Origin of the sequence: Stutzerimonas tarimensis (assembly GCF_042648805.1) — a bacterium.
Taxonomy (GTDB): domain Bacteria; phylum Pseudomonadota; class Gammaproteobacteria; order Pseudomonadales; family Pseudomonadaceae; genus Azomonas; species Azomonas tarimensis.
Window position 1 is genome coordinate 56329 of sequence record NZ_JBHRXZ010000005.1, and the last position, 40527, is coordinate 96855.

The window sequence follows — 40527 nt, forward strand, 5'->3', positions numbered from 1 at the left end:
ACGCGGGTCAGGCGAAGCCTGATGGTGTCCGCATGGTGACGAACTCTTCGGCGGCGGTCGGGTGGATACCGATGGTGTCGTCGAAGATCTGCTTGGTGGCTCCGGCCTTGAGTGCCACGGCGATGCCCTGCATCATCTCTCCGGCATCAGGCCCTGCAATATGGCAGCCCAGCACCTTGTCAGTGTCGGCATCCACGACCAGCTTCATCAGGCTTCGCTCGAGGCTGTCAGTCATGGTCAGCTTCATTGGACGGAAGCGACTTTCGAACAGCTTCAGGCGGTGCCCCTTCTCCTTGGCCTCCTCCTCGGTCATTCCCACTGTCGCCATGTTCGGCAAGCTGAATACCGCGGTGGGAATCAGGTCGTAATCGACCGGGCGATAGTCATCAGGCTTGAACAGCCGCCGCGCCACGGCGGTGCCTTCGGCCAGCGCGACCGGGGTCAGCTGCACCCGCCCGATGACATCACCAATGGCCAGGATGGAAGGCACCGAGGTCTGGTACTGATCGTCTACCTCGATGAAACCGCGCGCGTCGAGCTTGACGTCGACCGAGTCCAGGCCAAGGTTGTCGAGCATCGGCCGACGACCCGTCGCGTAGAGAATGCAGTCTGCTTCCATCTCGCGGCCGTCTTCCAGCGTGGCTTTGAGGCTGCTATCGGCCTGCTTGTCGATCCGGGCGATATCCGCATTGAACTGCAGGTCGATGTCCTTCTTGATCAGCTCATCCTTGAGGTGCTCGCGCAGAGACCCATCGAAGCCGCGCAAGAAGAGCTCGCCACGGTAGATCAGTCGCGTCTGCGCACCGCAGCCGTTGAGGATCGAGGCGAACTCCACGGCAATATAACCACCGCCCACCACCAAGGCTCTTTTCGGGAGCTCTGGCAGGTAGAACACCTCGTTGGAAGTCGTGATGTGCTCCTTGCCGGGGATATCGGGCACGAAGGGCCAGCCCCCTGTGGCCACCAGAATATGCTCGGCACTGTAGGTCTTGCCGGCGACTTCAACGGTATGCGGGTCAACGACTCTGGCGTGGGCTTCAATCAGCGTGACGCCGCTGTCTTCGAGCAGCTTCTTGTAGATGCCATTGAGGCGAAGGATTTCGTGATCCTTGTTGGCGATCAGTTGCGACCAGTCGAAACGGGCGCCTTCCAGGCTCCATCCGTAACCTGATGCCTGGGCCAAGTCCTCGGCGTAGTGCGCGCCATACACCAGCAGCTTCTTTGGGACGCAGCCGACGTTCACGCAGGTCCCGCCCAGATAACGGCTTTCAGCCACCGCCACGCGGGCACCGAAGCCGGCGGCGAAGCGCGCCGCCCGGACGCCACCGGATCCAGCTCCGATGACGAACAGATCGAAGTCAAAAGGCATTGATCGTAGTCTCCTTTCTTGAGCCGTCAGGATAACCCACGCGGCACTGAAATCATGAACGGAGTGACGCATGCGCCCTACCCTGACCCACGTCGCGCTTCATGTTCCGGATCTCGATACCTGCGTCCGGTTCTATCAACGCTTCTGCCGCATGCAGGTATTCCACGAGCGTGAAGGCAAGGGACAGCGAATCGTCTGGATGGCTGAGCCTGGACGCGAGCGCGAATTCATTTTCGTGATCATGCCCGGGGGGACCGACCGGTCTCTGGCGGCTACCGATTACAGTCATTTCGGCTTTGCGCTGGAGAGCCGTGAGGCGGTCGATGCCATTGCCGACCGTGCGCGGGAGACAGGCTGCCTGGTCTGGGAGCCCCGGGACGAGCCCTACCCTGTCGGCTATTATTGCGGGCTTCGTGACCCGGCCGGTAACTATGTCGAGTTCAGCTACGGCCAGCCGCTAGGCCCAGGCGCCGAGGATCTACCCCTGCCCTGACAGTCCACAAAGCCAAAAAGCCACCTGCAAAGGTGGCTTTCAGACTGCTTCCAGTCGGCTTAGAACGCTTTGCCGGTCAGGTAGAAGTTCTCGTAGCAGTAGTTGGTCGCCTCGATGTAGCCCTCGGCGCTGCCGCAGTCGAAGCGACGGCCCTTGAACTTGTAGGCCAGCACACAGCCCTGCTGGGCCTGCTGCATCAGCGCGTCAGTGATCTGGATCTCACCACTCTTGCCGGGGGAGGTCTGCTCGATGATCTCGAAGATATCGGGAGTCAGGATATAGCGGCCGATGACAGCCATGTTGGTCGGCGCATCTTCAGGCTTCGGCTTCTCGACCATGTGGCTGACCCGCCAGATGTCGTCGCGAATCGGCTCGCCGGCGACCACGCCGTACTTGCTGATCTCGTCGCTGGGCACTTCCATGGTGGCGACGATCGAGCAACGGAACTGGTTGTACAGTTTGACCATCTGCGCCAGGACCGAATCGCCCTCGGGGTTCAGGCAGAGGTCATCGGCCAGCACGACGGCGAAGGGCTCGTCACCGATCAGCGGACGCGCACTGAGGATGGCGTGACCCAGGCCTTTCATCTCGACCTGACGGGTGTAGGAAAAGGAGCACTCGTCGATCAGGCGGCGAATGCCGACCAGATAGCGTTCCTTGTCCGTATTGCGAATCTGATGTTCCAGCTCATAGCTGATATCGAAGTGGTCTTCCAGAGCGCGCTTGCCGCGCCCGGTGACGATGGCGATCTGATTCAGGCCCGCGTCCAAAGCTTCCTCCACGCCATACTGGATCAGCGGCTTGTTGACCACCGGGAGCATTTCCTTGGGCATGGCCTTGGTCGCCGGCAGAAAGCGCGTGCCGTAACCGGCCGCAGGGAAGAGGCATTTCTTGATCATATGAGTCCTTGGATGTGAGTTCCAGTTGGGTCCACTGCTCCTGCTTCAGACAGCAGCTACCTTGCCAGTCTGTTGAGGCGGTTCAACGACCTGCTGCACGACCGGGCACCATGTCCCGCCAGCAGAGGCAAACGCCTGAGGCTACGACAAGCGATTGCCGTCAGGGTTCGCAGAGCAGGATAAAAGCAGCGTTAATTCGCCTCGCTTCATCTTGCCCCGTCATTAGGTTGCAGGGCTCAAGACAAAATGTCCAATTGCCGCCATGTACGAGTGGAATTCCACTGCCGTGCAGATATTGGTCGAATAATTTGTGCGAGCGGACCGTATGGCCAGCTTTCTTGACCTGGAGCAGCCATCAGGCCGCCCCGCTGGCGATAATCGCAGTTCGAACGGGCTGCCCCATGGCGGCCTCGCATGACTTCGGGATTGATCGCATGGCTGTATCATTCAATCGCGCCCTGGTGGAGAAATACGACCGCCCGGGACCTCGCTACACCTCCTACCCTACCGCACCGCAGTTCCATGCGGCCTTTGCCATCGAGGACTATCGGGCAGCGGCGCAACGCAGCAACCGTGGTGAAGCGCCCACGCCGCTTTCGCTCTACATACATGTGCCGTTCTGTCGCAGCCTCTGCTACTACTGCGCCTGCAACAAGATCGTGACGCAGAAAACCGAGCGCGCCGCGGAATATCTCACCTATCTCAAGCGCGAGATCGAGCTCCAGGCCGCGCTGTTCGACCCCCATCGCAGACTCACCCAGCTCCACCTGGGCGGTGGCACCCCTACGTATTTCAGCGGCGCCCAGCTTGCCGAACTGATGGATACCCTGCATCAACACTTCAACCTCGACGACAGCGACAGCCATGAGTTTTCCCTGGAGGTCGATCCCAGGACCGTCGACCCGGCACAGATCCATGCCTTGAGCGCGCTGGGGTTCAACCGCTTGAGCTTCGGCATCCAGGATTTCGATCCTGCCGTCCAGGCGGCAGTCAACCGCGTGCAGAGCGAAGAGCAGATCGCTAGCCTAATGGCCGCTGCCCGTAGCGCCGGGTTCAAGTCGATCAGCGTCGACCTGATCTACGGCCTGCCCCTGCAGACCGTCGACAGCTTCACGACCACTTTGGAGAAGATCACTGCCCTCCGCCCGGATCGCATCGCAGCCTACAGTTACGCCCATCTGCCGGACCTGGTGAAGGCCCAGCGCCTGATCCGTCCCGAGGACATGCCACCGCCCGAGCGCAAGCTCGAACTGCTCGAGCTCACCATCGACCGCCTCACGGCAGCGGGTTACGTCTATATAGGTATGGATCACTTTGCCCTGCCGGATGACGAACTCGTTCGGGCCCGGGACAACGGCACCCTTCAGCGCAACTTCCAGGGCTACTCCACCCATGCCGATTGCGACCTGATCGGTCTGGGCGTTTCCTCGATCGGCAAGGTCGGCGACACCTACAGCCAGAACGTCAAGGAGCTCTCCGAGTACTACGCCCGCCTGGACGCCGGTGAACTTCCCTTACAGCGCGGCTATCGCCTGACCCAGGACGATGCGCTGCGTCGCGATGTCATCGTTTCCCTGATGTGCCACGGCCAGCTCGATTTCTCTGAGATCGAAGCCCGCCACCATATCCGGTTCAGGTCCTATTTCGCCGATGCGCTGGAAAGCCTAGGCGAAGCTGTAGAAGACGGCCTGGTGGCACTGCACGCTGACCGCCTGAGCCTCCTGCCCCAGGGCCATCTGATGATGCGCAACATCGCCATGGCCTTCGATGCCTACCTTGGCGATGGGCAACGCGGCCGTTTCTCCCGGACAGTCTGACCGCCAGTGCCTGCAGCGGGACACCGGCGAGGTTGCACCGCCAGGAGCGGCTCGCTATAGTCCCGCCGCCGCGACAGCGCCCGACCGCTGTCCACTGCCCGGATGGCGAAACTGGTAGACGCAAGGGACTTAAAATCCCTCATCCGAAAGGGTATGCGGGTTCGATTCCCGCTCCGGGCACCACTAACCTCCGCTTGCTCGCCGTTTTTCGCCTTGCCTGACCTTCGCTCGGCTGACTTTCGTAAGGCCCTGGCCTTGATGTCCGTACGGGTGAAAAAGCCCGGTTCGGCAAAAGCAAAGTAACTAGAACCCATAGAGCCTGGCGGGGTTGTCGGTCAGCACCTTCCCTCTCAGCGCCGCGTCAGGCATCAGGCGCAGAAACTCATCCACCAAGTCGCCATCGTTGGGCATCGGTCCCGGCAGTTGGACGTGCGGCCAGTCAGTCCCGAACACGCAGCGATCTTCCCGCGCGGCCAGCAGTGCACTGAACAGCGGATCCACGTCGAGGAACGGCGCTCGCGGGAGCGAGGAGATCCGGTTCGGCCCGGTCAGCTTCACCCAGGTCCGGCCGCCCTGCAGCAGCTGCAGCAAGATCTGGAAACCCGCGTCCTCGACTCCCTTGCCGGTCGGCATATGGCCCATATGGTCGATGACGCTGTCGGTCGGCAGCCTGTCGAGACGCTCCGCGAGCCGCTCGAACATCGAGACGTCTACAAGGAACTGGACGTGCCAGCCCAGGCCGGCAACGCGCCGTGCCAGGGTCTCGATCTCGGCGAAGGTCACCCCGCCGGCGAACAGCAGATTCATGCGGATGCCCCGCACACCTGCGGCATGCATGCGCTCCAGTTGCGCATCGGTGACGCTGCTGTCGACAACCGCGACGCCGCGCCACTGTAGCTCATCGCTACCTGAGGCGGTGAGGGTTTCCAGCATCCGGCTGTTATCCGTGCCGTACACGCTGGGCTGTACCAGGACCGCCCGCTGAAAGCCCAGGGTGCGCAGCAGGTGCCGGTAGGCTTGCTCGCTCGCATCGTGAGGGGTGTAGCTCCGGTTCGCCTGATACGGGTAACGGCTCTGCGGCCCGAAGAGGTGAGCGTGGCTGTCACACGCGCCGGCGGGTAGCGGATCACAGGGCTTGCGTGGATGCGGATTTGGCCCGGGAATCGTGGGCTTGCTGATCCGCGGGGTCGAGGGATCGATTGTCATGCCGTTCACCGCTTAGCCAAGAAGGCCGGGAAGCCAAAGGGTTACCGCCGGGACATAGGCGACGAGTGCGACCACACCGATGAGGATCAATAGAAAAGGCCACAGATGCCTGGCGACCTGCTCGATGCTCAAGCCGCTGATGGTGGAGGCGACGAACAGGGAGTAGCCAAGCGGGGGCGTCACCATCCCCACCGCGAAGTTGATCACCACCATGGCGCCTAGCTGGATGGGGTCTAGCCCCACCTGAGCCCCGACGGCAGTCAGCACCCCGCTCAGGATCACCATGGCCGACACCGTATCCATGACTGCGCCCAGCACCAGCAGCATGAGGTTCAGCAGCAGCAGGATCAGGAAGGGATTGGAGGTGACGCCCAACAACACTTCACTGATCTGGGAAGGAATCTGCTCGCTGGCGATGATCCAGGCGAAGCCATAGGCCACGACGATGATGAACATGATCACTGTTGTGGTGCGCATGGACTTTATGAACAGCGGGACCAGCGCCCGCCACTGCAGGTCCCGGTACACGAACAGACCGATGATCAGGCTGTACAGCGCACCGACCATCGCCGCCTCGGTCGGCGTGAACACGCCGCCGTAAATCCCGCCCAGGATCACCACCGGCGCCAGCAGCGCCCAGATGCCTTCTCGGATCGCACGCAGCACTTGGCCGAAGCTGGGACGGCTCTCCTTCGGAATCCTCAGGCGCCAGGCATAGACGTAGCTGACGACGCAAAAACCCGTGGCGGCCAGCAGGCCGGGGATGACGCCCGCCAGAAAGAGCTTGGAGATCGACTCCTCCGCCAGCACGCCCCAGATGATCATCGGAATGGAGGGCGGAATCATCTGCCCCAACGGGCCGATGGAGGTCGCCAGCGCCGCCCCGTATCCCCGCGAATAGCCGTGCTTTTCCAGCTCGCCGATCATCACCGAGCCGACCGCCGCGGTCGTCGCCGGTGCGGAGCCCGAGATGGCGCCGAAAAAGGTCCCGGCCGCGACGGTCGCCATCGACAGCCCGCCGGTCAGGTGCCCGAAGCAGGTCGAGGCGATCTTCACCAAACGCTTGGAAAGCCCGCCGGCACTCATCAGGTCGCCCGCCAGGATGAAGCCAGGAATGGCCAGCAGGCTGGTGATCGTACTGCCTGCGACCAGGCGCTGCGCCAGGATGATCGGATTGAAATCGGCCATCCAGATCCCGACCGCGGTCAGCAGGCCCAGGGTAAAGGCGATGGGTACCCCCATCAGCAACAGCACGAACAGCCCTGCGATGAGGACAATACCGATCTCGCTCATTGCGCAGACTCCTTCGTCTCGCCGCGTGCCCTAGGGCTGAACAGCAGGACAATCGAATGAAACACGATCAATGCGCCACTGACCGGGATGGCCGAACCTTGCAGCCACAACGGATAGCGCAAGGCAGGGGAAACCTGGTGCATGGTAAAGGCGGTGAATTTCCAGCCGGCCCAGAGCATGAGGGCGCCGAACAAGAGCACCAGCAACAAATTGAACCGTTCGAGCAGAAACTTCAGAGGCGCGGGCAAGGCATCGATCAGCACCGTGACCCGGACGTGCCCCAGGTCGCGGATCAGCACGCTCGCGAACAGAAAAGTTGTCCAGCTGAAGGCCAGCAGCGCGACCTCATCGGTCCAGGCCAGCGACGAGTTCAAAACGTAGCGATAGAAGACGCCCGTCAGCAGCGAAAGCGTCATGACCAGCGCGCACAGCGCGCCGAGAGCAGCTGTCACGGCGGCAAGTCGCCTGCTGCCCGTTTCGAGGAATCTGTGCATGTACCGTCACCTGAAATAAGGGTCCGCGGTGCGGACCCATGCCACCCTACTCGGCGGCCAGCTTCATGGCTCGATCGACTAGGTCCGCGCCGATTCGCGGGCGGTACTCCTCGTAGACGGGTCGGACCGCTTCACGGAAGGCCTGGGTATTGGCGACCTCGTTAACCGCCATGCCCTCGGCCTTGATCTTCTCGATCAGTTGCTGCTCGTTCTTGGCGACCTCGGCGCGCTGGCGCTCGATGGCCTTCTCGGCCGCGGTGCGCACGGCGGCCTGCTGTTCCTCGGAGAGGCGCGAGAAAACTTGCTTGGAAATTAGCAGCGGCAGCGCGTTGTAGGTGTGATTGGTTAAGGACAGGTACTTGACCGCGCCCGCGTACTTGTTGGCGTAGATTACCGCCAGCGGGATCTCGAGGCCGTCGACCGTACCCTGCTGAACTGCGGTGAACGCATCGCTCCAGGCCATTGGTACCGGATTGGCGCCAAGGGCACGAAAGCTCGCGATGAACAGGTCGCTCGGCTGCACCCGCAGCTTGATGCCGTTCAGGTCGCCGGGCGCCTTGATTTCACGGGTGTTGTTGATGGTGTGCCGAAAGCCTGCCTCGCCAAAGCCGAGCCCGACGATTCCCTGCTTGTCCAGCCGGGAGAACAGCTCCTTGCCTAGCTCGCCATTTAGCGCCTGGTGGGCCTGCTCGCGGTCCTTGAACAGGAAAGGCAGGTCGAGCAGCTGGAAGCTCCGGTCCAGCGTGCCCAACTGCGTGCCAGTGATGACGCCCGCGTCGAGCGTGCCGAACTGCATGCCCTGCAGCATGTCCGTGTCGTTTCCCAACTGGTTGCTCGGGAAGAACTTCACGTCGAACTGCCCGGGCGCCGCCGTCTCCAGCTCCTCCTTGAAGTAACGCGCGGCGATCGCATAGGGGTCGACCTCGCTGTCGGCGGTCGTCCAGCCCAGCCGGAGGGTAGTCGCCGCGTGGGCCAAGCTTGCCGTGGCCAGCGTCGCGGCCATAAGCGTGGAGGTGATCAGCGTCTTGGCGAACCTGAATGGGAGTGTCATCGCGGCCTTCCTTTTTCTTGTGATTGAGGGCGTAGGGATGGCGAAAGCAGAGGGCCACCCTGCTGAATTTGTCCTACAACTAGTTGAGCACAGGATCTGCGAGGCTGTAAAGCCGCCACGACAAAGTTGTCCCACAAGTTATCACACTCAGTAATACCTATTATTTTCAGGCACTTATGGATATTCGACAGGGTATTTCATGGAGCGTGGCCGGTGCCGCCGCCCTGTTTGCGTGACCTGGGACCGAGGCCGGCAATGGGCAATCGTGGAGCCCGGGGCGCCCTTGGGCGTACTATCGCGCTGGCGGGAGCAGGCGCTTTCCTCGCCTCGCCGCCCTGCCGCCTTGTACAGATCCAGGACCAGTCCAATGAATCAAACGGCTTCTGCGGGACGCAGCCAGCTATCGGTGAAAATTTCGCGCCACCTGGAAACGGAAATCAGCGAGGGGCGGCTCAAGCCTGGCGATCGCATACCGACCGAGGCGCAACTGACGAACCAGTTCGGCGTCAGCCGGAACGTGGTCAGGGAGGCGGTTGCCCGGCTGAAGTCCGAAGGCCTGGTCGAAAGCCACCAGGGCCGGGGCGCTTTCGTTTCCGACAAGGCGCACCGCAACAGCTTTCGTATTAATCACGACGATTTGAGCAGCCTGTCCAAGCTTCGGCAGCTGTACGAGTTGCGACTCGACCTGGAGGTCTCCGCGGCGGGCATGGCCGCCCGGCGCCGCACGCGGAGCCAACTCGAAACGATCCAAGCCGCCCTGGCGGCGCTGCACAGCTCGCTCTCGTCTGGCCAGAGCGTCATCGAAAACAGCCTGGCCTTCAAACGCGCCATAGCCGACGCCACCGGCAACGAGTACTTCAAGAACTTCGTCCTGTTCCTGACCGCGCATATCTTCGAGGCGGCCTCCTTCGAGCGGCGTATCGAAAACTCTGCCGCGCTGCGCGACACCGTGCTTGCCGAACACGCCTCGATTCTCGAAGCCATCGAACTGGGCGACCCGGACCTCGCCCGCCGCGCCGCATGGGTGCAGATCATCAACTCTGCCGAGCGAAACGGACTGCGCGGGTTGCAGGGCTGGGAGGTCACCCGGATGAGCTCGCTGGGGGAAACCTATGCGCCGCCCTGCGCCCCCCCGATAGCGAACATGGCCTCGCCTTCGTTGACGCTACCCGAGAACGCCTGCGACTGCCACTTCCACATCTTCGGGGACCCGGCCGTCTACCCCTTCACCCCGCACCGCTCCTACACTCCCCCGCCCGCCTCGCTGGACGCCTACCAAAGCATGCAGCGCACGCTGGGCCTCACCCGGGGCGTGATCGTCCAGCCCAGCGTGTACGGCTACGACAACCGGGCAATCCTCCAAGCCCTGCGCCAGGGCGGCGGGAACTACCGCGGCGTGGTGGTCATCAGCCCGGAGGCCAGTGAGGCAGAACTGAGGGAAATGGATGCGCTGGGCGTGCGTGGCGTGCGGATCAACCTGATCTACAAGAGCGGTGTCGAGGTGTCCGACGTGACCCACCTGGCGCGCAAGATCGCACCGCTGGGGTGGCATGTGCAGCTGCTGATCGACGTCTCCGAGTTTGCCGACCTATACGACACCCTGGCCAACCTGCCGGTCAACGTCGTCATCGATCACATGGGGCACATGCCGGCGAGTGTAGGCACCGAGCATCCGGGCATCCAGGACCTGCTGCGACTGACCCAGGAAGGCAAGGTGTGGGTCAAGCTGTCCGGCGCGTACCGGTTCACTAACCAGCGCAGCACGCCCTATTCCGACATCACCCCGTATGCCAAGGCGCTGATCGAGTCCAACCCCGACCAGATCCTCTGGGCGAGCGACTGGCCACACGTGTGCATCTCGGTACCCATGCCGGACGACAGGACCCTGATCGAGGAGTTCTTCGAGTGGGCGGGGCGCGACGAGGCGACCATCCGGAAAATCCTCGTCGACAATCCTGCGCGCCTATACGGTTTCTAAGGTCGAGTTTCTTGAAGGTGCTGCGCCGTGCAGCAACCCTCACGCTGGTCACTGTCACGCTCTGACTGCCACGCCCAACATGCAGCGTTTCGGCTGGCTGTCGACTGAGTCGGCTGCCGGGCGGAGCGGCGAGGCTGTTCGATTTCGTCCACTCCCGTATTTGACGGATTTCCTCAGGGCTCCTCTCTCTTGGAAAGAGGCGTGTCCGGGAAATCCGGGGCTTAAGCCTTGGCGAAGCGGGTGCCGATCAGACTGAAAGGCAAATTTCTGTACGCCTGGGCAAATATCCGCATTGCCAGGCAAGGCATGACGTTCGCGTTTTTCGCAGACTTGGTTGCAAGCACATCGCGCCACAACAACAACGAGACGCGAACATGAATATGCACCAAAGCCCAAGCAAGGCTGATCAGCGTCATATCGGACATCGCCAGGTACGGGTCGAAGACGCGGCCTTGCTCCGCGGCCTGGGTCGATACGCCGACGATGTCGCAACGCCCCCCGGCACCCTGCATGCCGCCATCGTGCGCTCGCCCCACGCGCATGCCCGCATCAGATCGCTGGACGCTTCTGCAGCACTGGGCATGAAAGGCGTACACGGGGTATTGACCGGCGAGGACGTCAAGCGCTGGGCCAATCCCTTCCCGGTCGGCGTCAGGGCGCCGATGGAACACTGGTGCCTGGCGCTGGACAAGGTTCGCTATGTCGGCGAGCCGGTCTGCGTGGTGATCGCAGAGGACCGTTACCTCGCCGAGGACGCACTGGATACCGTGCAGGTCGAGTACGAACCCCTGCCACCGATCATCGACCCGGAGGCGGCCGCCCAAGACGACGCTCCCGTGCTGCATGAGGCCGTGGGCAGCAACGTGGTCAACGAGCGGCATTTCCGCTATGGCGATCCCGAGCGTGCCTTCGCGGAGGCCGAGCGCAGAGTCTCGATCAAGGTCCACTATCCGCGCAACTCCTGTACCCCGATCGAGTGCTATGTGGTGCTCGGGCAGTACCAGCCCGCCAATGGCGTCTACGACATCCTTTCCAACTTCCAGGGCCCTTATGCCCTGCATTCGGTAATGGCGCGGGCACTGAACGTGCCGGGCAACCGGCTGCGGCTGCGCACTCCGCCGGATTCGGGTGGCAGCTTCGGCATCAAGCAGGGCGTCTTCCCCTACGTGGTGCTGATGGCCCTGGCCGCACGCAAGGTGGGCGCGCCGGTGAAGTGGGTCGAGGATCGCCTGGAGCACTTGCAGGCCTCGTCCAGCGCCACCAATCGCGTGTGCGAGATCGAGGCGGCCGTCGAGGCCGACGGCCGGGTCGTCGCCCTGCGCTACGATCAGATCGACGATTGCGGCGGCTACCTGCGCGCACCGGAGCCGGCCACGTTCTACCGCATGCACGGCAACCTGTCCGGCGCCTATGCCATACGCAACATTGCGGTGCGCAACCGCGTGGTCCTGACCAACAAGGTCCCCAGCGGACTCAACCGCGGCTTCGGCGGCGGCCAGGTGTACTTCGCCCTTGAGCGTCTGATGCATCAGGTGGCCATCGAGCTGGGGCTGGATCCGCTGCAGGTGATTCGGCGCAACCTGGTGCCGGCGGGCGTGTTTCCTTACCGCGCCGCGGCCGGCGCTCTGCTCGACTCCGGCAACTATCCTGCCACCTTGGAGCTGGCGGTCCGTGAGGGCGGGCTGGACGAACTGCTGCGCCGACGTGACCAGGCCCGGGCCGAAGGGCGGCTCTATGGTATCGGCTATACAGCAGTGGTCGAGCCGTCGATCTCCAATATGGGCTACATCACCACGGCGATGACCCCCGAGGAGCGGCGCAAGAGCGGTCCGAAGAACGGCGCGGTCAGTACCGCCACGGTCAGCGTCGACCCGCTCGGCGGCGTCAGTGTCCACGTCGCCTCGACTCCACAGGGCCAGGGCCACCAGACGGTGGCCGCCCAGGTGGTGGCCGAGGTGCTGGGGGTGGCGCTGGACAGCATCAATGTCAATGTCGAACTGGACACCGGCAAGGACGCCTGGTCGATCGCCTCGGGCAACTACTCCAGCCGGTTCGCGGGCGCCGTCGCCGGCTCGGTGTACAACGCGGCGCTGAAGATTCGCGAGCGCATGGCCGGCATCGCCGCCTCCATGTGGGACGTGCCTGCCGATCAGGTACGCTTTGCCGGCGGCAAGGTCTTCGTCGAGAGCGGCCCCAGCCAGCCGTTCCATCGCATTGCCGGCTCCACCCATTGGTCGCCGGGCCTGCTCCCCGAAAACGAGGGTGGCGGCCTGCGCGAAACCGCGTTCTGGACGCCGCCGCAGCTCACTGCGCCGGACGACAACGACTGCATCAACAGCTCGCTGTGCTACGGCTTCATCTTCGATTTCTGCGGCCTGGAGATCGACCGCGTCACCGGAGAGGTGCATATCGACCGCTATGTGACCTGTCACGACGCCGGACGCATCCTCAATCCCATGCTGGTCGACGGGCAGATTCGCGGCGGTTTCACCCAGGCACTGGGTGTGGCACTGATGGAAGAATTCGTCTACGGCGACGACGGCAGCTTCCTCTCCGGCACTTTCGCCGACTATCTGGTACCGACCGCACCGGAGGCCGTGGAGCCGCTGATCCTGCACACCGAAACCCCCTCGCCGTTCACTCCGCTCGGGGCCAAGGGCGTTGGCGAAGGCAACAACATGAGCACCCCGGTGTGTATCGCCAATGCCATGGCCGACGCTCTGGGCCGGAGCGATATCCGGTTGCCGCTGACGCCGTCCCGGGTGCGCTCGATGATAGGCATCGACGAGCCGCCACCGCCGGAGGGTCTCGAGCTGGAGGCGCCACGTGTCGCTGGCGGCTCGGCGCTGCAGGCGCAGGACGTGGTGGAGATTCCGGCGCCACCCCAGCAGGTGTTCGATGCCCTGCTCGACCCGGAGACGCTCAAGGCCATCATCCCGGGCTGCCATGCGCTGGAGCTGGAGAGCGAAAACCACTACCGCGCCGATGTGACCGTGGGTGTCGGCATGATCCGCGCGCGCTTCGCCGCCCGGGTCGGCCTGAGCGACCTCGACCCGCCCCATTCACTGCGCCTGTCCGGCTCGGGCAACAGCCCGATGGGGTCAGCCACCGGCAGCGCCAAGGTGAGGTTCATCGAGCTGGACAACGGGCATACCCGACTCGAATACGTCTATGACGCGGCGGTGAGCGGCAAGGTCGCGGCGGTGGGCGGCCGCATGCTGCAGAGCGCCTCGAAGGTCATCATCGGCCAGATCTTCACCCGACTGGCCCAGCGCCTGACCGGCAAGCCGGTGCAGACCGGCCTCTGGCAGCGGCTGCGCGCCCTGCTGGGCAAGGGAGGTGCGCAATGAAACCCGCTGCATTCGATTACGTCCGCGCCGGCAGCAAGCGCGAAGTCTTGCAACTGCTCGCCGAACACGGCGAGCAGGCCCGCATCATCGCCGGCGGCCAGTCGCTGATGGCGGTGCTGAACATGCGCCTGGCACAGCCGAAACTGCTGATCGACATCAACCATGCCGCCGATCTGCAACACCTCGGCATCCAGGGCGGGCGACTGGTAGTGGGGGCGGCGGTGCGCCAGGTGGAGCTGATGGACCGCACCAGCCTGACCGACGAGGTTCCTCTGCTGGCGCAGGCGCTGCCCTGGATCGGGCATTTCCAGACGCGCAATCGCGGCACGGTCTGCGGCTCGGTGGCTCACGCCGATCCCAGTGCCGAAATTCCGCTGTGCCTGGTCACGCTGGGCGGGACCGTGGTGCTGGAGTCGCTCAAGAGCAAGCGCCGTGAGGTCGCGGCGGCCGAGTTCTTCCAGGGGGTGCTCACCACCGAGAAGCGCGCGGACGAGATGGTCAGCGAGGTGCACTTCCCGCTCCGTGAGGCCGGAGCGGCCTATCGCTTCCGTGAAATCGCCATGCGTCACGGCGACTTCGCGCTGGTGGCGCTTGCCGCCTGCATCCGTGAGCGCGAGGTGAGCCTGGGCATCGGTGGCGTCGCCGACCGGCCGGTACAGCGTCGCCTGCCTCTCGGTGCGGATCTCGCGCCGGCACTCAACGCCTTCGCCTGGTCCCTGGGTGCACAGGGCGACGTGCACGCGTCGGCGGCATATCGGCGTCAGCTGATCCGGGAACTGGGCCAACAACTGATCGAGGGACACACCCATGCACGCACCCGCTGACCTGCGTTTTCCCATCCGCCTGGAGCTCAATGGCCGCCTGCGCGAGGGCCATGCCGAACCGCGCATGCAGCTGTGCGACTTCCTGCGCCACGAGCTCGGCGCGACCGGCGTGCACGTCGGCTGCGAGCACGGGGTGTGCGGCGCCTGCACGGTGCTGGTCGACGGCGTCGCCTCGCGCTCCTGCCTGATGCTCGCGGTGCAGGCCCACGAGCGACGCATCGATACCGTCGAGTCGCTGGCCCGCGACGATGTGATGAACGACCTGCAGCAGGCCTTCAGCCGCCACCACGCGCTGCAGTGCGGCTTCTGCACCAGCGGCATCCTGATGTCCTGCGTGGAATTCCTCGAACGCGTACCCGCGCCGGACGAGGTCCAGGTGCGGGACATGCTGTCCGGCCACCTGTGCCGCTGCACCGGATACACCGGAATGGTGCAGGCGGTGCTCGAGGTAGCGCAGCAGCGCCGGGCACCCTGACCACAAGCCCTACAACAACAAGAACCATGGAGTGCACTCATGTTTGATCTGGGACGCAGCTTTCTTGCCGCGGTGGAGCGCCGCCCCGGCGCGGTGGCGATCAGTGACGGCGAACTGAAAAAGACCTACGAGACCTGGTTCGCCGACATCCAGCGCGCCGCGTACGGGCTCGAGCGACTCGGGCTCAGCAAGGGCGACCACCTGGTGACAGTGATGCAGAACCGCTGGCAGTTGGCGACGTTGCATTGGGCCTGCCAGTTCAGCGGTATCGTCATGACCCCGCTTAACTGGCGCTGCACTGCCGATGATTTGGGCTGGTGCCTGGTCGATGCCGACGCTCGCGCGCTGATCCATGACGACTCGGCTGCTGAAGCGGTGCTGGCCTGCGGCGAGCTGCGGATCCCCTGCGTCAACGTCGGTGGCACTGCCGCAGACGGTGTCATGAGCTTCGAGCAGCTGTGCGCCGACACGCCGGCGCAGACCATCCTGCGTGCAGGCGCCGAAGACTGGTCGCTGATGCTCTACACCTCTGGCACCACCAGCCGGCCGAAAGGCGTGCCGCGTCGACACCGCGCCGAGCGCGCCGCAGCAGTCGCACACGTCGCGCAGAACCTCTACGGCCAGGACGAGTGCACCCTCGGCGTGATGCCGCTGTACCACACCATGGGCGTGCGCTCGCTACTGTCTATGGCGCTGCTCGACGGCCACTTCGTCTGCGTACCGAAGTTCGACGTCGAGGCCACGCTGGACGCTATCGAGCGCGAGAGGATCAGCAACCTCTATCTGGTCCCGACGCTCTACCACATGCTCATCGAGCACCCGGCGTTCAGTCCCGAGCGGGTCGCCAGCGTGCGCAAGATCGGTTTCGCGGGCGCGCCGATGAGCGATGGCCTTATGCGCCGGGTCGAAGCGGCGTTTCAACCCGAACTGTTCGTCAACCATTACGGCAGCTCGGAAATCTACACCTTCACCATCGACCAGAGCGCCAGCCGCAAGCCCGGCTCGTCCGGACGCTGCGCACTGAACCAGCGGATCCGCGTGGTCGCCCTCGATGCGCAATCACCGACACAGGCAGTCAAGCCCAACGAGGAAGGCCAGATCATTGCTGACCTGGCCAGCGATGAGGCGTTCGAAGGCTATTGGAAGCGCCCCGACGCGGACGCCAAGTCGCTGCGCGACGGCTGGTATTTCACCAATGACACCGGCTTCTTCGATGAAGACGGAGACCTCTTCGTCACCGGCCGGGTCGATGACCTGATCATCACCGGCGGCGAGAACGTCAGCCCGGCGGAGATCGAGAACGCCCTCTCGTTGCATCCTGCCGTCGAGGAAGTGGCGGTAGTCGGCCTGCCTGACGAACAGTGGGGCAAGCTGGTCGCCGCCTTCATCAAGCTGCGCCATCCGATAACGCCAGAAGAGCTCGACGCTTATTGCGTGTCCTCTGGCCTGGCCCGCTTCAAGCGGCCTCGGCGTTACGAATTCATCGAGCAGATCCCCAAGTCTCCGGTCGGCAAGGTGCTGCGCCGCGTACTGGTCGCCCAGTACGGCGAGCTCAAGGCCGCCAGCTAGTCATCACCTTTCAAGCAAGAGGAACAAGCGCATGGATACCACCAGCATCGAGCAATTTCTGCAGACCCCCTTCGACGGGTTCAGCGTCGAGCTGAACACCGAGCGCGAGCGAGCTGACCTCATCCTCGGCCGCCCGCCTTTCAATGTCATCGCCATGAGCCAGCGCGAGGTGATGCGCCAGGTGTTCGAGGCGCTCGACGCGCATCCTGGCGTGCGGGTGATCGTGCTGCGCGCCCAAGGCGAGCATTTCTCCAGCGGCGGGGACATCAAGGGCTTTCTCGAGGCCTCGCCCGAACATGTGTCCAAGCTGGCCTGGAACGTGGCCGCACCGGAGCGCTGCACCAAGCCGGTGATCGCCGCCAACCGCGGCTACACCTTCGGTGTGGGCTTCGAGCTGTCCCTGGCCTGCGATTTCCGCATCGCCTCGGACACTACCCGTTACGCCTTGCCGGAGCAGAACCTCGGTCAGATTCCAGGCTCGGGAGGATCCGCGCGCCTGCAGAAGATGATCGGTATCGCCCGCACCAAGCACATGGTCATGCGCGCCAAGCGGGTCAGCGGGCAGCAGGCCTACGAATGGGGCTTCATCACCGAGTGCGTACCCGATGCGGAGCTGGAAAGCACCGTCGATGCCCTGGTCGACGAACTGCGCCGCTTCTCGCCGCTGGCCCAGCGTACGGCGAAAAAGCTGATCAATGACAACGAGGACGCGCCGCTGAAGGTCGCCATCGAGATGGAAGGCCACTGTTACAGCCGCCTTCGCAGCTCGGCGGACTTCAAGGAAGGCGTCGAGGCGTTCCACGGCAAGCGGCCGGCCGTTTTCCGTGGTGAGTGAGTCAAGCGGCGAATAACCGTCGCCTGCACGCGTGCCGCCCCGCAGTGGGCGGCACTCGGCGAACGACCGAACGCATTAGAACAACAAGCGGAGGCGTTGCCATGTCCCAGAATCTTTCACAACCAGCGGTCGACGTGTCCGCTGTTACCGGCGAGCCGACGCTGCGCCGAGCGTTCAACTCCAAATCCATCAGCGCCGGCGTGGTCGCCGCCCTGTTCGGCTGCACCGGCCCTGCGCTGGTGGTTATCAATGCCGCCGAAGCCGGACGCCTGAGCAATGCCCAGACGGTCTCCTGGTTATTCGCGATCTACGTGCTCGGCGGGCTGATCAGCCTGTTCCTGGCGCTGCGCTACCGACAGCCGATCTGCGGCGCCTACACCATCCCCGGCGCCGCGATCCTGGCCGCCTCGCTCACCGTCATTCCGTTCAGCGATGCGGTGGGCGCTTTCATCATGAGCGGCCTGCTGGTCTTCGTCCTCGGCGTCACCGGTTTGATCGGCCGCTTGATGCGCTGGCTGCCGATGCCGATCGTCATGGCGATGATTGCCGGGGCGCTGATCCGCTTCGCCACCGGCGCCATCGACGCCATTGTCAGCGCGCCGCTGATCGCCGGCGTCGCCGCACTGAGCTTCTTTCTGGTCACCCGCTTCACCCGTGCGGTACCGCCGGTGCTGGTCGCCGGGGTGGTCGGGCTGATACTGGCCTTCGCCTTTGGCCAGCTGCAACCGGCCGACGTGAACATCGCTTGGGTGATGCCGGCGTTCACCGTGCCGAGCTTCTCGCTCGATGCCTTCCTGGCCATCACCATCCCGCTCACCGCGCTGGTGATCGGCGCCGAGAACGCCCAGGCGACCGGTGTGCTAATGGCCGAAGGGTATCGCCCGCCAGTCAACGCGATGACCATGATCAGCGGCATTGGTGGCGTGCTGGCTGGCCTGCTCGGAGGACACAACGCCAATATCGCTGGACCGATGACCGCGATCTGTTCGTCCGAGCAGGCCGGCGACGATCCGCGGCTTCGCTACGGAGCGGCGCTGGTCAATGGCATGCTGTTCGCCCTGTTCGGGCTGTTCGCCGGGCTCGCGGTGCCGTTCATCCTCGCCTTCCCCAAAGCATTGATCGTAGTGGTGGCCGGGCTGGCGATGATCGGCGTGCTGCTCGGCGCATTGCAGCAGGCCTTCCAAAAAGGTGGCGCCTGCCAGATCGGCGCCTTCGTCGCGCTGGCGGTAGCGATGAGTCAATTCTCGCTGCTGGGAATCAGCTCGCCGTTCTGGGCGCTGCTGTTTGGCGTCGCAGTATCCGCGCTGCTCGGCGAAATCCGCACCGCGTCCGCTAGCGAGGGCGTGAAAGCAAGCTAGAGCGGTGCCTGATGGCCTGTATCAAAATTCGTTAATGGCCAGACCACCCGACAGGCGCCAAGATGAATCTGTCGCCGACGCCCGCGTCGGCCGACTAACCAATAAAAACAACAACGGTGAACCGCCATGATCTTCAGCCAGACCTACGGGTCGCCGACCCGTCTCGCCACCCTGATCGCCACCGGACCCATCGCCTGCTCCCTACGTTCCAGCAGCCAGCACACTCTCGATACCAATCCCCCGGCACACCAATGTCTGACGGCCACCGCGCCCGGCGTTCGCCAGCCGCGCAGCACCGTCGTGCGCCGGCTTCGAGCCGCCATCCAGCAGGGCTGAGCTCATGAAAAAATTCATCAATCCGGCCTCCATAGTCGCGCTCTGCTGGTCGGCCTTTCAGATCTACATGGTCTACGGCACGCCGCTGGACCTGATCGTCGCGGTGCCGATCCACATCATGTTCGGCCTCGTGCTGACCTTCGTCATCCATCCTCTGCGCAAGCAGGATCTCGGCCACTTCAGCGTGGTGCGCGCCTCGGATTACCTGCTCGCCGCGATGGCGGCAGGCATTGCCCTGTTCTACCTGATGAACGCCGAAGCATTGACGATGCGCATCGCGATGGTCGACCCGCTGCGATCAATCGACCTGGTGGTGGGCATCGTCACCATTGCCCTGGTAATCGAGGCCGTTCGCCGCGCCCTCGGCATGGGCCTGACGGTAGTCATCCTGGTGTTTCTGGTCTATCAGTTCATCGGCCCGCAGCTGCGGGGCGTTCCGATGCTCAGCATCATCGGTCACGACGGTGAGCCTAGCCGGCTGTTTCTCGAAACCTTCCTAGACGTGCAAGTGCTGCAGAACGAAGGCGTGTTCGGCATTCCCAGCATCGTGTCCTACGGCCAGGTGTTCTACTTCCTGCTGTTCGGCGCATTCCTGCAGCTATTCGGTGGCGGCCAGTTGTTCATGGATCTATCCGTGCTGCTGGTCGGGCGCTTTCGCGGCGGCATGGCGAAGGTCTCGATCGTTTCGTCGACGCTGTTCGGTTCGGTCAGCGGCAGCGCGACGGCCAATGCCGCAGTGATGGGCATGTTCACCATCCCGGCGATGAAGAAGTCGGGCATGAGCGCCGAAGAGTCGGCGGCGGTCGAAGCGGCCTCCTCCACCGGTGGCCAGCTGATGCCACCGGTGATGGGCGCGGCGGCCTTCCTAATCGCTCAGTTCATGGGCATCCCCTACGCGGAAGTCGCGATCGCCGCGTTGATCCCCGCGCTGTTGTTCTACGTCGCGCTGTATTTCGTCGTCGACCTGCTGGCACGGCGCAAGGGCCTGGCCGGCCTCAAGCGAGACGAACTGGGCACCAACTGGAACAGCGTGCTCAAGCGGCTGTACCTGCTGATCCCGGTGTTCGTGCTGGTCTATCAGATCATGGCCGGGCGCGCGCTCAGCTCGTCCACCCTGCAGGCGATCTGGATCACCCTGGTGTTCGGCCTTTGCACCCGCGTCTGGGAAGGCTTTCGCGCTGAGGGCGGCAACGGCGTGTTGAAGGCTGCAGGATCGGTCGTGAGCGATTCGATACAGGCGCTCGATTCCGGCGCGCGCGGCGCCATCGCCGTGGCCATTCCCTGCGCCGGTGCCGGCATCGTGGTCGGCATCGCGTCGATGACCAACCTTGGCCTGACCTTCGGCAGCTTCGTCACCGCCCTGTCCGGTGGCATGCTGATCCCGGCGCTGCTGCTGGTGATGTTCATGGTGATTGTGATGGGCATGGGCATGCCGACCACCGCGGCCTACATCATGGGGGCGATCCTTGCCATTCCGGCGCTCGACAAGCTCGGAATTCCGGCACTGTCGTCGCACTTCTTCGTGCTGTATTTCGCTGCGCTGTCGATGGTCACGCCACCGGTGGCCCTGGCTGCTTTCGTGGCCGGCGGCATCGCCAAGGCGGATGTCTGGAAGACCGGCTGGGTAGCGTTCCGCTACAGCCTGGCCGGATTCCTGGTCGCCTTCGCCTTTGTCTTCAGCCCGGCGCTGCTGCTGCAGGGCGCATGGCAGACCATCGTCCCGGCGGTCGCCACCGCGGTGATCGGCTGCTATGCGCTGGCCGGTTGCGTGGCGGGGTACCTGCGGGCGCGCAACTCCTTGCTCGAATCGGGGTTGCTGTTAGTTGCCGCCGCCCTGCTGATCGCGCCGGTGTTCAAGGCCTCACTGGGTGGGCTGTTCCTACTCTGCGCAGTCTGGGCCTGGCAGAGTCGCAAAGCCAGGGCCACGCGGGCCGATTGCACACTGCGACAGTCCGGGGCCTAGCGCCGCGGATCCTCCAAGCACAACCTAAGGAAAACAACAAGATGATCAAATCACTCAAGAAGCACGCTGCCATCGCCCTGCTGAGCACCGTCGGGCTGTGGGGCAGCGCACTGGCTGCCAACCCCGTGAACGTCAAGTTCGCCGCCGGCCCGACCGGCACCACCTGGTACGCTTATGCTGGCGCGCTGCGCGGCGAAATGCTCGAACGCCTGCCTGATGGCTCTACGGTGGATATCCAGGGCACTCCCATGGCGATCGCTAACACCAAACTGCTGGCCGCCAAGCGCGCGGACATCGGAATGATCTTTCCTCCGGTGGCCGCCTGGGCCCAGCAGCCGTTCGGCCCGTTCGAACGCAAGATCGAGAACATCCGCGGCTTGGTCGGCGGGCTCGACCAGTACTACCAGCGTATTACCGTGCAAACGGACAGCGCCATCCAGTCGATCGCCGACATCAAGGAAAAGAAACTGCCGGTACGCATCGGCACCGGCCCTCAGGGCAGCCTCAACGAGTATATCGCCAAGCTGATTCTAGAAGCCAATGGCCTGACCTATGAGGATATCGAATCCTACGGTGGCAGCATCGGCAGATCGAGCCTGAGCATTCTCCAGGACCAGTTCGGCGACAAGAAACTCGACATGATCATCGGCATCACTACCGCAGGTCACCCGAACACGGCACAGCTATCGATCACCCCTGGCCAGCGCTTCCTCAGCCTCAACGAAGAGGCTATCGCCCACCTGGAAAACTTCGGCTTCGCTCGCGCGACGATGCCGGCCGGCATGTTCGAGAAGCAGGACAAGGCCGTCGAGGGGGTGGGCTTCAGCACTTCACTGTACGCCACCGAGGCTATGTCTGACGCCGAAGCCTATGTCATCACCAAGGCCGTGATGGAAGGCCGAGAGGCGCTCCAGCGCTCGTTCGGCTCGATGAAGGGCTGGACTGCCGAAGGTTCGGTCGAGCCGGCCAACCTGGGCGCCCCGCTGCATCCGGGTGCGCAGAAGTACTACCGCGAAGCCGGGCTACTCCAGTAACCCAGCCCTACCGCGCGGCGACTAGCAGTGCGGTTATTCTTTTTCCGTTATCAGCGAGAAACAGATGACAGCCGATACCCAGCCCTACGGCGGCCAGGCCATCGTCGAATTGCTCAGGCGCAACGGCGTGGACCGGGTGTTCACAGTTCCCGGCGAAAGCTTTCTGCCGGTGCTCGACGCCTTGCACGATGCCCCCGATATAGCCCTGGTGGTGTGTCGCCAAGAAGGCGGCGCCTCAATGATGGCCGAAGCCTATGCCAAGACTACCGGGCGCCCGGGCGTCTGCTTCGTCACCCGCGGGCCGGGTAGCGCGAACGCACTGGCCGGGCTGCATGTCGCGGCGCAAGACTCGACCCCGCTGCTAGTGTTCATCGGCCAAGTCCCGCGCGGCTTCCAGCAGCGCGAGGCCTGGCAGGAGGTCGATGTCAGCGCGCTGTTCGGGTCGGTTGCCAAGTGGGCAACCGACATCCAGGACGCCGCACGCCTGCCCGAGTATCTGTCGCGCGCGTTCAGCACCGCCCGATCCGGCCGTCAAGGCCCGGTAGTGCTGGGCCTGCCCGAAGACCTGCTGTTCGAGCACGTCGAGCCGATCGCACTCGGCCCGGCGACGATCAATCAGGGCTATCCGGCGCCGCGGGCAATGGCGCAGCTGAGCAAGATGCTGAACGAGGCACAACGCCCGCTGGCGATCTTTGGCGGCTCCGGCTGGACCGCCGACTGCCGCGCGCAGCTGCAAGCTTTCGCCGAAGCCCATGAGTTGCCGGTGGCCACGGCCTTTCGCCGGCAGGATCGTTTCGACAACCGCCACCCCAATTACGCCGGCGACGCGGGTCTCGGCATGAATCAGGAACTGGCCAAACTGCTCGGCGAGGCCGACCTGCTGATCGCGGTCGGCACTCGCCTGGGCGACATCACCACCCGGCATTATGAACTGGTGAACGTGCCGAAGGCGCGCCAGCGGCTGATCCACATCCATCCCGACCCGCAGGAGCCCGGCCGCGTTCGCGTACCGGATCTGGCCATTTGCGCCGGGGTGGAACACTTCGCCGAGGCCGCCGCCGGGCTGCAGGCCGGTCCGCTTCCGCCCGAGCGTGCTAGCTGGCTGACACGGGCGCGCGCCATACGCGAGGCATGGCAACGACCGACCCAATCGCCTGGCCCACTGCAGCTCGGCGAGATTGTCGCCTGGCTCGGCCAGCGCCTGCCGCCCGAGGCAGTGATCAGCAATGGCGCCGGCAACTACACGCTCTGGGTGCACCGCTTCTACCCCTTTCGTGCGCTGGGCAGCCAGCTGGCACCGACCTCCGGCTCGATGGGCTACGGCCTGCCTGCAGCCATTGCCGCCAAACTCGCCGAGCCTTCTCGGCCGGCCGTGTGCTTCGCTGGCGACGGCTGTTTCCAGATGACCTGCCAGGAATTGGCGACGGCGATGCAGTACGGCGCAAAGGTGATCTTCATCGTGGTCAACAATGGCTCCTACGGCTCGATCCGCATGCACCAGGACAAGCACTACCCCGGCCGCCGCTATGGCACCGACCTGGTCAATCCGGATATGGTCGCCCTCGCCCAGGCTTACGGTGCCGGTGCTGCGCGGGTGGAACGCACCGAGCAATTTGCAGATATCTTCGAGCAGGCTATGACGGCTGATCGGCCCTTTCTCATCGAACTGGTGATGGACCCGTCGATCCTGCGGCCCTGACACCCGGACCCGCAGGGCTGAGACTGAGACACACAAAAGGCCGCGTTAGACGCAGCCTTTTCTCGTGGATCGTCGGTGCTCAGTGCATCACGGAACCGCCGTCGACCACCACCGTTTCCCCGGTCATGAACGCGCTGTCATCCGAGGCGAGAAACAGCAGCGGGCCGATCAGATCGCCAGGCATCTGGTCGCGCTTGATCGCCCGGCTGGCGATCACCGGCGCGGTCAGCCGCTCGCGCATCTCGGCATTGGCAACGACGCCCTCACTCAGCACCAGGCCGGGCGCCAACGTGTTAACTGATAACCCGAAGTCGCCCAGTTCGCGGGCCAGCGCGCGCGTTAGCGCGAGAATGGCGCCTTTGGATGTTACGTAGTGCAGGAGCCCCGGGGTGCCCTTGAATGGCGTACCGGACGAAATATTGATGATCCGTCCCTGGCCTCGCGCCTTCATGTGGGGCGCCACGGCACGGGCGCAGATGAACGGGCCGCGCACGTTCACGGCCATTACCTTGTCCCACTCCGAGAGGTCGATGTCCTCGAAGCCCTTCATTTTCAGCGAAGCGTAGATCGCGGCGTTGTTGACCAATACGTCGATCTGCCCGAAGCGCTCCATCGCCGCGGCCGCCATGGTCGACGCCGACGCCTCGTCGGAAACGTCGGTCTTCAAGGCAATGGCTTCGGCACCCATGCCCTCCAGCTCCTCGACCAGCGGGGCACCGTCCAGCACATCGGCGATGACGATGTGCGCACCCTCGGCCGCCAACGCGCGAGCATAGGTAGCACCGATGCCCTGGGCCGCGCCGGTGATGATCACGACCTTGTTCTTCATACGATCCATAGTTGTCTCCTGTCAAACCCGACCATGCAGGCCGGGGTGCGCTTTACGACCTGCAGCAGGCCTCATGAGATGAACGCGGTCACCAGGCCCGGCTGCCAGGAAATCAGCACCATCACCAACAAGGTGACCAGCAGGAACGGCAGCAGCGGCCGCATGATCTCGCCCGGACGGCAACCGGTGACGCGAGAGGCGACGTAGAGGGCGGCGCCGACCGGAGGGGTGAGCAGGCCGAGGGTCAGGTTGATGCACATGACGACGCCCAGGTGATAGGCGTTGATGCCGTAGACCGACTCGGCCACCGGCAGCACGATCGGTACCAGCAGGATCAGCGCGGCGATGCCGTCGATCACCATGCCGACGACCAGCAGTAGCGCGATCAGCAGCAACATGTAAACGAATGGGTTACTGGTCATGCTCTGCATGATGGTGCCCAGTTGCTGCGGAATCTGCTCGTAGACGATCACCCAGCCGAACACCGCTGCCGCAGCCACCAACGCCAGTACCACGCCACTGTTGATGCCCACCCGCAGCAGCATGTCGCCCATCCGTTCGAACTTCATCTCGCCATGGGCGAAACGGCCGACCAGCACTGCCATGGCTGCACCCACCGCTGCGGCCTCCGTCGGGGTGGCGATGCCGCCAATGATGCTGCCGATCATTACCACCGGCACGCTCAGCGATGGCAGGCTTCCGACCACATTGCGCAGCTTCTGCGCATGGCTCAGGCGCTCGCTCGGCGGGTACTGATAGAAAAAGCCAAGCAGTGCGATGACCAGTATGAAGCCTGCAGCCATCAGCAGCCCAGGGATGACGCCGGCGATGAACAGGTCGCCGATAGAGATCTGCGCCAGTACGCCGAAGATCACGAACAGCATGGACGGTGGGATCACCGGTGCCAGCAATGCCCCGGCTGCCGTGGTCGCGGTGGCGAAGTTGCGGTCGTACCCCTTCTGGTGCATCTCCGGCACCATCACCTGTGCCATCACCGCGACCTGCGCGTTGGCCGAGCCAACGATCGAGGCCAGCATCATGTTGGCGAGGATGTTGATGTAGGCGAGCCCGCCCTTAACCGAACCGAGAAACACCGAGGCGAAGGCGACCAACCGCTTGGTAATGCCGCCCTCGTTCATCAACTCCCCGACCAGCATGAACAAAGGGATTGCGAGCAATCCGTAATTGTCCAGCCCGCCAAAAAACTGCTGCGGATAGGACAGAAACAGCACGCTGTTGCCGCTGGACTGGATGTAGACCATTGCGCTTACAGCCAGTACCAGCGCGATCGGCACACCAATGAACAGCAGCACCACGAAAAGTCCGATGACCATCGCTTATTCCCCCGAGGCAACGGCTGCTGCTGTGCTGGTACCCGGCGCCGAGTGCGGCGTGCGCAGGCTGTCGATCAGGTTGGCCAGGGCGTGGATGCTACTGGTGAAGGCCACGACTGGCAGGATCAGCCAGAACCAGAACTTGGGCAGACCCAGTGTCGCGGTCGGCTCCTGATAGATGAAGTTGAAGGACTCGGCAGCAAAGGCTTCGAAATCGAAGCCGCTGCGCCAGAGCAGCAAGGGGTCGAACCACAGATAGCAGAGCACCAGCAGCGCCACGGCAAAGCCAAGCACCACGAGATCGGCGGCGCAGCGCAGCAGCTTGCTTAAGCGCTCGGGGACCGCATCGGTCAGCAGCGTCACGGCCACCGCTTCGCGCATCTGTAGGGTCACCGACAGCCCCAGCATCGCCAGCCAAACCATCGTCAGGACCGCCAATTCATCGAGCCAGAAGATCGGCGCCTTGAGTGCGCGGCCGGCGACGTTGACCAGAATCATTAGCGGCAGGACCACCACCAGCAGGCGTAGCGCGGCCCGTTCGGCGCGTCCGATCGTGTTGCTCAGGGCGCGGATCATAGGCATCTCTCCAGAGGACACTCAGCTGAAAGCCCCGCCGGTCGCGGGGCCCAGCTCCGGGTTACAGGCCGCCCGCTTCCCGGCGCAGGTCGTCGAGCACCGGGGCCTTTTTCCGCCAGAGGGATTCCCACTGCTGCAGCGTGTCGCCGAAGAACTCAGGGCCCACCGGGGTCACTTTCACTCCAGCCTGCTCGATGCTGGCCTGTGTTTCAGCCTCGGCTTGCTGGTAATGCGGGGTAAGGCTGTCGAGGTGTTTGCGGGTCAGCTCGCGGACCAGGCCTCGGTCTTCTTCACTCATCTGCGACCAGATTCGTCCGGACATCAGGCCGATGACGGGGAACATCATGTGGTTGCTCTGCAGGACGGTGTTGGCACGCTCATAGAGGCGCAGCTTCCAGATCAGCTCAAGATCGGCATCCACGCCGTCGACCTGCCCGTTGGCCAGCGCGTCGTACACGTCGGTGACCGGCATCGGCGTCGAGGCGGCGCCGAGCAGGCGGTAGATGTCCTGTACCGGCGGGAACGGCGTAATGCGAATCTTGCGACCGCTGATCGCACCGACGTCGTCGGTAGGGAAGGCATTGAGCATCAGCCGCATGCCGGCAACCCCGTAACCGAGCCCGACCACACCGGCCTTGGCGGGCAACTGGTTGAGCATCCCCTGGGCAGTAGGGCCGTTGAGCAGCTGGCCGGCCTGCCCCACGTCACGTACCAGATAGGGTGCGAACAGCGCGCCAAAATCCGGCACCCGGTTAGCCACTTCGGCGGTGGTCATGAACGCCATGTCGAGCGCGCCGGTCTGCAGTTGCTGCAGCATGCGCGCCTCGCTGCCCAGCTGGCCGGCGGGAAACACGACAACGTTGTACTGGCCGCCCGAGCGCTCCTTGAGCTCTTCGCCCATGGCTTGCGCGGCCTGCGTCCAGGCGTGGCTGCCCGGGACGATCAGCCCCAGTCGCAAATCCTTGGCCATCGCGCCGACGCTGAGCATCAAGCCGGCAAAGGACGCTAACGCGCACAGCAGTCTGGTTGTTTTTCTCATGGCTCACCTTTCTTGTTTTAGGAATCGACTTATCAACCACGCCTGCTACGTCGCAAACCTGTCCATGTACAGCGCCGACGGACGATCAGAGCAGACATAGCGATTGGTCGCTCATGGACATGCACGGCAAAGAACGGGCTGATCGTTCAGCAGGGACGAATCGATGTAGACGGAGAACAGCCGGCCGCGCGGTCGTGTTGGCCTGGCGCAGACCGCAAACCTGCAGCCCGTGCGTGAGCGTGACAGGGCGAGTGGTCCAAGCGTCCGATAGCGACGCTCATATATGCGGCCCTCTTATTGTTCTTTTTGCCGGCTCTGCGACGTGCCGCTTCGAGTCCGGCCTACTTGTAGCCAAGAACCTAGCGCAAGGCCGCTCGTTGCGGCCATTAGGGAATAATGATGTTGAGGATCAGGGATCGTTATGGGGCGCGCTGAAGTTGCCGTACCGCTGTCGAACATAGTCCGCCCCGACCTAGGCTCTGTACGAAAAGTGCCTGCGCTCGGTCATGCTGCGTTGTAAAGCGGCTCGGAATGCTCATTTACGACTAGTAAACTCCGCTTCCTCGCCGCTTTTCGCCTTGCTTGACCTTCGCTCGGCTGACTTTTCGTACAGGCCCTAGCGACGAAGGACCGGGCATCGCCATTGCTGATGGAGCACATCAGAAAACGTTAATAGGCAGACTTTCCCGACGCTCCTAGCATGACTAAAACAATAACCATCAGAGATTTCGCCATGCCGTCAATGCCCTTCTCTTCGGCCGAGTCAACTGCAGCGGCACTGCCGGTCGGCGTCAGTTTGCGCGGCTGGCTGGATCATCTGCAGCAAACCCAGCGGCTGAGCGTCATCCGCCCGGGCACCCACCTGCGCTTCGGTGTCGCGGCCATCGCTAACCGGCTCGACGGCAACAGTGCGTCGCTGTTCCTGCAACCCGGCGGGCATGAGATCCCGGTGATCTCGGGATTGCTTTCCGACCGTCAATGGATGGCCGAAGCAATGGGCGTCGAGCCCAGCCAGGTGCTCGCCCGCTTCGAGCAGGCCAGCCTTCAGCCACTGGCCTGGCAGGAAGCCGATGATGCCCCTTGTCAGCAGGTGGTCCATCACGAAGTCGACCTGCTCAGCCAACTGCCGATTCCGACGCATAACGAGCACGACAGCGGCGCTTATATCACCGCTGGACTGCTGATCACCCGCAACCCGCGTACCGGTGTGCAGAACGTGTCCATTCACCGTCTGCAGGTCAGCGGACCGAATCGTCTCGGCGCGTTGTTACTGCCGCGTCACGCCCTGGCGTACTTTCAGGAGACCGAACGCGATAACGAGGATCTGGAAGTCGCCGTCGTAGTCGGTTGCGATCCGCTGACACTGATGGCGTCGCAGGCCATAGTGCCCATCGACCACGACGAGCTGGAAATCGCCAGCGCGCTGCATGGCCGCCCGCTGCCGGTGGTCAAGTGCGTGACCAACCGCATCCGTGTGCCGGCCGAGGCCGAGATCGTCATCGAGGGTCGCCTGCTGGCCAACGCACGTGAGGAAGAAGGCCCGTTTGGCGAGTTCCCGCAGTACTACGGCGAGCGCGCCGAGCGCCATGTGATCGAGGTGGATGCCATCACCCATCGCCAGGCGCCGATGTTCCACACCATCGTCGGCGGCGGCCTGGAGCATCTGCTGCTCGGCGGCATCCCGCGAGAGGCGACGATGCTCGCGCATCTGCGCCGCAGCTTTCCCTCGGTGCGCGACGTGCACCTGGCGCGTGGCGGCGTGTGCCGTTACCACCTCTATGTGCAGATCGACAAGCGCTCGGAGGGCGAGGCGAAGAATGTGATTCTCGGCGCCCTTGGCGGCCACTACGACATCAAGCACGTGGTGGTGGTCGATACCGATGTCGATATCCACAACCCCACCGAGGTGGAGTGGGCCGTGGCGACCCGCTTCCAGGCTGATCGAGACCTGGTACTTATTCACGAATCCCAGGGCTCCAAGCTCGATCCCTCGACCCGAGACGGCGTCGGCTCGAAGATGGGTTTCGATGCCACCGTGCCGATGGCGGCGCCACCGATGCGTTTCAAGCGCATTCGCGTACCAGGCGAGGCCGAGGTAGACCTCGCGGCGGTCAGCCAGTTGGCCGATGACGACTGGCAGCAGCTGTTCGGTCAGCCGCGCAACGGCTGACCAGCGGGGGCGCGCAGCGACCGCCTGGCCGCTCATGGCAGGCCATGGACGCCGCGCCTTTTCCAGCGACTTAAAACAAACACAAGTCAGAATCGCCGGAAAGGAGATATAGATGCAGCAGGCACGACATTTCATCGACGGTCAGTGGTGCGACAACGGCCAATGGGCTGAAAGCCTCGATCCCGCTAATGGTGAGCTCATTGGACGCTTTGCCAATGGCGGCGAGGAGCAGGCGCGGGCCGCGGTCGACGCCGCCGCCCGGGCATTCGAGAATCCGCAATGGTCGCAAAACCCGCGCCTGCGTCAGCAGGTCATGCTGGATTGGGCCGCCGCGCTGAAGGCTCGCCAGAACGAACTGGCTGCCCTGCTGACCCGCGAGAACGGCAAGGCACGGGCGCAATCGCTTGGCGAAGTTGGAGGTGCCATCTCGGAAATTCTCTACTACGCAGGCCTAGCGCGGCATAACCCCGGCCATGTGCTGGAAGTCGCCCCCGGTGAGTTCTCGACGATGCTGCGCGAGCCAGCCGGCGTGGCCGGACTGATCATCCCCTGGAACGCTCCGGCGGTGTTGCTGGTACGCGCGCTGGCTCCGGCGCTGGCAGCAGGTTGCACCTGTGTAGTCAAACCGGCGCCACAGACCGCGCTGTTCAACGCCGCTTTCCTCGCGCCGCTGCTGGAGTTGTCGAATCTTGCGGCCGGCGTAGTGAATCTGTTCGCCGAGACCGGCCACGCCGGCGCGGCCTATCTGGTCGCCACACCGAAAGTCGACGTGCTCAGCTTTACAGGCTCCACGGCCACCGGTATTCAAATCATGCGGGATGCCGCGCCAACCATGAAAAAGCTGTCCCTGGAACTCGGCGGCAAGTCCTGCTGCCTGGTGCTGGATGACGCCGACGTGGCGGCAGTGGCGCCAAATCTGGCCGCTGCCGCCACCATTATCTCCGGTCAACAATGCACTGCCGCCCGGCGCGTGCTGGTGCATGCCAGTCGCGCAGCCGAAATGAAGCAGGCGCTGACTGCGGCGCTCGCCGAAGTACGCTTGGGTCATGGGTTGGAGGCCGCAACCCAAATGGGGCCGCTGATCGACCACTGCTCTCGTGACCGGGTCGAGCAGCGCATCCGCGAGTCGATGGACAGCTGCGACGAGGTACTGCTGGCTGGCAGTCGTCCTGGCGATGCACTGGGCAGCGGCGCCTTCCTCTCGCCAACGCTGATCGCCCATCAGGACAGCGGCGCGTTCTTCTGCCAGGAAGAAATTTTCGGCCCACTGCTGGTGCTGGAAACTTTCGAGGACGAAGCAGAGGCCGTTGGCCGCGCCAATCACACCGAGTTTGGCCTGTCGGCCAGCGTCTGGACCCGCGATGGCGCCCGAGCGATGCGTCTGGTCCGCGCGCTGCGCAACGGCACGGTGTGGATCAATGACCACAACAAGCTGTTCGCCGAAGCGGAAACAGGCGGCTACCGCAAGAGCGGGCTGGGCCGCCTGCACGGCTACGACGCGCTATTGGATTTTACAGAGCTCAAGCACGTCTACCAGAATGTCGGGACCCTGTAGGCCGGTATCGACGAGGTTGAAATGGAATTGCGCCAGCTGAAGTACTTCACCTGTCTGTACGAGGAAGGGTCAGTGACCAAGGCGGCGCAGCGGCTGAACATCGTTCAGCCTGCCCTGTCGATGCAGATCTCCAAGCTGGAAGAGGAGCTCGGCCAGCCGCTTTTCGAGCGCACGCCCAAGGGCATGACGCCAACCGAAGCCGGCGTGCAGGCCTACCGCCTGTTCATGCCGATCCTCGGTGAACTGCTGGAAGCCCGCCAGACCTTGATCGACCGCAGCGGCGAGATTGGCGGGCGGATCAACGCCGGACTGATCGCCTCGGCTGCCAATCAGGCACTGGCCAGCACCCTGGCCTACTTCGTCGAGCATCACCCGGACGTCGATCTGCAGGTCAGCTACGGCTACAGCCAGGATCTGATCGACCGGGTGTTGTCCGGGGCACTGGACTTTGCGGTGATCAACCAGAGCTTCCAGCAGGAGCACCTGCATCGCATCGAGATTCTCAACGAGGAGTTGCTGGTAGCCACTGGCGCCACCACTCGGCTACGCCTGCCGATGCCGATCCCGCTCACTGCGCTGGGCGAGCTCAAGCTGGTGCTGCCCTCGCGCCGCCACGGCCTGCGCATCGTCATCGACCAGGCGCTCGCCGCCCAGGGTCTGGAGCTGGCGCCGCATCTGGAGCTCGACGACCTCACGGTGATCGAAAGCTTCCTGCGCCGCAGCGACTGGATCAGCGTGCTGCCCGCCACCGTGCTGCAACGCGGACTCGAGGAAGGCGCATTACGCGCCTATCCGCTGGCGGCGCCCGGGGTCACCCGGCGCATGGTCTGCGTGCACGACAGCCGCCGCCCGCTGACCCCTGCCTCGACGCTGTTCATCGACATCATCAGCAAGACGCTGGGCACCGCCCTCAACGCCATCCATTTCTACAAGGAAGGCGCTATTCAGGAAACCGACCATGATCTCAACTAGCCCTCGCCCGCAGCGGCTCATCATCGGCATCTCCGGCGCGTCCGGCGCGATCTACGGGGTGCGCCTGCTCGAGCTGCTGCGCGACACGCCAATCGAGACGCATCTGGTGGTGTCGAAATCGGCGCTGATCACGCTGTCCCACGAAACCGGGTTGTCCTGGTCCCAGCTCAAGCCGATGGCGACCGTGTGCTATTCCAACCAGGATATAGGCGCGGCCATTGCCAGCGGCTCGTTCAAGACCATGGGCATGGTCGTCGCGCCCTGTTCGGTGCGCTCCATGTCCGAGATCGCCAGCGGCGTGACCTCGACGCTGCTGACCCGGGCGGCCGATGTGGTGCTCAAGGAGCGTCGGCGACTGGTGCTGATGGTACGAGAGACTCCGCTGCATCGAAACCACCTGCGCACTATGACCGAACTGGCCGAGCTGGGAGCGATCATCGCGCCGCCGGTACCGGCGTTCTACAGTAAGCCGGCGTCGCTTGCAGAGATGGTCGATCACACCTTGGGGCGGGTCCTCGATATGTTCGATATCGAGTTTGGCATCGTCCGCCGATGGCGCGACGACCCCGAGACGGTACCGACTCTCGATGAGATCGATTCGTCGTTGGCCACCGAGCGGGGCTGAAGTGAGGCGTTCGAATGAACAGGCACGGCGCGCCGTGGCCGGCGGCCAGTCCGCGACCTGATGCGCTCGGGCTCGAGAAACGCCCGGCCCTGCATTTAACTGGCATCCTGCTCACCCCAAGGTGAAGGGAAGCAATTATCGCGGCGCGCCTGCAAGTTGTGCGGGAGCAGAGGAAAGAGTATGCAACAGCTTGATCTCCAGGTAGTGGAAACCGCCTTGCACTGGGCCCGGGACAGGCATGATCTGTGGCTGTGTACGGTGCTGTCGACCTACGGTTCGGCTCCGCGCTCACCCGGTGCGATGCTGGTCGCGAGGGCTGATGGTTCTCATGTCGGTTCTCTCTCCGGTGGTTGTGTTGAAGAGGAGTTCCTGGCCAGTTTGGCGCAGGGCGAACTGCGCGAGCCGGCGCAGGTTATTCGCTACGGCGAAAGTGATGATGATCGCCGCAGGCTCCGGCTGCCTTGCGGTGGCATCTTGCAGGTACTGGTGGAGCATCGTGTGGCCAGCGACGAGTGGCGGGCCCATCTTGAGGGGCTCCAAGCCGCTTTGCACGGCCAGCATCGGTTGCTGCGGCGGGTCGACCTGACCTGCGGCACCGCTGAGCTACTACCCGACCGTGGAGGCGAACGAACCAGTGTGCTAGGCGAGTGCGTCGAGATCCGGGTCGGCCCGGCGCTGCGGCTGATTCTCGCCGGCGTATCGCCGGTGGCACAGGCCTGCGCCGGGTTCGCCAAGGCAATTGGTTGCGAGGTGATCGCCTGTGATCCGCGGGAAGACATGCAAGGAGTGCTTGTCGAGGGGCTTGAGATCCAGCCGATCCTACCTTCCATGTTCATCGCCGCAGGCGGCTGCCATGACGCGACCGCAGTGGTGGCGCTGACCCATGATCCGCGCATCGACGATCTAGCCCTGATGGAGGCCGTGCGTACCTCGGCCTTCTATATCGGCGCCATGGGCTCGAAGCAGACGTCAGCCAAGCGCGCCGAGCGGCTGAGCCGGGTCGGCGGTCTGAGTACGGCGGAGATCGAACGCATCCACATGCCCATCGGACTGGATCTGGGCAGCAAGACGCCCGCCGAGATCGCGCTGTCGGTCATGGCGGATGTGCTGCGTGTCTATCGGGGCAAATCTCGCAATGCGCTATGAAACCACCGAGGCGACAGGACCGGTACGGGGGCGAGATGATCCCCGGCATTCCCCGCGATGATGTCGAGGGGCCCGTGGCCACGGTTACTGGCTCGACCTGTGTCAGCGCAGTCTCGTGATTTTCGGAGGTAATGATGTCCACTGCACAACGCGTCTTCCATGGCAAGTTCGGCCGTATTGCACTATTGCACATGAATCGCCCGTTGGTGATGCACACGCACCGCGAGTGTCATGTGCTGCTCAAGGCGGCGGGAGCCGATACGTTCTTCAACGTCAATGGGCGGCAGGTGCCGCTGACCGACCGCAGTGCCGTACTGGTCAATGCCTGGCAACCGCATTACTACGATTACCAGCCCGGCGCCGAGCATACCCAGATTCTGGCGCTTTATGTCGAACCGACCTGGCTTGCCGATGCTCAGCAGTCACTGGCGCTGAGTGGCCACCCGGCATTCTTTTCCCAGCCGTACATCGAGTTGAACAGCAAGCATCGGATGCTCGCCGACCACCTCATCGCCGATGCCTACAGCTTTGGCCAGTTGCCAAAGGAGCGCATCGAGTTCCTGCTGTTTGATCTTCTGATCGAGCTGATCGAGGACCACTCCCAATGGCGGCAACTGAGACGTCTTGGCGCTCATCCTGCGCCGGTATTCCGCGATGCGCGAATCCGGCGCGCCTGTGATTACCTGCAGAGCCATCTGGACGACCCTGACTGTATCGCCAACGCCAATCGAGCAAGCGGACTCTCGAAAGCGCACTTCTTTACTCTATTCAAGCAGGATACGGGCATGACGCCGACCCTGTTGCTGAACGATTCACGCATGCGTCGGGCCTTCGCTTGGCTCGAGCGGGAGCGTGCAGGCACGCTCGGCCAATTGGCTGAAAGCCTGGGATTCTCTGAGCAGGGACATTTCACCCGTTTCTTTCGCCAGCACATCGGCGCCTCTCCCAGTCAATACCGGCGGGTCGTGGACAGCTACTCAACGGCATGAGGCCCTCATCCCGTCCGGTTACTCGGTTCTTTTTCGCCGCTATAACAAAGTGTAGGGAGTAATAAGACCAGCAAGCTCGTCAATGGCGCTTAGTGTTCGCGTCGAAAGCGCTTCGCCTTGAAATCAATAATAAAAGGAAATAACAAAATGAAAAGATCCAATAACGCCTTGTCTGCTGCACTGTTTTTGACGGGGGGCGGCCTGCTTGCTTCAGACCTTGCTCATGCCGAATTCTTCGCGGATGGCAAGGCTTCCTTGCATCTACGTAACTACTATTTCAATGGGGATAATAGACAGGAGGGGGCTGCGCAGTCCAAGGCGGAAGAGTGGGCTCAAGGTTTTAGGCTCAATTACGAGTCAGGTTTCACTGAGGGGCCAGTCGGGTTCGGTATCGACGCCTTGGGCATGTTAGGTATCAAGCTGGACTCCAGTCCCGACCGAGTTGGCAGCGGTCTTCTGCCGGGCTCATTTTCCGAGGACGATACCGCACCTGACGATTACGGGCAGTTGGGCTTGACGTTCAAGGCTCGCGTCTCCGAGAGCACCTTGCGCGTTGGCACACTAAGACCCAGTTTACCCACCATATTGTCAACTGACAGGCGCCTGTTGCCACAAACCTTCCGGGGCACCCACCTGCAGGTGGCTGAGTTTGAGGGCCTGACGATCGACGCCGGGCGGCTGACCCGTAACAGCCTGCTCAGCGAAAGCGGCTTCGAAAAAATCACCATGACCGGGCCTGGCGTCGCTGGAGGGCAGGAAACGGATAAATTCGATTTCGCCGGGGTCAGCTACGATTGGAACTCGGGGCTGAAAACCAGCTATAGCTATGGTCATTTAGACAATAATTATAAACAGCATCTTGTTAACTTGGTAAACGTCCTGCCACTGAGCCGTGAACGTTCGTTTAAAAGCGATATTCGCTATGCACGCTCGAACAATGCTGGAAGCAGCAACGTGGATAACAACGCCTTCGGTGCCATGTTTACCTACAGCCTGAGCGGCCACTCGCTCGGTTTAGCCTATCAGAAGATGAGTGGAGAAACCGGTTTTCCTCACGTCGGAGGTACCGATGCATTCTTGGTTAACTATGTAATGCTAGCGCCGACCTTTGCTAATCCCAACGAAAAATCCTGGCAGATGCGCTACGACTATAACTTTGCCAATATGGGGATTCCGGGGCTTACTTTCATGACTCGCTATGTTCGAGGGAGCGACTTCGGTCCTGACCGTGACGGGAAGGAGTGGGAGCGCGACACCGATATTGCATATGTCTTTCAGGATGGAGTACTTAAGAATCTTGGCGTCAAATGGCTTAATGGCACGTACCGTAGCGCTGGTGCCAGAAAGATCGATCAGAATCGTCTGATCATCAACTACACCCTACCCTTATTCTAGGGGGAAATAGACTGTCAGGTCAGGTCTCGCCCGCCCGCAAAGGCGCGCGGGACTTGTTGCACCCGAACAGAGGGGCGATAGACCATTCCAAAAAAGAGCGCAGCCATGCTCATCATCGAAGTTGCCTCCCGTGCTGAGGGGCCGCTGTTAGGCCTTGGTAAAACGTCTTCTCAAGCAGTAACGATTCCATGCTGATCGCACCTGCCAACGACGCCAAGCAGGCGGAAAGCAGCGACGGCCTACCGACCCCGAGACGTTACTGGGCGGTCAGCGCGATTGTGCTCGCCGTCATCATGGCGATGCTCGACAGCACGATCCTCAATGTGGCCTTGCCAGCCATCGCCCAGACGTTGGAGATCAGACCCACCGCGGCCGTCTGGGTGATCAATACGTACCTACTCACAGTGACCGTATTGCTGCTGCCACTTGCTTCATTGAGCGAGATAGTCGGATACCGGCGGGTTTACCTCTGGGGGGTTTTGTTGTTTGTGGTCGCTTCCGTTGCCTGCGCTAACGCCGACTCACTGGAAGCCCTGCTGGCTTCACGCATTCTGCAGGGCATCGGTGCTGCTGGGATCATGTGCGTTAACCTAGCGCTTATCCGTTTCATCTATCCACGTAATGCGTTAGGGAAGGGTATAGGCCTTCTGGCCGTTGTGGTCGCAGCCTCGACGGCCTTGGGACCGACGGCCGCAGGTGTAATCCTGGCGTTCTGGAGTTGGCCATGGCTTTTCATCGTCAACGTTCCCATAGGGTGCGTGGCTCTCCTGATCGCGATCCGAGCGCTGCCGCATATCCCTCGCCAGTCGCACCGCTTTGACGTGGTCAGCGCCATGCTGAATGTACTGACCTTTGGCTTCCTAATCATCGCTGTCAGCAGCATAGGCCACAGCGGGCGTACCGACGTCTCGCTGCTCGCAATGCTTATGGCTGTGCTGTTTGGCTACGTGCTGGTACGTCGGCAACTGCCGCGGGCGGCGCCTCTGTTTCCGGTGGACTTGCTGGGCATTCCGGTCTTCGCCTCCTCGATCGCCACCTCGATATGCGCTTTCATCGCCCAGATGCTGGCATTCGTGTTCCTGCCGTTTTATCTGCACGAGCTTGGCAAGGGTCAACTGGAAACCGGGCTCATCATGACGCCTTGGCCTCTGACGGTGCTGGTGACGGCACCTCTTGCCGGTCGTCTCGCCGATCGATACCCCGTCGGCCTGCTAGTGACGTTCGGTCTGCTTGTGTTGTCCGCCGGGCTAGCCGGGCTGGCACTCTTGCCAGACGCTCCTGACAACTTGGATATCGGCTGGCGAATGGCGGCCTGCGGTCTGGGCTTCGGCCTGTTCCAAGCGCCTAACAATCGCGCCATTATGGACGTGACACCCAGGAGTCGTAGCGGGAGTGCGAGTGGCGCGATTTCGACTGCACGCCTGCTGGGACAGGCGCTAGGGACGGCACTGGTGGTCGTTTCCTTTGGCCAGAACGCACAGCTGGGCGGGCTCTCCATCCTTTTCCTGGCCGCAGGATTCTCCATGCTCGGTCTTCTGATTTCCTATTTGCGCTGAGTCGCGTCTTTTTATGTTGGCAATCCCAAGCGACGCCCTCTTCCTGGCGGGCCGGATGGTCAGCGGCGGTTGGTTCGCGGGGAAAGCGCGCCATTTCTCTGGCCGTCTCGCCCTGGCTTGCTGTCCGCGACACCGGAATCCTCGCCGAACGCGACAAGCTCAGCGATCAATGCCCTGATGACCTTCGGCAGCGCATCAAGGTCGCGCACGAGAATACTGCGCTCACGCGTGACCCACTCCTCGTCCAGTGCAATCACCGCGAGATTCATCGTTCGTTTATGACGGCGAGCGGAGGATTCCGGCAGCACCGCGACCCCCACACCCGCCTCGACCATCCGGCACATCGGTTCGAAGCCGTACACCTGGATGCGCATAGACAGACTATGCCCCAACAATTCGACCTGCTCCTTGAGGAAACTCAGCAGGGTCGACCCTTCCTGCAGGGCGATGTGCGGATAAGCCAGGATTTCGGAGAGTTTCACGCTGCGTCGAAGCGCCAAAGGGTGGTTCAGCGGAGTCGCCAGCACCAGATGATCGGTGCTGAAGCGAATCGCCTGCAACCCTTCAGCCTTCACGGGCCCGGCGATAATGCCAAGGTCCGTGGTGCCATCGCGCACCCCTCTGACGATGTCCCGCGTCAAGCGTTCCTGCAGATCGACCGTAACCCCAGGCCGTTCCGCCAGGAAAATCGCCAGGAGTTCCGGCATGAACTCGGTGACGGCGGTGGTGTTGGCAAAAATGCGAATGTGACCTGCCGCTTCGGCGCCGTGCTCGGTGAACTCACTTTTCAGGTAGTCCACCTGACGCATGATCACCCGGGCATGCTGAAGAAACAGCTGGCCGGCAGGCGTCAATTCCACGCCCCGGCTATCACGATAAAGCAAGCGACTGCCGAGACTCTCCTCCAGTCCCTTGATCCGGGCGCTGGCCGCAGCGGGCGAGATGGAGGCCTTGCGCGCGCCTTGGGTGAGGCTGGGCGACTCGGCGATATGGATGAATAGACGCAGATCGGCCAGATCGAAATGCATGCTGGGCTTCTTGATGTCTGGGCGTTAGGCAAACCCGAACGCCTCCTTCGTAAACTGCAGATTCCCAGATCACTGCGGCTTTCGCAATGATGCGCGAAACAACAGTCGCGGAGCGCGCGCCAATGGACGAAACAGAACTGTCTGCGTGGGTCGGCCGAACCGAAACGGTTCACGACCAACTTAGCCTCAATCTGCTGGAGCGCATCGCCGCGACCCTCGGCGAGCCCGCGCCGAAGCATGGTGAGCCGCTGCCGCCGTTGTGGCAGTGGTGTTTCTTTCAACCTGCCATCGCCGAGAGCGGACTGGGCGGAGATGGCCATCCGGCCCGCGGCGGGTTCCTGCCGCCGGCCAACGACCGCAACCGCATGTGGGCCGGCGGCCGCCTCGAGTTCTTTGCCGCGCTCAAGGCCGGCGGCGACGCCACGAGAATTTCGACCATCATCCACATCGAAGAAAAGGTCGGGAAGACCGGAACTCTGCTGTTCGTCACCATTCGACACGATTATCAGCAAGATGGCCAGCTGGCGATCCGTGAAGAACAAGACATCGTCTATCGCGAACCTAGCCCGCCCAAGCCCGGCAGCGGCGAGGCGCTTCCAACAGGCGCCTGGCAGGAGCACGTCACGCCAAGCCCGACCCTGCTGTTCCGCTATTCGGCTGTGACCTTCAATGGCCACCGCATCCATTACGACTGGCCCTACGTCACGGGTACCGAAGGCTACCCTGGCCTGGTGGTGCATGGCCCGTTGATAGCCACCCTCAGTTTGCGCGCCTTCTGTCGCGCCAACCCGGAAGCCCGCCTGCAGCGTTTCGCCTATCGCGGAGTGCGCCCGCTGATCGCACCAGAGCCTTTCGAGGTAGCTGGACGAGTGCTGGAAACCGGACGTGCGGAACTCTGGGCCGGCAACGCTGCCGGCATCGCCCAGAAAGCCGAAGTTGTTTTCGATTGATTGACCGTCGCTGCCCGTCGCCCGGCAGAGGAGAACTGTGATGCTGCTCGATCCCTACAATGAAGAACTGAACTCCATCCGCGAAGGTGTTCGCGCTCTGTGCGCCAACTTCGATGCGGAATACTGGCGCAGGATCGACGAGGAGAAGGGTTTTCCCGCAGCCTTCGTCACCGCACTGACCCAAGCCGGCTGGCTGTCGGCGATGATCCCGGAAGAGTACGGCGGCTCGGGCCTGGGACTGACCGAGGCCTCGGTGATCCTCGAGGAGGTCAACCGCTGCGGGGGCAACTCCGGCACCGTCCACGGGCAGATGTACAACA

Annotated in this window: 34 protein-coding genes and 1 tRNA gene; 24 read left to right on the forward strand and 11 right to left on the reverse strand. The window is 63.1% G+C overall.

The window, feature by feature from the left end; genetic code table 11:
- Positions 1-7: 7 nt before the first annotated feature.
- Positions 8-1369 carry a glutathione-disulfide reductase gene (gene gorA / locus ACFOMF_RS03145; RefSeq protein ID WP_386361171.1) on the reverse strand — a complete coding sequence of 454 codons (1362 nt, stop codon included), beginning with the start codon at positions 1367-1369 and terminating at the stop codon, positions 8-10.
- Between the two features lie 70 nt (positions 1370-1439).
- On the opposite strand from gorA, the gene ACFOMF_RS03150 reads away from it, so the two are divergent.
- Positions 1440-1862 (forward strand): VOC family protein, encoded by a 423-nt coding sequence (locus ACFOMF_RS03150; protein WP_386361173.1) that lies wholly within the window; start codon positions 1440-1442, stop codon positions 1860-1862.
- A 59-nt stretch (positions 1863-1921) separates the two neighbouring features.
- On the opposite strand, the gene galU is transcribed toward ACFOMF_RS03150, so the two are convergent.
- Positions 1922-2761, reverse strand: a complete 840-nt coding sequence (gene galU, locus ACFOMF_RS03155) for a UTP--glucose-1-phosphate uridylyltransferase GalU (RefSeq protein WP_386361175.1) — start codon at positions 2759-2761, stop codon at positions 1922-1924.
- A gap of 434 nt (positions 2762-3195) precedes the next feature.
- On the opposite strand from galU, the gene hemN reads away from it, so the two are divergent.
- On the forward strand, positions 3196-4578 hold the full coding sequence (gene hemN / locus ACFOMF_RS03160; protein WP_386361177.1) for an oxygen-independent coproporphyrinogen III oxidase: 1383 nt from the start codon (positions 3196-3198) through the stop codon (positions 4576-4578).
- Between the two features lie 96 nt (positions 4579-4674).
- Positions 4675-4761, forward strand: a tRNA-Leu gene (locus tag ACFOMF_RS03165).
- Between the two features lie 120 nt (positions 4762-4881).
- Here the strand turns inward: ACFOMF_RS03165 and ACFOMF_RS03170 are convergent.
- The 4 genes from ACFOMF_RS03170 to ACFOMF_RS03185 are packed head-to-tail and all read right to left on the reverse strand — an operon-like array spanning position 4882 to position 8622.
- A complete protein-coding gene (locus tag ACFOMF_RS03170; protein WP_386361179.1) occupies positions 4882-5784 on the reverse strand; it encodes an amidohydrolase family protein in 903 nt (300 codons plus the stop codon).
- Positions 5785-5796: 12 nt separating this feature from the next.
- On the reverse strand, positions 5797-7077 hold the full coding sequence (locus ACFOMF_RS03175; RefSeq protein ID WP_386361181.1) for a TRAP transporter large permease: 1281 nt from the start codon (positions 7075-7077) through the stop codon (positions 5797-5799).
- A complete protein-coding gene (locus tag ACFOMF_RS03180; RefSeq protein WP_386361183.1) occupies positions 7074-7571 on the reverse strand; it encodes a TRAP transporter small permease in 498 nt (165 codons plus the stop codon). Before ACFOMF_RS03180 ends, ACFOMF_RS03175 begins: the two co-directional genes overlap by 4 nt.
- A gap of 46 nt (positions 7572-7617) precedes the next feature.
- Positions 7618-8622, reverse strand: a complete 1005-nt coding sequence (locus ACFOMF_RS03185; protein ID WP_386361185.1) for a TRAP transporter substrate-binding protein — start codon at positions 8620-8622, stop codon at positions 7618-7620.
- Between the two features lie 367 nt (positions 8623-8989).
- Between ACFOMF_RS03185 and ACFOMF_RS03190 the strand changes: the two genes are divergently transcribed.
- The 11 genes from ACFOMF_RS03190 to ACFOMF_RS03240 all read left to right on the forward strand — a co-directional run bounded on the left by ACFOMF_RS03190 (position 8990) and on the right by ACFOMF_RS03240 (position 24043).
- Positions 8990-10600 carry an amidohydrolase family protein gene (locus ACFOMF_RS03190; protein ID WP_386361187.1) on the forward strand — a complete coding sequence of 537 codons (1611 nt, stop codon included), beginning with the start codon at positions 8990-8992 and terminating at the stop codon, positions 10598-10600.
- A 374-nt stretch (positions 10601-10974) separates the two neighbouring features.
- Entirely contained in the window at positions 10975-13950 is a 2976-nt protein-coding gene (locus tag ACFOMF_RS03195; protein WP_386361189.1) for a xanthine dehydrogenase family protein molybdopterin-binding subunit, read from the forward strand.
- Positions 13947-14774, forward strand: coding sequence for an FAD binding domain-containing protein (locus ACFOMF_RS03200; RefSeq protein ID WP_386361191.1), 828 nt, complete (start codon positions 13947-13949; stop codon positions 14772-14774). Before ACFOMF_RS03195 ends, ACFOMF_RS03200 begins: the two co-directional genes overlap by 4 nt.
- Positions 14758-15249, forward strand: coding sequence for a (2Fe-2S)-binding protein (locus ACFOMF_RS03205; RefSeq protein WP_386361193.1), 492 nt, complete (start codon positions 14758-14760; stop codon positions 15247-15249). The genes ACFOMF_RS03200 and ACFOMF_RS03205 overlap by 17 nt, the downstream gene beginning before the upstream one ends.
- A 39-nt stretch (positions 15250-15288) precedes the next feature.
- Positions 15289-16818, forward strand: a complete 1530-nt coding sequence (locus ACFOMF_RS03210) for an AMP-binding protein (RefSeq protein ID WP_386361195.1) — start codon at positions 15289-15291, stop codon at positions 16816-16818.
- Between the two features lie 31 nt (positions 16819-16849).
- A complete protein-coding gene (locus ACFOMF_RS03215; RefSeq protein ID WP_386361197.1) occupies positions 16850-17653 on the forward strand; it encodes an enoyl-CoA hydratase/isomerase family protein in 804 nt (267 codons plus the stop codon).
- A gap of 101 nt (positions 17654-17754) precedes the next feature.
- Positions 17755-19011 carry a benzoate/H(+) symporter BenE family transporter gene (locus tag ACFOMF_RS03220; protein WP_386361199.1) on the forward strand — a complete coding sequence of 419 codons (1257 nt, stop codon included), beginning with the start codon at positions 17755-17757 and terminating at the stop codon, positions 19009-19011.
- 126 nt (positions 19012-19137) lie between these two features.
- On the forward strand, positions 19138-19347 hold the full coding sequence (locus ACFOMF_RS03225) for a hypothetical protein (protein WP_386361200.1): 210 nt from the start codon (positions 19138-19140) through the stop codon (positions 19345-19347).
- A gap of 4 nt (positions 19348-19351) precedes the next feature.
- Complete coding sequence (locus ACFOMF_RS03230; protein WP_386361201.1) at positions 19352-21310, forward strand: TRAP transporter permease; 1959 nt, start codon at positions 19352-19354, stop codon at positions 21308-21310.
- Positions 21311-21351: 41 nt separating this feature from the next.
- On the forward strand, positions 21352-22344 hold the full coding sequence (locus ACFOMF_RS03235) for a TAXI family TRAP transporter solute-binding subunit (protein ID WP_386361202.1): 993 nt from the start codon (positions 21352-21354) through the stop codon (positions 22342-22344).
- Positions 22345-22408: 64 nt separating this feature from the next.
- Positions 22409-24043 (forward strand): thiamine pyrophosphate-binding protein, encoded by a 1635-nt coding sequence (locus tag ACFOMF_RS03240; RefSeq protein WP_386361204.1) that lies wholly within the window; start codon positions 22409-22411, stop codon positions 24041-24043.
- Positions 24044-24122: 79 nt separating this feature from the next.
- On the opposite strand, the gene ACFOMF_RS03245 is transcribed toward ACFOMF_RS03240, so the two are convergent.
- The 4 genes from ACFOMF_RS03245 to ACFOMF_RS03260 form a co-directional block, all read right to left on the reverse strand.
- Positions 24123-24881, reverse strand: a complete 759-nt coding sequence (locus ACFOMF_RS03245; RefSeq protein WP_386361206.1) for an SDR family NAD(P)-dependent oxidoreductase — start codon at positions 24879-24881, stop codon at positions 24123-24125.
- A 62-nt stretch (positions 24882-24943) separates the two neighbouring features.
- The gene (locus ACFOMF_RS03250; RefSeq protein ID WP_386361208.1) at positions 24944-26206 is read right to left on the reverse strand and encodes a TRAP transporter large permease; all 1263 of its coding nucleotides are present in this window, start codon (positions 26204-26206) and stop codon (positions 24944-24946) included.
- 3 nt (positions 26207-26209) lie between these two features.
- Positions 26210-26782, reverse strand: a complete 573-nt coding sequence (locus tag ACFOMF_RS03255) for a TRAP transporter small permease (RefSeq protein WP_386361210.1) — start codon at positions 26780-26782, stop codon at positions 26210-26212.
- Positions 26783-26843: 61 nt separating this feature from the next.
- Positions 26844-27821, reverse strand: coding sequence for a TRAP transporter substrate-binding protein (locus tag ACFOMF_RS03260; RefSeq protein ID WP_386361212.1), 978 nt, complete (start codon positions 27819-27821; stop codon positions 26844-26846).
- A 700-nt stretch (positions 27822-28521) separates the two neighbouring features.
- Here ACFOMF_RS03260 and ACFOMF_RS03265 point away from each other — a divergent pair.
- The 8 genes from ACFOMF_RS03265 (at position 28522) to ACFOMF_RS03300 (ending at position 38229) form a co-directional block, all read left to right on the forward strand.
- A complete protein-coding gene (locus ACFOMF_RS03265) occupies positions 28522-29991 on the forward strand; it encodes a UbiD family decarboxylase (RefSeq protein ID WP_386361214.1) in 1470 nt (489 codons plus the stop codon).
- Between the two features lie 112 nt (positions 29992-30103).
- Positions 30104-31546, forward strand: coding sequence for an aldehyde dehydrogenase family protein (locus ACFOMF_RS03270; RefSeq protein WP_386361216.1), 1443 nt, complete (start codon positions 30104-30106; stop codon positions 31544-31546).
- A gap of 21 nt (positions 31547-31567) precedes the next feature.
- A complete protein-coding gene (locus ACFOMF_RS03275) occupies positions 31568-32518 on the forward strand; it encodes a LysR family transcriptional regulator (RefSeq protein WP_386361218.1) in 951 nt (316 codons plus the stop codon).
- Positions 32505-33143, forward strand: coding sequence for a UbiX family flavin prenyltransferase (locus tag ACFOMF_RS03280; RefSeq protein ID WP_386361220.1), 639 nt, complete (start codon positions 32505-32507; stop codon positions 33141-33143). Before ACFOMF_RS03275 ends, ACFOMF_RS03280 begins: the two co-directional genes overlap by 14 nt.
- Positions 33144-33323: 180 nt before the next feature.
- Positions 33324-34289 carry an XdhC family protein gene (locus tag ACFOMF_RS03285; protein WP_386361221.1) on the forward strand — a complete coding sequence of 322 codons (966 nt, stop codon included), beginning with the start codon at positions 33324-33326 and terminating at the stop codon, positions 34287-34289.
- A gap of 134 nt (positions 34290-34423) precedes the next feature.
- The gene (locus ACFOMF_RS03290; protein ID WP_386361223.1) at positions 34424-35278 is read left to right on the forward strand and encodes a helix-turn-helix transcriptional regulator; all 855 of its coding nucleotides are present in this window, start codon (positions 34424-34426) and stop codon (positions 35276-35278) included.
- Positions 35279-35425: 147 nt separating this feature from the next.
- Positions 35426-36673, forward strand: coding sequence for an OprD family porin (locus ACFOMF_RS03295; protein WP_386361225.1), 1248 nt, complete (start codon positions 35426-35428; stop codon positions 36671-36673).
- A gap of 188 nt (positions 36674-36861) precedes the next feature.
- Positions 36862-38229, forward strand: coding sequence for an MFS transporter (locus ACFOMF_RS03300; protein ID WP_386361227.1), 1368 nt, complete (start codon positions 36862-36864; stop codon positions 38227-38229).
- Between the two features lie 59 nt (positions 38230-38288).
- Here the strand turns inward: ACFOMF_RS03300 and ACFOMF_RS03305 are convergent, their stop codons facing one another.
- A complete protein-coding gene (locus ACFOMF_RS03305) occupies positions 38289-39257 on the reverse strand; it encodes a LysR substrate-binding domain-containing protein (RefSeq protein WP_386361229.1) in 969 nt (322 codons plus the stop codon).
- Between the two features lie 122 nt (positions 39258-39379).
- Between ACFOMF_RS03305 and ACFOMF_RS03310 the strand changes: the two genes are divergently transcribed.
- Complete coding sequence (locus ACFOMF_RS03310; protein ID WP_386361231.1) at positions 39380-40207, forward strand: FAS1-like dehydratase domain-containing protein; 828 nt, start codon at positions 39380-39382, stop codon at positions 40205-40207.
- A 40-nt stretch (positions 40208-40247) separates the two neighbouring features.
- On the forward strand, positions 40248-40527 hold a 280-nt coding region (locus tag ACFOMF_RS03315; RefSeq protein WP_386361233.1), incomplete at its 3' end, for an acyl-CoA dehydrogenase family protein.

Bases quoted from the DNA above. Each gene is read 5' to 3' on its own strand.
- ACFOMF_RS03215 (WP_386361197.1), top strand. From the start codon at position 16,850: ATGGATACCACCAGCATCGAGCAATTTCTGCAGACCCCCTTCGACGGG.
- ACFOMF_RS03200 (WP_386361191.1), top strand. From the start codon at position 13,947: ATGAAACCCGCTGCATTCGATTACGTCCGCGCCGGCAGCAAGCGCGAA.
- ACFOMF_RS03225 (WP_386361200.1), top strand. From the start codon at position 19,138: ATGATCTTCAGCCAGACCTACGGGTCGCCGACCCGTCTCGCCACCCTG.
- hemN (WP_386361177.1), top strand. From the start codon at position 3,196: ATGGCTGTATCATTCAATCGCGCCCTGGTGGAGAAATACGACCGCCCG.
- ACFOMF_RS03280 (WP_386361220.1), top strand. From the start codon at position 32,505: ATGATCTCAACTAGCCCTCGCCCGCAGCGGCTCATCATCGGCATCTCC.
- ACFOMF_RS03275 (WP_386361218.1), top strand. From the start codon at position 31,568: ATGGAATTGCGCCAGCTGAAGTACTTCACCTGTCTGTACGAGGAAGGG.
- ACFOMF_RS03230 (WP_386361201.1), top strand. From the start codon at position 19,352: ATGAAAAAATTCATCAATCCGGCCTCCATAGTCGCGCTCTGCTGGTCG.
- ACFOMF_RS03270 (WP_386361216.1), top strand. From the start codon at position 30,104: ATGCAGCAGGCACGACATTTCATCGACGGTCAGTGGTGCGACAACGGC.
- ACFOMF_RS03310 (WP_386361231.1), top strand. From the start codon at position 39,380: ATGGACGAAACAGAACTGTCTGCGTGGGTCGGCCGAACCGAAACGGTT.
- ACFOMF_RS03245 (WP_386361206.1), bottom strand. From the start codon at position 24,881: ATGGATCGTATGAAGAACAAGGTCGTGATCATCACCGGCGCGGCCCAG.
- ACFOMF_RS03255 (WP_386361210.1), bottom strand. From the start codon at position 26,782: ATGATCCGCGCCCTGAGCAACACGATCGGACGCGCCGAACGGGCCGCG.
- ACFOMF_RS03265 (WP_386361214.1), top strand. From the start codon at position 28,522: ATGACTAAAACAATAACCATCAGAGATTTCGCCATGCCGTCAATGCCC.
- ACFOMF_RS03205 (WP_386361193.1), top strand. From the start codon at position 14,758: ATGCACGCACCCGCTGACCTGCGTTTTCCCATCCGCCTGGAGCTCAAT.
- ACFOMF_RS03295 (WP_386361225.1), top strand. From the start codon at position 35,426: ATGAAAAGATCCAATAACGCCTTGTCTGCTGCACTGTTTTTGACGGGG.
- ACFOMF_RS03285 (WP_386361221.1), top strand. From the start codon at position 33,324: ATGCAACAGCTTGATCTCCAGGTAGTGGAAACCGCCTTGCACTGGGCC.
- ACFOMF_RS03290 (WP_386361223.1), top strand. From the start codon at position 34,424: ATGTCCACTGCACAACGCGTCTTCCATGGCAAGTTCGGCCGTATTGCA.
- ACFOMF_RS03305 (WP_386361229.1), bottom strand. From the start codon at position 39,257: ATGCATTTCGATCTGGCCGATCTGCGTCTATTCATCCATATCGCCGAG.
- ACFOMF_RS03190 (WP_386361187.1), top strand. From the start codon at position 8,990: ATGAATCAAACGGCTTCTGCGGGACGCAGCCAGCTATCGGTGAAAATT.
- ACFOMF_RS03220 (WP_386361199.1), top strand. From the start codon at position 17,755: ATGTCCCAGAATCTTTCACAACCAGCGGTCGACGTGTCCGCTGTTACC.
- gorA (WP_386361171.1), bottom strand. From the start codon at position 1,369: ATGCCTTTTGACTTCGATCTGTTCGTCATCGGAGCTGGATCCGGTGGC.
- ACFOMF_RS03195 (WP_386361189.1), top strand. From the start codon at position 10,975: ATGAATATGCACCAAAGCCCAAGCAAGGCTGATCAGCGTCATATCGGA.
- ACFOMF_RS03235 (WP_386361202.1), top strand. From the start codon at position 21,352: ATGATCAAATCACTCAAGAAGCACGCTGCCATCGCCCTGCTGAGCACC.
- ACFOMF_RS03240 (WP_386361204.1), top strand. From the start codon at position 22,409: ATGACAGCCGATACCCAGCCCTACGGCGGCCAGGCCATCGTCGAATTG.
- ACFOMF_RS03300 (WP_386361227.1), top strand. From the start codon at position 36,862: ATGCTGATCGCACCTGCCAACGACGCCAAGCAGGCGGAAAGCAGCGAC.
- ACFOMF_RS03150 (WP_386361173.1), top strand. From the start codon at position 1,440: ATGCGCCCTACCCTGACCCACGTCGCGCTTCATGTTCCGGATCTCGAT.
- ACFOMF_RS03180 (WP_386361183.1), bottom strand. From the start codon at position 7,571: ATGCACAGATTCCTCGAAACGGGCAGCAGGCGACTTGCCGCCGTGACA.
- ACFOMF_RS03210 (WP_386361195.1), top strand. From the start codon at position 15,289: ATGTTTGATCTGGGACGCAGCTTTCTTGCCGCGGTGGAGCGCCGCCCC.
- ACFOMF_RS03250 (WP_386361208.1), bottom strand. From the start codon at position 26,206: ATGGTCATCGGACTTTTCGTGGTGCTGCTGTTCATTGGTGTGCCGATC.
- ACFOMF_RS03185 (WP_386361185.1), bottom strand. From the start codon at position 8,622: ATGACACTCCCATTCAGGTTCGCCAAGACGCTGATCACCTCCACGCTT.
- ACFOMF_RS03175 (WP_386361181.1), bottom strand. From the start codon at position 7,077: ATGAGCGAGATCGGTATTGTCCTCATCGCAGGGCTGTTCGTGCTGTTG.
- galU (WP_386361175.1), bottom strand. From the start codon at position 2,761: ATGATCAAGAAATGCCTCTTCCCTGCGGCCGGTTACGGCACGCGCTTT.
- ACFOMF_RS03170 (WP_386361179.1), bottom strand. From the start codon at position 5,784: ATGACAATCGATCCCTCGACCCCGCGGATCAGCAAGCCCACGATTCCC.
- ACFOMF_RS03260 (WP_386361212.1), bottom strand. From the start codon at position 27,821: ATGAGAAAAACAACCAGACTGCTGTGCGCGTTAGCGTCCTTTGCCGGC.